Genomic DNA, 57,671 nt, shown 5'->3' on the forward strand with positions numbered 1-57,671 from the left:
GCATGCGATTTTTGAATGATAAAAACGTATCATAAAATTTATGAACTGTTATGAATGATAACTGCTTTTCATTTCATTTGAATGCACATATGCGTTATAATATTTACATCATGATTTGCTTTTTATGGTCTATTCATACATGGCAATCTTATATAAAAAATGGTCAAATGAATCACGTATAAAAGTGTGGATTCTTAAGTGGATTCATATAAAATAATTTCATTCAACATATTGACTTTATTGTGTTTTTTGATATTATTCCGATTAAAGGTCATAAGCGCAAAGGAGGTAGCTGCTTCAACAGCTTTATCACGATACCATCCACGGACGCTATCACAAAAATGGGCTGAAAAGCATTGAAAAACTTTTTTTAATAAGTACGCAAATACTCAACACATTGGCGTTCTGTTTTACGTGAGGCGCATACCACCATTAAAGAACGTGAGAAACAAAAGCGTGAAACAATACCTCATCTCTATTCTGTAAAAAATAAATACCACTCTTAAGTAATCTTTTGTATTCTTAAAATTATTCCTGCAAAATCTCAAAATACAAAATCATTTTTACTCAACAGTGACTGATTTTGCTAAATTACGCGGTTGATCCACATCTGTTCCTAACAAAACAGCTGTATGGTAAGCAATTAACTGAATAGGTAAAGCATAAATAATAGGTGTAATAAATTCTGGAATATCAGGTAAAATAATCGTTGATAAAGTATCAAGATGAACTGCTTCTGCCCCTCTCTTATCCGTGATCAAAATAATACGGCCATTGCGTGCTGCCACTTCTTGCATGTTAGAAACAGTCTTTTCAAACCACCGATCATAAGGTGCAACAACAATCACTGGGATTGTCTCATCCACCAACGCAATTGGTCCATGTTTTAATTCACCCGCGGCATAACCTTCAGCATGAATATAAGAAAGCTCTTTCAGTTTAAGCGCCCCCTCTAAAGCAATAGGATAAGAAGTCCCTCGCCCAAGATACAAGACACCTTTTGCATGCGCTAAATCACGACAAATATGTTCAATCTTATCCTCCAGCTTTAAGACCTCATTAAAAATACGTGGAATTTCTGCCAATTGTTGAACAAACTGATGCTCCGCCTCCTCTGAGAGATATCCCCGTTGCTTTGCAGCCCCAAGCGCTATTGCAGCAAGCGTTGTTAACTGACAGGTAAAAGCTTTTGTTGAAGCAACACCAATTTCTGGTCCAGCGCGCGTTGGTAGAATAAAATCAGCCTCTCTTGCCATTGTCGATTGCTCAACATTCACAATTGTCGCGGTTTTTACACCACGTTCACGACAATAACGCAAAGAAGCCAATGTATCAGCTGTTTCACCAGATTGAGAAACAAATATCGATAATACATCACAAGTGAGAGGGGGTTCACGATAACGAAACTCCGAAGCGACATCATTATCAACACTTAAAGCAGCAAGTTTTTCAAACCAATAACGCGCAACTAAAGTTGAATAATAAGCCGTTCCACAGCTTGCAAAAACGATCCGATTAATATTTTTCCAATCAATTGAATTCTCAAGTGGGCGAACCGTATGGTTTACAAGGTCAAGATAATGCGCTAAATTATGAGAGATCACTTCAGGTTGTTCAAACATTTCCTTATGCATGAAATGTCGATGATTACCCTTAGAAACCAATAAATTTCCGTCAAACAATGTTGTCATAGGACGTTTTACCGATCGGTTATCCGTATCGTAAATTGTTACCCCCTCTCGTGTCAAAACAGCCCAATCACCATCTTCCATATAACTAATACGATTGACGAATGGTGCCAAAGCAATGGCATCCGATCCAACAAAAAATTCATCTTTTCCGTAGCCAATTGCCAATGGTGGTCCACAACGAGCAGCAATCATAAGATTGTCTTCACCCTCAAAAATAACAGCAAGTGCAAAAGCACCTTGCAATCTTTTCCAGCTTGTACGCATGGCTTCTTGTGGAGAAAGACCACTGTTTAATGCACGCGTAATTAAATGTGCAATAACCTCCGTATCTGTTTCTGTTTCAAAGCTATAACCATCTGCAATAAGTTCCTTTTGTAATTCTACAAAATTTTCAATAATACCATTATGAACAATCGCCAACCGTTCAGTTACATGAGGATGAGCATTCCGCTCTACAGCAACTCCATGGGTCGCCCAACGTGTATGGCCAATTCCTAAATTTCCTTCTAAAGGTGTTTTTTTTAATTTTTCTTCTAAATGAACAAGCTTACCTTCAGCGCGTATGCGATAAAGCCTCCCCTTATGAACTGTTGCGACCCCCGAAGAATCATAGCCTCTATACTCAAGACGTTTTAAACCATCAACTAAAGAGGATGTAACACATCTGTTTCCAAGAATTCCGATAATCCCACACATTAAAAAAAAAGCTCCAACTCACATCTGAGTTTTATATAATCTCATAAAACAATCAAACTATCTTTATTTCAAACTTTAAGATCTAAAATAAGCCTCCTACAAAATTCCAGATCATCCCCAAATAACGAAAGAGACTGAAAATGATCACTTTTTCTGTTTATCTGCTAATAAACGCGCACGCAGTTTCGTTGCATAATCCTTTTTCGTCACTTGTCGTGCACGCCCAAAAGCCATACTATTCATAGGAACATTTTCAGTAATAACACTTCCTGAAGCAATGTATGAACCATTCCCTATTATTAAGGGGGCAACAAGTGCTGAATTAGACCCAACGAAAGCATGATTACCAATCGTGGTTTTATATTTATGAACGCCATCATAATTACAAGTAATCGTACCAGCTCCAATATTGCTATGTGTACCAATTTCTGCATCGCCCACATAACTCAAATGATTAATTTTAGAGAATTCTCCTACCCGAGCTTTTTTGACTTCACAAAAATTTCCAACCTTTACTGACCGTGCTAACTCTGTTCCAGGACGTAAACGTGCATAGGGCCCAATCTGCGCATTCATACCAACCACCGCTCCCTCTAGATAACTAAATGCATGAATAACCGCACCAGATTGTACTCTCACCCCTAACCCAAAATAAACATTTGGCTCAATGACAACGCCAGGTTCAATCTCTGTATCATAAGAAAAATAAACGGTCTCTGGTTTAAGAATTGTCACACCAGACAACATGAGACCACGTACTTTACGCTTTTGCCACAAAGCATCAGCTTCAGAAAGTTCAAAACAGTTATTAATCCCTAAAATATTTTCAAAAGGCACTTCAACGATACGAATATCTAATCCTTCACGCGCGGCAATAGAAACAATATCCGTGAGATAATATTCTTGCTTCGCATTGTTATTACCAACCTGACCTAAAAGAGAAAGAGCATGCTTTCCCTGAAGAGCAAAAATTCCACCATTACAAAAAGAGAGCTTTTTTTCTTCATCGCTGGCATCTTTTTCTTCTACGATCGCGATAAGTTTACCATTTTTCTCAACAAGACGCCCATATCCTGTTGGCTCTAGAGCATGAAAACCAGCCACAACCACATCTGCTCCACCAGCAAGTTGTGCACGAATTTGTTGCAATGAATTTTGCTCAATCAAAGGGGTATCAGCAAAAACAATAAGCACATCATCAACCCCTTTCTGCAAAGCTGCACGAGCAGAAAGAGCAGCATGAGCAGTTCCCAAACGCTCTTCTTGTTCAAAAATCATTGCATTTTTTGCAAAGGACTGAACAATTTCCGTGACATCTTTAGCACCAAATCCTACAACGACAGCTAATTGCGAAGTCCCTGCCGCTTCTATTTGTTTGATGACATGGCATATAAGAGGCAATCCAGCAATTTTATGCAATACTTTAGGAAGAGACGATTTCATCCGCGTCCCTTCACCTGCTGCAAGGATAATAGAAAGACAATTTCTAACCATAAAAACACATAAAACTAACGAGAAAATCCAAAAAAACTTGTAATATTGTCCCAACGAAGAGCTTCAACATGACTCAAGGAAGGATAATGTTCCAAAAGCCAGAAGGAAAGATCTTGCATAGAACCTGTTAAAAATAAAATGCCGCTAACAACCAAAAAAATACCAATAACTTTTTCAACTTTTCCTAAATGAATACGAAAAGCTCTTAAAAATCTCATAAAATTGCTGGAAAAGAGAGCTGCTAAAATAAAAGGTACTCCAAGACCTAATGCGTAAACTCCCAAAAGAAGTGCTCCCTCACCTACAGTCTCTTTTGTCCCAGCCAAAGTTATGACAGGTCCCAAAATTGGACCAATACATGGTGTCCAACCAAATGCAAAAGCTAAACCAATAACATAAGCACCTAAAGAACCAGCAGGCGTTCCTCGTGTTTGAAAACGTGCTTCACGAAATAAAAAAGCAATCTTGAAAAGACCCAAAAAATTTAAACCCAAAATGATAATGATAACTCCAGCAGCAAGTGCAAACCAATCTCGGTAATAACCGATAAACTTACCAATTGTGCTTGCACTGGCACCTAAAGCAATAAAAACCGTTGTAAAACCGAGTACAAAAGCAACAACAGAGGATAAAAGCCCCCATCGTATAAACGTTTTCTTCTGATGCTTTTCTGAACGAAAATCATCAATACCAATCCCTGCCATATAGCATAAATAAGGAGGAACTAATGGCAAAACACATGGTGATAAAAAAGACAATGCACCAGCAAAAAAAACACCAACTGTTGAAATTTCTACCACCAAAACCCTCTACCTGTCTCTCATTATCCTTTATGCGATAAACCGCTCTTAGCTGTTAATCTATTTCCTCATCGATTCGTTGCATATTTTGTGCATTTGCTACCACACTTATCTCCTCATCATGGCCAGAAACAACAGAAAAAGCTTTCTGGTAAATTTTATCTTGATTTTTAGCAATCGCAATATATTCCCCCTCAGCTAATACAAGTGAAACATACGCGCCAACTGTCTCATAAACAATATCACCAGAATCATTGGTAATAGACCAACTTGTATCTGCAAGCGCTTCGCCTCCTTCTTGCCGTACCAACTTTAAAATAATTTGAGCAGCTTGATGTTCAAGAGTGACTTCTGTAATTTTACCTGCATCGACTTGGACATCAGAACGAACAGTAGCATTAATAGAACCATAATGGGAAGCAACATGATAACGGCCAGCTTTCAAACGCACAATTGATTGAGCACTAATATTTGATAAAATAACGCCAGTTTCATCATTTTCTTTTTCATCCTCATAAAGAGTAAAACGCAATTCCTTTTCATTGATTGCACCATTGAGCAGTGTAGCATTAAAAATAATACCACCAGCATCAAGGACAAAATTCTTCACAAGATTTTGTCTACTTTCTAAATCTACATGCTGTACTGCACTCACGTGACCAAATGAAAGGTGAACAAGATAGCTCCCTGGTTCTAAATCAAAACGCGCACTCCCCCCCTTATAAGTTGCAATGAGTGGTAATTTATTATCAATCCCTAAGATGGGCGCATAAACCCGCCATATGAGCCCTTTTACGATATCTTCATTGCTATTTTTTAATCGAGCATGCAAAATAAGCTGGCTTTGAGCAACAAAATTTTCTTTATTTTCTTTTTCATGATCTGCTTCATAATCTGAAGATTTTATCATAAAGCTTTTTAATTGCGTCTGCTGGTGATCTTCTCCTTCTTTAGAAAAGGCGCAATAGCTCCAAATCAATAAGCCAAACACCACGCACAACCACCGGCTCAATCTTTTTGTAAAAATACCCATTTTCACATTGTTGACCAAAGTGTTCATTTTTTCAAGAAACAATATCACAAAATCATCACTCTCAAATTGAAAAACTCACACCACACCCACACGATGCAACAGCATTGGGATTGTGAATTTGAAAAGACTGTCCCATAAGATCGTCAACAAAATCAATCTCAGCCCCTTCCATAAAGGGAAGGGATAATGAATCAATAAAGACGACAGCTCCATCTTTTTTGAGAACGAGATCATTCTCACACATTTCAGAAACCAAACTATATTTATAAGAAAAACCCGAACACCCACCGCCTTCAACGCAAATACGTAATCCTATTTTATCGGGTTCACTCAAAAGTATCTGAGCAATTTGCTTGGCAGCAACATCTGAAATATTCACACGCATTCTGTATATCCTTGCATTAAACTATCAAGAAAGAGTATTGTTAACTAAAGAGAAGTTAATAAACCAACCTCAATTTTAAGATGAGAATGGACAGCTTGCAATGGATATAAGTAATATTAATTACCAAACTCGAGCGGTCTATAGTACCAATCCGCAAACAAGCCGTGGAAGATTATTTTATGAGACTATGAATACCGTACGGTCACCTTTTCAACGAGATAGAGATCGCATAATTCATTCTAATGCATTTCGACGCCTCAAACACAAAACACAAGTGTTTATCGCTGATGAAAGTGATCATTATCGTACACGGCTGACGCATTCAATAGAGGTTTCTCAAATCGCACGAACATTAGCCCGTGCACTTTGTCTTGATGAAGATCTTGCCGAAGCCATTGCCCTTGTTCACGACTTTGGGCATACGCCTTTCGGTCATGCAGGAGAAGATGCCCTCAATGAAGCAATGGCACCTTATGGCGGGTTTGACCATAATGCACAAGCATTACGCATTGTCACAAAGCTAGAACAACGCTACGCAAATTTTGATGGACTTAACCTGACATGGGAAACACTCGAAGGACTTGTAAAACATAACGGTCCCCTTTTAGGTCCTTATGCAAACCAAAAAGAAGTTCCTATCGATATTCTACAATACAATGCAAAGCAAGATCTTGAGCTTGACTGTTTCGCTGGACTCGAAGCACAATGTGCTGCTATTGCTGATGATATTGCTTATAATGCGCATGATATTGATGATGGGCTACGTTCACAATTTTTAACACTTGATCAATTCGAACAAGTTTCATTAACAGCAAAATTATTAAAAGACATCACAGACGAACATCCACAGCTCGATCAAGCTCGTCGTGGTTACGCACTGGTACGAAGACAAATAACAACCATGGTTGAAGATGTCATAAAACAATCACAAGAAAACCTAGCACAAATCAACCCCACAAGCAGCAATGATGTTCACCACGCAAAACAAACCATTGTTACCTTTTCCCCCACAATGGCCATTTATGAAAAAGAACTCAAAGATTTCCTGTTTAAAAATCTTTATTACCATGATCAAGTTCTTAGTCGTCGTAATGCAGCAAAATGCATTGTCCAAAAATTATTCGACTCTTATTATAAAAAACCAGAGAACCTGCCTGAAAATTGGTGCAAAAAAACAGCGCACTTAACAAATCATGAGTTAGCACGTCACATTGCGGACTTTCTGTCAGGTATGACCGATCCCTATGCTCTACGTGAATATCACCGTTTATTTGACTATACAGATAATTTCATTTAACTGCTTTTGAATACCATGATGGAAGTTGAATATGAATGTCTTTAAAAACTTCGAGAAAAAAATTAAAAAATCACTTGAGTTATCTGATATAAAAGGAAAAAATGGAGAAGATTTAGATTTATCAAAAATCACTGTTGATCCTCCACGCGATTCTTCCCATGGTCATTTATCAACCAATGCGGCTATGGTGCTTGCCAAGCCTATTGGATTAAATCCTCGGATACTTGCAGAAAAAATTATCAATCTTTTAAAAAATGACCCCTCTATTGAGCATATTGATGTTGCTGGCCCTGGTTTTATCAATATAAAGCTGACCAAATCATTTTGGCAAGATATTATAAAATCGATGCTTGAATTAGGTCTTTCCTATGGTCGTATCTCTATGGGGCAAGGAAAACGTATCAATGTTGAGTATGTATCAGCAAATCCAACGGGACCAATGCATGTGGGACATTGCCGCGGTGCTGTTGTTGGAGATGTTCTCTCCAATTTGCTGCAATTTGCCGGCTATGATATTACAAAAGAATATTATATAAATGATGCTGGTCAACAAATCGAAATACTCGCTCACTCTGTGCTCTTGCGCTATCGCGAAGCTCTTGGAGAAAAAATCAATGAAATTCCAGAAGGTCTCTATCCTGGTGAATATTTGATACCCTTAGGACAAGCACTTTCGCAAGAATTTGGTGACCAACTGCTTACTATGGACAAAGAGAAAGCTTTATCTATCGTAAAAGAACGTGCCATTCATGCAATGATGTCAATGATTCGCGAAGATTTAGCAGCCCTTAATATTTATCACGATATTTTTTTCTCAGAGCGAATGCTTTACGCAGATGATGCGCGTGCTATTCGTAATACGATTAATGACCTCACCTTAAACGGTTATATCTACAAAGGCAAACTCCCACCACCCAAAGGGCAAACTATAGAAGACTGGGAACCAAGCGAACAAACTTTGTTCCGTTCAACAGATGTAGGAGATGACCAAGATCGTGTCTTAATTAAATCTGATGGTTCTTACACTTATTTTGCTGCAGATGTTGCGTATTTTCATGATAAGTTCAATCGTCATTTTGATGAAATGATTTATATTTTAGGGGCTGATCACGCTGGTTATGTAAAGCGGTTAGAAGCGATGGCAAAAGCAATTTCTAGCGATAAAGCAAAATTGAGTGTTTTCTTATGCCAATTAGTCAAGCTCTTTCGCAATGGTCAACCTGTACGCATGTCAAAAAGAGCGGGATCATTTGTCACTTTGCGTGACGTTGTAGAAGAAGTCGGCCGCGATCCAGTCCGTTTTATGATGTTATATCGCAAATGTGAAGCCCCTCTTGATTTTGATTTTGCAAAAGTAACAGAACAATCAAAAGATAACCCTATCTTTTACGTGCAATATGCAAATGCACGCTGTCATTCTGTCCTTCGTCAAGCACAAGAAATTCTTCGTATTGAAAATCTTCCAAATGATACAATAATCACGCACCTTAACCGATTAACAGACGATAATGAAATATCCTTAATACGCAAATTGTCTGAATATCCACGTATCATTGAACAGTCGGTCATTCATAAAGAACCACATCGATTGGCATTTTATCTCTATGATCTGGCTTCTAGCTTTCATACCCATTGGAACAAAGGAAGTGATAATCTGAATTTACGCTTTATTCAGCCTGATGATAAGGAACTATCGCTTGCCAGATTGGGCTTAGTACAAGCTGTCATAAATATTTTATCATCAGGACTTACAATTATAGGAGTCGAAGCCCCAATAGAAATGCGTTGAAAAAGTTCTATAATTACATAAAATAGGTACTTTATTAATAAACTTTTTCGTATATTTTGATAAAGAGGGGAAAATTGTAATTAAATAACAAATCAAAATTAACCATTTATTGCACGCAGATGCAGATCATCATGTGAGAAAAGCTATGAGCGATAACGATCGCAAGAATCCACACGAAATGAAACAAGATCATGAACATCATGATCCTTTAGAGAGACTTACGCGAATTTTTAATCCGCGCAAACAAAGCGAAAGTCAAAATGATCACTCTTCTATACAGACTGATCAAGCGATGTCTCCTTCCTCTAAAGCTCCATCCCCCCCTGAAATTTCATCCTATGATGATTTTGATTTGTCCTTCCTAGAAGTGGAACTTGAAAATAATTTAACAAACGACTTATCCTGTAATGATCAAAAGAAGAAATGGGATTTACATACAGTCGGCGGTGAATCAACCCCAGATGTTGCCTCAACTTCTTCTTTCAAGCATTTAGAAAGAAGGAGCTTTTTACCTAAAGGAGAAAACTCTTTACCTATGAATCATGATGAAGAGCAGATTTTAGATGCGCTTTCTCCGTTACCTATCCCCCAAAATCAATCACCTCAAAAGAGAACTACTTCTTTTGAAAAAAGTGATCTTAGTGCACAATCAAAGGATTCCTTTTTTGACGAAGCGGATAAATACGCTAACAAGGAAATTGCAACAGGGCACATCGAACACATTGATCGCTTTTCATCAACAATTTCGCAGCAAGAAAATCAGAAAAATACTAGAAGCGTACAACAAAATGATGATAACAATCAAAAGTTCTACGATACTTCTGTGCAACATCCCTATAAATTTTCGGCTAATGAAAAAAATCGAGTTCAAGAATATCGTACTGATGTCTCTCCCCCTTCTACAGACGTATTTTTTTCCTCTTCTCATCTTATTGCAGAGAAAGAAGATACTGGAAGAAATGAGACAATGCAAAACTTCTCATCACCCTCAGATGCTGCAACACAGATAAACAAACATTCTGATTTAGAAGACTCTCCCCAAGAGCACCATACAACTAATTCCCCCAAGTTTTATGAAGAAGAGTTTTTACAACAAGAAACTTATGCTGAAAAAAATCAAAAATATAATGATACTCAAACCGAATATATCAATGCTGCTGAAAATATCTCTGAGCAAAGCAGTAAAAAAGAAAGTCCCTATAATCAAAATAATTTAAAGGATAGACGCTCCTCATCGGAGACTTTTGCAACAAACCAAACGGATAGTTTCTTTGCTCATAACTATACGCATAAAAACACTCCTCCTCCAGATGTCGATACTTATAAATTTGCAGAGGAGCTCGTAGAAAAAACTGGACCCATTATGGTGCCTGAGGTTCCCTATGAAGCTCCAGAATATGACATACCGACGGATAGTTTAAAAGAAGAATTTGCTGATGTCCTCAATATCGGACATGTTTCAGAAGAAAATTTTTCGCGGCAGCAACAACAAAATGAAATTTTCAATGAAATCTTTCATCAAACCATGCAAAATCCAAGAGAAGATGCATATACAAATTCTCAAAATCAAAATTCCAACTCTTTTCCCACTGACAATATGGAGTATAGTTCCTCCTCTTTTACTGAGAGTCCATCATACAAAGGTGTAGATGAAACTTCGACTTATGCATCAGCTCCTCCTCCTGTAAAAAGTTTTATTGTTGGTAAAACTCTTGTCAAAAGTGCTCTTCTTTTTATTTTAATAGCTATTGGTTTTGTTGGTTATTCTCATTTTTTTACGCCATCAGAAAAAAATGAAGGAGTCCCTATTATCCATGCTGACAATACACCTTTCAAATTCAAACAAGAATCAACTGAAACGAAAGATGATGTTGCTCATAATTTAGATATTTATAAACAAACAACTGGGCAAAATGAAAAACAAGAAAATACACAAAAATTCCTTATTGATAATTCTGAACAGCCTGAAGACTTAGCGGAAGTAAACCAACAAGACACGACAGATTCTTTATCTCCTTATTTTGCTGAAACCGATGTCGACGACGCAGTAAACGAAGCCATCAATCACACCATTCCAACAAGAGAAGTACAAACTGTTATCGTAAACCACGACGGCACGATTGTATTAGCACCAAGAAATCTCACAGAAAGAAAAATCACAGATGAAATAAAAGAAACGAGTGATCAAACGACAGTAGAGCAATTTCAAAATTTGTCTCCTGTTGCTTCGCATGAGTCCGATATAAATAACAAAGAAACAGAAGATAAAGTTACCAGTGATATTGATGCAATAATAGCGGAAAATGCTCCTCATTCTGATATTGAAGAAAAATTTATACCAGTGCCTTCACATGCAGAGAAAAATTCACAGTTACAGACACATGCTGCTTCTCACCCGACACTATCAAAGCAAATAAGCATACAAAATTCAGAGAATTATTACGTCCAGCTTGCATCCCAACCAACCCATGAACTAGCTAGGAATTCATTGAAAAAAATGAAGTCTAAATTTGGATCCCTTATCGGCGTTCGTCCTGTAAATATTCAATCTGCTCTCATACCAGGAAAAGGAACCTATTATCGTGTTCGGATTCAAACACAAAACCGAAATGATGCCATAAGCCTTTGTGAAAATATCAAAAATTATGGAGGAAGTTGCTTCATCACACGGTAAATAAAACAGTGCAACGGTTTTTATTTAAACCCGTTGCAGTGTTTATATTTAGAGCAATTAATTTATCGACCAACTTCAGAAGTTAAAATCTATCTGATCAATTTTTCCATAGATTATAGGTCATTTTATTCTTTAACCCATGTTGGTTTAGTTTCCTCTTAAGGATTTTTTTCATGAGATAAAGATAGTCCTTAATCCCTATAGGTATAAGGTACTGGAGTTGTTGGATTTAAATCTTTTTTCGGAGTTGTTATTGTTTGGCTTGATTCTGTCGTATTATAGTGAGATACATGTTCAGGGGACTTTTCAAAAAAAGATCCTAAAAAACCGAAAATAAACCAGAGTAAAAAAAGCGCTAGAAGAATGGCAAGAATACCTTTACCAATTGCATTACGCTGTTCACGCTCTTTCTGTTCTTCAGCGATACGTTCCTCGTATGTATGGTAATTTCTATTAATCATGGTAAATTCCTTTTCTAAACTCCCCTACCTTCAAGTTATAAGATATGCATATATGAAATTATTCAAACACTTTTTAGAAAACGACCAATATGTATAAAGGTTCCTGATGATTTGATTAAATTGAGAAGGAAAATATAAAACAGCAACAAAACATCTCTCAATAGCCCTTCTTTTAATTTTATAATAAGGCATTGACACAACTGATTTGCTAATAATAGAGTGCTATATTAGAAGAACTTCTTTATTTTTATAATACAAAACACCTAGAAATAAAGTATATCGCAAAAGGTTTTACTTATGAACTCTCCTACATCATCAATCCCGTTTAAAATAGAAAAACATCCATCACCTTTCTCAGATGAAGAACGTGAGCGTATTCTTAAAGAGCCAGGTTTTGGGCAATTTTTTACAGATCACATATGTACCATCCAATGGACTAACACCAAAGGTTGGCATAACGCTGTTATTTCTCCATACAAACCTTTAGAAATTAGCCCAGCAAGTGCTGTTTTGCATTATGCGCAAGAAATTTTTGAAGGTTTAAAAGCATATCGCGCAAAAGATGGGCGTATTTTATTGTTTCGCCCTGATGCCAATGCAAAGCGCTTCATAGAATCAGCAAAACGCTTAGCTATGCCTGAATTGCCAGAGGATATTTTTTTAGATGCTGTTCATCGATTGGTAAGAATTGATCAAAAATGGGTTTCTGGAAATCCAAATGCTAGCCTCTACATACGTCCATTCATGTTTGGCAATGAGAGCTTTTTGGGCGTTCGCCCTTCTGAAGAATATCTTTTCTGTATCATAGCATCTCCCGTTGAATCATATTTCAAAGGAGAAGAAAAATCTGTGAGCGTATGGATTGAAACAGATTATAGCCGTGCTGGTCTTGGTGGAACAGGTGCAGCAAAATGTGGAGGTAACTATGCAGCAAGCTTACTTGCACAAAAAATCGCAACTGAAAATAATTGCAGCCAAGTACTTTTTCTTGACATGATTGAACATAAGTGGATTGAAGAGCTTGGTGGTATGAATGCTTGCTTTATTATGGCAGATAATACACTTGTGACACCTGCACTTAGTGGCACTATCCTTCCAGGAATAACACGTCATTCAATTTTACTGTTGGCTCAACAAATGGGACTAACGATAGAAGAACGTCCTTATTCTTTTGAAGCCCTTAAAGAAGATGCACGAAGTGGCCATCTTAAAGAGGCTTTTGCTTGTGGTACGGCAGCCGTTATTACATCAATTGGTCATTTCAAATATAAAGGCGGTGAATTTGTTATCGGAGATGGAATGATTGGTGAGATAACAAAACAACTTCGTACACAGCTCGTTGACCTTCAAAAAGGTAATAGAGAAGATAAAAATGGCTGGGTACATTCTGTCAAGCTCTCATAATAAGAATAAAAAGGTCTCTCTAATTACAACTGTCAATATTTCCCATGAGAGTGGATTTCTTAGAAACCTCATGGGAGCATACGTTCTCAAAAGATATTTTTTAAGAGCTACAGCCAAAAGACGTGGTTAATCAAACTTTGAATAATCCCTATGCTGTGCTTTAATATTACGAATTGTTCCCGTATGTGAACGCATTACAAGAGTATCCGTCTGAATATAACGAGAAGTAAATTTAACACCAGAAAGCATATTGCCGTCCGTTACACCTGTTGCAGAAAACAACACGTCACCCTTTACCATTTCTTCCATTGTGTAAACTTTATTGGGGTTATCGATCCCCATTTTGGCTGCACGTACGACTTTTTCGTCTGTATCAAGCAGCAAACACCCTTGCATCTGTCCACCAATACAGCGTAAAGCTGCAGCAGCTAAAACGCCCTCTGGTGCTCCACCAATCCCCATATAGATATCAATACCCGTTTCCTCTGGATCAGTTGTATCAATAACAGCTGCAACATCTCCATCACCAATTAAACGAATTGATGCGCCCGTTGCTCGCACTTCATCAATCAGTTTTGTATGGCGAGGACGATCCATAATACAAACGGTAATCTGATTAACGCTCACGCCCCGAGCCCTAGCAAGAGCGTGAATATTATCAGCAGGATGCGCATCTATATCAACAATACCCCTTGGATAACCAGGACCAATAGCAATTTTTTTCATATAAACATCAGGAGCATAAAGAAGGTTACCCTTTTCAGCAATAGCAACCACCGCTAAAGAATTAGGAAGATTTTTTGCACAAATTGTCGTTCCTTCAAGTGGATCAAGTGCAATATCAATTGCCAGTCCGTTTTGTAAACCTACTTTCTCTCCAATATACAACATAGGAGCTTCATCGCGTTCACCTTCGCCAATAACCACTGTACCATCAATAGGCAACCGATTAAGTTCCTGACGCATGGCATCCACAGCAGCTTGATCAGCAGCCTTTTCATCACCACGTCCACGCCAGCGTGCCGCAGCAACAGCAGCACGTTCAGTTACGCGTACCAATTCAAGGGTTAAAATACGATCAAGCCCATTTAAAATTTTCTGAGTTGCTAGCATATAAAAAATCCTACTGAAAAAGCATTACAACAGATACTAGCATTTATTGCTAAATATCTAAATATAAAGAAGAACGCTTTTGGCAAAGATGCACACTTTCCACAAGAGAAAAAGCACTCCAGCCTTTGTTGCTCACCATAAACAAATTATCAGTTCTATGCTATAGGCTCAATACGAATAAATTGAGATTTTGCAACAAGATGTCCATCTTTTTCAATTGCAGCAAGTGCTTTCCGTACATTCACTTCCGTTGTCTCATGCGTTATTAAGATGATTGTTTTGAGCATCTGGCTTTCTATAAAAGGCCTTTGAACAATCGACTCTAATGAAATGTAATTATCAGCCATATGCTTTGCAACCGCTGCAAAAACCCCAGCACGATCATGAACATTTAAACGAATAAAATAACCACCTGCATGATGAGAAATACGCGCTTTTTTGTGAGGAGCAAGCCTCAATGCTGGACTTCTTAAAACAGGTGCATACTGAAAACCAGGACGTGCTTTGGCTATATCAGCTAAATCACCAATAACCGCTGATGCTGTTGCCACTCCCCCAGCACCGGGACCAGAAAACAATAATTCACCTAATAAATCACTTTGAATAGAAAGAGCATTCGTCACACCGTGAATCTGCGCAATCATTGATGATGTTGGCACCATTGTTGGATGCACACGTTGTTCAATTCCAGTATCAGTCTTTAATGCAACTCCTAAAAGCTTAATCCGATACCCCAATTCATCAGCCGCACGGATATCAATCTGCGAAATATTGCTAATTCCTTCAACATAAACATCATCTAATGAAACCGTCGTTCCAAATGCCAAACTTGTCAATAAAGCTAACTTATGAGCAGTATCATGACCTCCAATATCGAAAGTGGGATCCGCTTCAGCATAACCAAGCCTCTGTGCATCTTCCAAACAATCTTTAAATGAAAGACCTTCTGTAAACATGCGCGTTAATATATAATTGCATGTACCATTAAGAATGCCATAAATCCGCGATATATGATTACCAACAAGTGATTCTCTCATCGCTTTAATGACAGGAATTCCTCCTGCAACGGCGGCTTCAAAATGAAGGAACACACCTTTCTTTTCTGCACTAACAGCAAGTTCCCCGCCGTGTTTGGCGAGAAGCGCTTTATTAGCAGTAACAACATGATGTCCCACCTCAAGGGCCTTGTTAACAGCTGTATACACAACATCTAATTCGCCACCAATAAGCTCAACAAAAACATCAATCTCATGAGAAGCAGCCATTTCTACAGGTGAATCAAACCATTTTACATCACTCAAATCAATGCCACGGTTACGGTCTTTATCACGTGCACTAACTGCAACAATTTTGATTGCACGTCCACATTGGTCAGCCAAACTATTGGCTTTTTCACGTAAAATTCGAATAACTGAACTACCAACAGTACCAAGACCCGCAATGCCAATCCTTAAAGCCTCTCTCATTATCTAACTGCTTATCCCTATCTTCTCTAAAAAATATTTAAATAACCTGCTAACCAATCCAAATAACACTTATAACCAGTATAATCTAAAGAAGTCCCCCGTTCTATTTAAACCAATTTTTACCCTCGTACAACACCACCACTCACGTAATCAAAATTCCTAAAACACCAACATTTTTTTTCAAAAATTAAGAATCTCTATAAAATGACTGATTCAAATATTGGATATTGCATGGCGCATAAAAATTTTAATTACGCCCCCATATTTCTTTATATATTTTTCAATGGATTGGTCACAAACACTCTTATGGAAATATCCCATATTCTCAACAGGATTTTACATTGCATAAAACTTATAATTCATCCATTTTCAATAGAAAAACATACCCGCTAGTCTAACATTTTTTTTAATATATTCCATGTAAACTATTGCAAACATTCTCAATGGAAACTGTTAAATCTATAGATGCAGATTTTATTAACAAATTATATCAAAAAATAGTTTTATTCTAAAATAACAAAATCTTATTCATAAAAACTAAACTCAATAAACAAAGCATAAAGCAAAAAATCTAAAGATAAATAACGCTCGGTGAAAAAACTTAAGTTATGAAAAACGAAAAAGATGAATATAATACAATAGAAGTGGATACTACATATCCTGCTAGTGTCTTATAATTTGAACGTCTATTCCTACATTCAAACGTCTTCATAAGTCTTATCTCAACACAAGAACCATACGCTTGGCTTATATATAACGTAATCCTCAAATATTGGCTAACTATGAGCACACCGACCTAATTTAATTTCTCCACGCACAGAAACCTCCAAACAAAAAGATTTTAAATATAGGAAAGAGCAAGAAGCAGTAAACTCTTATCTCTTCCAAAAATCTCCTCATTTAACCGCATAGAGTAAACAGAGAGAAAAATGATTATTTATTCCACTTTTCAGAGAAGCATAGCAAAAAATAATCTCATAAAATATGTTTTTTTCAAAAAAATCACGGAGAGGGCTTGCGAATTAAAAAGATCCTCTCTATAAGCCTCATCATTGGTCTGCGCCCATCGTCTAGCGGTTAGGACGCCGCCCTTTCACGGCGGAAACAGGGGTTCGATTCCCCTTGGGCGTACCATACTCTCTTTTTTATAAAATAACATATTGATTTCTCACATCTTTTTTAAGGATTAGGGGAGCTAAAATAAAGATGCGGGAATAGGATTTTCCAATATGCTTCTACAGAGTGCGTTCTTGGCAAATTTTTTATAAAAATTACTTGAGTGATTCTAAGCTGTCTTTAGGTTTACCATAGCTTCTTTTATTATAGATAATATATTATTTATGTACTCTTTTAAAGTTAAAGAATGAGATTTTGAATATGTTTTTGTGTATCTGCATACAAGGAATCATAAAAATTGCTTTATAATTTCTTCCTTTTTTCAAGAATGGTGCTATAGTTTACACATCTATAATTATAAAGTGAGAACTCAATCAACAATAGAATTTCTTGATTCCATCTCGTATTAAGGGAGAATTTATAAGCTGTACGAACAATATATAGTATAAGTTTTTGTTCAAGCTTAGCTCTAGCCTTTATAAGTTTTTTACTCAAAGTGACTTTAATCATTTCCGGAATATCCTGAAAGATTGACAAAAAATGATTTTATATAATCATTTCCTCATTATCCCCTCTTTATCACCGTGGATTTTTACACTAACAAATCATAACTTTACTAAGCTCATATAATAATTGAAAAAACTGTCAATAAAATGAACAAACCCTATACCATCAGTAAGATCCACCTAACACATGAACTCCCCAATAAAATTTTTACTTGCTAGAAAGACATCTCTTTAATTGATATCATATTTGAAGCTTTCTTCATCATTCTTGTTTTTACTTTTCATAACAAGTCTGAAAGTGTTATAAAATATAATATTACTTAAACAAAAAAGGACTTCTAATGGCAAAGATCAAAGTAGAAAACCCCGTTGTTGAAATTGATGGGGATGAAATGACCCGGATCATTTGGCAATATATCAAAGATAAATTGATCCATCCTTATCTCGACATTGATCTCAAATATTATGATCTTTCTATCGAAAATCGAGATGCAACCAATGATCAGGTAACGATCGATTCTGCCAATGCTATCAAAAAATATGGAGTTGGCATAAAGTGTGCAACCATCACACCAGATGAAGCACGTGTTAAAGAGTTCAACTTAAAAAAAATGTGGAAATCACCAAATGGTACGATTCGTAATATTTTAGGGGGAGTTATTTTTCGCGAACCTATTATCTGCAAGAATGTCCCACGTCTTGTACCTAACTGGACAAAACCAATTATTATCGGGCGTCATGCCTTTGGTGATCAGTATAAAGCAACGGATTTTAAATTTCCTAGTAAAGGAAAATTAAGTATTAAATTTGTTGGTGATGACAATCAAGTTATCGAACATGATGTCTTTGACGCTCCAAGCGCAGGGGTTGCTATGGCTATGTATAACCTTGATGAATCCATCCGCGACTTTGCGCGCGCATCTTTTAATTACGGACTACAGCGGAATCTTCCAGTTTATCTTTCAACAAAAAACACCATACTAAAAGCTTACGATGGTCGTTTTAAAGACATCTTTCAAGAAATATTTGATACAGAATTTAAAACTGAATTTGAAAATCGTAAGTTATATTACGAACATCGCCTCATTGATGACATGGTTGCTTCTGCACTTAAATGGTCAGGTGGATATGTCTGGGCATGTAAAAACTATGATGGTGATGTGCAATCAGATATCGTTGCTCAAGGCTTTGGCTCGCTTGGACTCATGACTTCTGTTCTCATGACACCAGATGGTAAAATTGTTGAAGCAGAAGCTGCACATGGTACAGTAACACGCCATTACCGCCAGTATCAAAGAAATGAAGAAACATCAACAAATTCTATTGCATCTATTTTCGCATGGACACGTGGGCTAGCGCATCGTGCCAAATTGGATAAAAATGAAAAATTAAAAAACTTTGCCACAGCATTGGAAAAAGTTTGTATTAAAACCGTTGAAGAAGGTTTTATGACTAAAGATCTTGCCCTTTTGGTTGGACCTAAACAAAAATGGCTCTCTACAACAGGATTCCTTGATAAAATTAATGAAAATCTTAAAAAAGTAATGGAGTATTAAATTATAATCTCATTTAAATTTCAAAGCTCTGCGCAAGAAGAGCTTTGAATCTCTCTTGGCAAAGTCAAAGAGCTGTCTTATAAAGTAAGGGAAGTTAACTTTTTACTAAATAGTAATAACAGTGAAAAAACAAGGCTGGTCTGTACTCTTATGGGGGAAGAATGGTATTCGCTTTTTGACGTTTACAGGTGGTGTTATGTTACACGCCACCAATATCTATATTGTTATCACTATTTTACCCTCTCTTATGAGTGAGATGAACGGTGATCTTTATTATTCTTGGGTAGCAACTGTTTTTATTATAGCATCACTTCTTGGAACTTCATTTGCAACAAAAATATTAGGGAAAATAGGCCCTCGCAAAGCTTATATTATCTCTGGATTGATCTTTATTGTAGGAACCTTTACATGTAGTATTGCATCTACTATGCTCTTATTTTTGATAGGGCGCTTTATTCAAGGATTTGGAAGCGGTTCTTTACTATCCCTATCCTATTCTATGATACGTATTATCTTCAATCCATCTGTGTGGTCACATGCATTGAGTGTTATCTCTGGAATGTGGGGAATATCAACCCTGTTAGGACCAGCTATCGGTGGCATTTGCATACATTATGGTGTATGGAGGGCGTCTTTTTGGATCATTGGGGCATTAGCAATAATCTTTTGGATCATAGCCTTTAAGGTTTTACCAAAAGAAAATAAAAATGATATTCCAAAATCCCCACTCCCCCTCGCACAACTCCTCACACTCACTTTGTTGATTTTTATCATTTCTATTGGGGGAGCTATGAATGCTACAGTTGCAAAAATCTGCGGTTTAGTGATCGGATTGAGTCTTCTCTTTGTTCTAGCAAAGATCGAAACATTTACACTTCATCCTATGTTACCGCGCAACTCTTTTTCTTTCTCTTCTGAGTTTTTTCCTGTCTATGCATTAATACTTATTATAACTATAGTTGTATATAGTATAGAGCTTTATTTTCCACTTTTTCTTCAAGAGCTTCATGGACAGTCTCCACTTATTGCCGGTTATATAGCATCACTCATGAGTTTTGGTTGGACATGTGGTTCTCTATCAAGCGCTGGTATATCCACAAAAAAAGTTCACAGCCTCATTATATATTCCCCTCTATTAAGTCTTTTGGGCATAAGCATTCTTTTATGGCTCGTTCCAACAAACACTTCTCCATCTGAATATATTTTTATCATTTTATGTTCATTATTTACTATCGGGATGAGTGCTGGCATAGCATGGCCGCATTTGCTAAAACGAATATTACAATGTGCAAATGATGAAGATGCTTTACGTGCTAGTGAATCCCTTACCTCTGTACAACTCTTTTCAGCTGCATTAAGCGCAGCACTTGCAGGAACAATTACCAATCTTGCTGGTCTCTTTAATCCTGGAGGAGTAGTAGGGATGATTTCAGCCGCAAAAACCCTGCTTGTAGCACTGATTAGTCTTTTATTTTTTCTTGGTATTCCATTTGCTCTACGTGTTTCCTATAGCATATTAAAAAATCCAACAGGACAATCAAAAAGCTGAATAAATCAAAAATATTAAACACGCTTTTCCATAGACCATGAAATGCAAAAAATCACTAATCCACAGAAGGTTAAAACACTTCCAACAAGAGCGGTATATTCGTAACTATAGCCCAACTTTAAAACCAATCCTCCAGATTCTGCACCAAGAGCATTGGCGATATTAAAAGCAGATTGCATTAATGCTCCTGCCAAAATCTGTCCATGAAGAGCAATATCCATGATTTTTGTTTGTATAGAAGGCATAGCGGCAAAAGAAGTACCAACAAAAAAACATCCTAATGCTGCCGTTAACGAAGCATGGGATAAAAAGAAAAACAGAAAAAAAACAAATGTACTCCAAAGCATAGAAAAAAATATCATTGGTGAAAGACCAACTTTAACTGCAAATTTAGGTCCTAAAAGATTTCCTACCACCATTCCAAATCCAACTAACGGCATAATAAATGGTACCCACTCAAGCGGAACACCAGAAATATGCATTAATGTTGACTTAATATAAGTAAAAACAGAAAATAATCCTGAGGCTCCAATCGAAACCATCGTTAAAAGAAACCATACTTGTTTTTGCTTTAATGCAGAAAGTTCGCGTAGAGGGTTTGTTTTTGAGAGATGCAAATCAGAGGGCAAAAACTTGCAAATAAGTAAACAACATAATAAAGCAAGAGCGCCAACAAGGATAAAAGCAATCTGCCAACCAACAAGCTGACCAATCCAAGTTGCACTTGGTGCTCCTAAAACGGTCGCAATTGTCAAACCAAGCATAACATAGCCAACAGCTTTGGAACGTTCATTCATTTCCACCATTGAAGCTGCAACCAGAGTCGCAAGACCAAAATAAATGCCATGGGGAAGTCCACTGATAAAGCGTAACGTTATCAATATGCTAAAATCAGAAAAAAGAGCACTAACAATATTTGCCAGCGCATAAAAAAACATCAATCCTGCCAAAACAGTTTTACGTGAGAAAGAAGCTGTTACAACAGCTAAAAGAGGAGCTCCAATCACAACACCCAGTGCATAAGCAGAAATATACTGACCTGCTGTCGGAATATCAACAGATGAGCTTTGCGCCATCTCTGGCTGTAGCCCCATTGCCACAAACTCTGCCGTACCAATCGCAAAACTTCCCACCGCAAGAGCGAAAATTGCCAAACACCGTGTATGAGAATCAACCCCTGATGCAAGAATGTTTTGTTTATGAGAATTTTTCACTGTCATCATTTCTATATCGTGATATTTCAATTATAAATATCTGTAACGTGGCACAAATAAACTCAGAGCCTGTCTTACATCTACATCTAAAAATTTCAACGTATCATTAAAACATCGTCCACAACGAAAAAAACAACAGCGTTAGCTTTAAAATGCGTATTTATAAATAGAATTTGTTTTTAAACGATAGAGCAACTACAATCATTTCGTAATGAATACAGAACTTCAATTATGCAAATATTCTTATAAAAATAAGCTAAGAACTTAAAAATATTCATTATTTAAAATTTTCTCACTTACAATTTAAATGAAATCAGCTTCATAGCCACCCCCTAAATGAGAGAACTTTTTTAAAACTTCATTTTCTCATGAAAAAAATACAAAAATTAGTCTATAAAAGCACAATTTTCATACTTCTTTAAGGGTTCGCTAACCCCTCATTAACATTGTTGCTCTAAACAATTATTAGAAACAGAAACAAACTGTTTTTCTCCGGATCAGGTAGCGCGTACCGGAGTAACAGTTTCTGTTCACTATCACAATTGCAAAAAGAATAACCTCGATAAAGCTGTGCAATCATGTTTTATTCCAAGACAGTTTTGTGCTTTTAAAAAGCATCTTCCACTTTTTCTTTAGTAAAACTTTTAATACAAAACAAATTGAACAATATGAAAAAGCAGATACCAATGCATGAGGATTAACTCTTTAGCGTCCTTGCGCCCATAAAGCACGGGTTTCAGCACAAAAATCGGCATAACACCCCTCCTCAATAGCATCACGAATTCCTTGCATAAGTTGTTGATAGTAAAAAAGGTTATTCCAAGTTAATAACATACCACCAAGAGATTCACCAGATTTAATCAAATGATGCAAATAAGCACAACTATAATCATTTGCCGCAGGACAAAGAGACTGTGGGTCAAGAGGATGTGGATCTTCCGCATAACGCGCATTGCGCAAATTAATTCTTCCAAAACGTGTAAAAGCCAAACCATGACGCCCCGCACGTGTTGGCATTACACAATCAAACATATCAATACCACGAGCAACGCTTTGTAAAATATCATCAGGTGTTCCAACTCCCATGAGATAACGTGGCTTATCTTCTGGCAAAATCGGACAAGTAACATCCAATACAGCAGTCATAACACTCTGCGGTTCACCAACAGCAAGCCCTCCAATAGCATAGCCTTTCAAGTCCATCTCTTTTAATGCTTGGGCAGAACGTTCACGCAATTTCATATTATCACCACCTTGAACGATACCAAACAATGCTTTTTCTGGCTGCTCACCAAAAGCTGTTTTACAACGCTGTGCCCACCGCAATGAAAGTTCCATAGCAGCTTCTATTTCTTTTTTACTTGCAGGTAATGCAATACATTGATCCAATTGCATCTGGATATCCGCATTAAGAAGCCCCTGAATTTCAATCGAACGCTCTGGACTCATTTCATAATACGCTCCATTAATATAAGAGCGAAATATCACACCTTGTTCAGTAATTTTGCGTATTCCCTCCAATGACATAACCTGAAACCCACCAGAATCGGTTAAAATAGGTCCAAACCAGCGTGAAAATTCATGTAAGCCTCCTAAACGCGCAACACGCTCGGCTCCTGGACGCAACATTAAATGATAAGTATTGCCCAAAATGATATCTGCTCCAAGAGCACGTATCTGGTCCATATACATAGCTTTAACAGTTCCTGCCGTCCCAACTGGCATGAATGCAGGTGTACGAATAGCCCCACGACCCGTTATAATTTCACCACGACGGGCATAACCATCTTGAGCAATCTTTCTATAATGAAATGTTTTTATCATCACTCTCGTCTTTTTACTTCCATAGTTTCATACTGCCATAGAAAGAAAAGCTATACCTCTCTTCAGAGGTAGCATCATAAACTTTATGGATTGATTCTCGATTTGCTAAACAATGTCACTAGCATAAAAAATGAAACGAGATAAAGAAATCTTCACGACCAAGCCATGATCACAATCAACGTAATAATTTCCATTTCTCAGAAGGATCTAACAACATTACACGCCAAGATATCCATGCTCCCTCACTATAAATTTTAGAGAGTTGTGAGATTTTTTTTAACAACAATATTCTTATTTTCACATACTTTCACTAGCTGATCATACTTAGAGAATTTTATATTGATAGAAGAAATCTCTAAGATCTTGCCTAGAGTTTCAAATAGATTTTACTTTCATAGAAAAAATGACGTCTATAGATAAACGTAAACAGCCTAAAGCTTCTCCTTCATCTTCTCATAAAATGCAAATTCGTAAAGAATAGCTTGTCACTTTTTTTACAACTAAAAAAGCTCCATATTTTGCTTTCTATATCTCACCACACCTTGATTACTATATGAATAAAATAATATATTATATTGAAATAAGCATATTATTGCTTATATCAAAATTATATCTCATATCTATACTCAAATTACCATATATCATTGATATATGAATACTTGCTTTCAGAAAAAGAATTGCCAAAAGCGCAAAAACGCAAAGCAAAATCATCATTTTATCCAAACAAATACATCCAATGCAAATTATTACACGCGGTAATTGCTTAGCAAATTGCATTTACATAAAAAATAAGTTTCAACCAACGCACCTGAAATATAAAATGGCTATAAAAACAATAAGTTCTAAATATTTATTGTTAAACAGATTAATCTTATCAAAATTACAAGCAAGCGGTATCACGTCAACATTAAATCTTATACTTTCTCTCTTATAGTGCGATATTTGCCAAAAATGGCAAAACAACATGCCGTGATCTCATTAGCTCTAAAAGGAACGAAGTTTAATGCGTGAAAAGATACACCATATCCTCTTATAGATTAAAATCGCGACAATTATTCTTCACAACACACAAGATAACAATCAGACGGAAAATATCTTCACTTAGTGCTTTTACAGCTGAAATGGATAATCCTATTCTATATCCGCAGCAATTATAGCTCTAATGATTGCATCAGGATCTACAACAGGTTCACCACGCTTAATTTGATCAATATTCTCCATGCCCTCAATAACCTGTCCCCATATGGAATATTGACGATCAAGCCAAGGAGCATCGGCAAAGCAAATAAAAAACTGTGAATTAGCAGAATTTGGATTCTGGCTGCGTGCCATAGAAACTGTACCACGCTTATGAGAAAGTTTCGAAAACTCTGCTGTTAAATTAGGTTTCTCTGAACCACCCATACCCGCACGTGATAAATTAAATTTTTCACCGTCCTTTTTGCCAAATTGCACATCACCAGTTTGCGCCATAAAACCATCGATAACACGGTGAAAAATAACGTTATCATAAGCCCCTTCGCGCGCAAGCTCTTTAATACGTGCAACATGACTAGGAGCTAAATCAGCAAAAAGTTCAATAGTCACCTTACCCTTGGTTGTTTCAAGAATTAAGGTATTTTCTAAATCTCTCATTTCGGCCATAGAGCTAGTCTCCTTTAATTCATCTCTCAGCTTGCAAAACAGCAGCATTAATAACATCAGGATTTGTTACAGATCCATTATTACTTGTGGACCCTTTTTTAATTTTATCAACAACATCCATTCCCTTTATGACTTCTCCAATAACCGTATATTGACCATTTAAAAAAGCAGCATCAGCAAAACAAATGAAGAATTGAGAATTAGCAGAATTTTGATCTTGTGAACGTGCCATACCAACAGTACCACGCTTAAATGGCTGCTTTGAAAACTCCGCCGGTATATTAGGATAATGTGAGCCTCCCATACCAACGCGCCTAAGATCAAATTCTACACTGTCCTTTTTTCCAAACTTTACATCACCAGTCTGTGCCATAAAGTCTGGAATAACACGGTGAAAGACAACATTGTTGTAAGCACCTTCTTTTGTTAATTTTTTGATTTGTGCAACATGCTTTGGCGCTAGATCAGGACGAAGACGTATCACCACATCACCATTTTTGAGTGATAAAACAAGCACATTAGAGTTATCAGTGGCGTTAGAATCATTTGCCACAGCACTTAATGAAAAAAAACAAAAAAGACATGTCAAAACAGCAAAAAACCTAAGATACATAATCATGCTCTCCTGAAAATTGAAATTTTAAGCACAAAGCTCTCGCAATATTTGCAGGCACAAAGGGCGTTACATCACCTCCCATAGAAGCGATCTGACGTACCAATGTGGAAGTTATTACCCGCCCAGAAACACTCGCTGGCAAAAAAACCGTTTGCAATTCAGGAGCCATGATATTGTTCATCCCCGCCATTTGCATTTCATAATCAAAATCAGCGCCATCACGCAACCCGCGAATAAGAAAGGAAGCACCAATTTCACGCGCCTTATCAATCAAAAGAGTATCAAATGAAATAACCTGCAACCGTTCAGGACCTATACCTAACAACTCTTTTCCTGCCCCAGTAATTAAAGCAACACGCTCTTCAAAACTAAAAAGTGGTTCTTTTTTAGCCTGTACCCCTATAGCCACAACGACCTTATCAGCTAAAGCAAAACTGCCTTGTAAAATATCAAGATGACCATTTGTAAAAGGATCAAAGGAACCCGCATAAAGAGCAATTTTCTCCATTTCACTCTACACTTTTCAAAATTATTTCTTCTCGCTCACATCAACCGTATTAGAAGGTTCCCCTGCCTCACCATCTAATTGGTTATCATCATCCTCGGCTTCAGAAATACGCTCAACGGATACAACTTTTTCGCCTTCCGCTGTATTGAAAATCGTCACGCCCTTAGTCGAACGCCCCGCTATACGAATACCCTCAACAGGAACACGAATAAGCTGCCCTCCATCTGATACCAACATAATTTGATCTTGCGCATTTACCGGAAAAGCCGCCACTAATTTGCCAATTTCAGCCGTTTTAGATGGATCCGTTGCACGAATTCCTTTCCCGCCACGTCCCGAAATACGGAATTCATAGGAGGAAGATCGTTTCCCATAACCAAACTCACTTACTGTTAAAAGCATCTGTTCGCGTGCATGAAGCTCTGCATAGCGTTCCTCTGTCAACTCTGTTTCTGCCCCTCCCTCTTCTTCATCAAAAGTGACAATATCATCCGTCTCGGCTTCAGCCCCCACAGCACGGCGCTCATTAATCATACGTTTGATGTAAGCAGAACGCTCAACCGATGTGGCTTCAACATGTTCTAAGAGTGTCATCGAAATGACTTTATCACCATTAGCTAAATTAATACCACGCACTCCAACTGAATTACGCCCTGCAAAAACACGAACCTCAACGACAGGAAAACGAATACACTGTCCATTAGCCGTTATAAGCACGACATCATCATGTTCCGTACAAGTTTCAACAGAAAGAATTTCATCTCCTTCTTCATCAAGTTTCATGGCAATTTTGCCATTACGATTCACCTGAACAAAATCTGATAATTTATTACGGCGCACCGTTCCACGCGTCGTTGCGAACATAACATCCAATTCACTCCAATGCGACTCATCTCCTGGTAAGGGCATAATCGTTGTGATGCGCTCACCTTGCTGTAAGGGAAGCAGATTAATCAAAGCCCGTCCGCGCGACTGCGGCGTACCAAGTGGCAAACGCCAAACTTTTTCTTTATAAACAATCCCACGTGATGAAAAGAAAAGAACCGGTGTATGTGTATTCGCCACAAATAATCGTGTAACAAAATCCTCATCCTTTGTAGACATACCAGAACGCCCCTTTCCACCACGGCGTTGCGCACGGTATGTATTGAGAGGAACGCGCTTAATATAACCACTATGGCTCACAGTAACCACCATATCCTCTGGCGCGATCAGATCTTCGCTCTCCATCTCAGCGCTACCAAAACCAAACACAGTACGTCGAGGCGTAGCGAATTCTTCACGAAGAGCATTCAATTCATCTTTCACAATGCCCATGATGCGTGAACGCGATGCCAAAATACCTAAGTAATCAGCAATATCCACTTCGATCTTATTTAATTCATCAGCAATTTCATCCCGCCCCAGTGCTGTCAATCTTTGCAAACGCAATTCTAAAATAGCGCGCGACTGCTCTTCAGAAAGATTATAAGTATTGTCCCCATGGATAATATGACGGGGATCGTCAATAAGTTTAATCAAAGGCGCGACATCAGCAGCCGGCCAGCGTCGTTCCATTAATTGCGCACGCGCTGTCTGTGGATCAGGAGCTTTACGAATAAGCGCTATAATTTCATCAATATTGGCAACAGCAAGAGCAAGACCAACCAAAACATGGGCCCGCTCGCGTGCTTTACGCAAAAGATATTTTGTCCGCCGGCTGACAACCTCTTCACGAAAAGAAACAAATGCACGCAGCATATCAAGCAACGTCATCTGTTCAGGTTTTCCCCCGTTTAATGCCACCATATTACAACCAAAAGAAGTTTGCAGTGGCGTATAACGATACAATTGATTCAAAACAATTTCTGCAACAGCATCTTTTTTGAGTTCAATAACAACGCGATATCCATCACGGTCAGATTCATCACGCAAATCAGCAATTCCTTCGATGCGTTTATCACGCACCAATTCAGCCATTTTCTCAATCATCGTTGCTTTATTAACTTGATAAGGAATTTCACTCACAATAATTGCCTGCCGACCACTGCGAATTTCTTCGATATCAACTTTAGCGCGCATAATAATGGAACCACGTCCTGTTTCATAAGCCGCACGAACACCAGAATGGCCAAGAATAATACCACCAGTAGGAAAATCAGGACCTGGAATAATTTCAATAATTTTATCAAGTGTGATACTGGGATCATCAATCAAAGCGATACAACCATCCACGACTTCACCAAGATTATGGGGAGGAATATTGGTTGCCATTCCCACCGCAATACCACCTGATCCGTTAACCAAAAGATTAGGGAAACGTGCTGGTAAAACGATCGGTTCACGTTCTCGCCCATCATAATTATCCTGAAAATCAACCGTTTCTTTATCAATATCTGCTAATAGCTCTTGTGAAACTTTTTCTAAGCGACATTCTGTATAACGCATTGCTGCCGGCGGATCACCATCAACAGAACCAAAATTTCCTTGACCATCAATCAAGGGATTTCTCAAAGAGAAGTCCTGTGCCATACGCACCAAAGCATCATAAATTGAAGCATCACCATGGGGATGGAACTTCCCCATAACCTCACCAACAACCCCTGCAGACTTACGATAAGGCTTATTAAAAGAAAGTCCCATTTCATTCATGGCATGAAGAATACGCCGATGAACAGGTTTGAGACCGTCACGTACATCCGGAAGTGCACGCGAAACAATCACACTCATCGCATAATCAAGATAAGAGCGTTGCATTTCATCAATAATACTGATTGGTTCAATACCATTCAGCACATCACATTCTGGGTATGGAGTAAGATCGCTCACAGCTTCAAGACTTTCAAAAAAGAATCATTTCACTTTGTTTATATCGAAAAATGCAAAAAAATGCTAATTTCTCTCTCTTGAGAGAAAGGAAATTTAACAATAATTTTCAACATGTTATTTATTTGTATTTAAAATCATAGATAAAATACACAAGACTTAAATCTCCCCAGACTTTAACAATCTTAAAACAAACAACAAAAAACAATAATAATACCGCATTCTAACAATGATTAAAAAGGTACATCATCGTCTAATTTATGTGAAAAACTTTCTTCTGGTTGGTTGTTGTGATGACCAAAAGCATTTTTCTGATTTGAACTACTATCAGCAAAACCACCACTGCCGTAACTCGCTTGATTTGCCCCTTGCATTTGCTCCCCACCAGAGCTCCCACGTCCATCAAGCATTTGCAATTCACCACGGTATTTTTGCAAAACGATCTCTGTTGTATAACGGTCATTCCCATTTTGATCTTGCCACTTTCGTGTTTGCAACTGACCTTCAATGTAAATTTTGCTGCCTTTTTTTAAATATTGCTCTACAACTTTGATAAGATTTTCGTTAAAAATAACGATATTATGCCACTCGGTTCGCTCTTTTCGTTCATTTGTATTACGATCACGCCAACTCTCTGACGTAGCAATCCGTAAATTTGCTACTTGATCACCAGAGGTCAAACGGCGGATTTCAGGATCTGCACCAAGATTACCAATCAAAATAACTTTATTAAGGCTACCAGCCATCGCATAAACTCCAAAATTTTAATTTGCAAATAATCTTTTTTATAGAGCGGTCATTACCATCTTGACCTTGTCATCTGCATATCTGCAATTGACCTTCAATGTGGATTTTGTTACCCTTTCTAAAATATCGTATCGTGTAATTATAACAAAAGATGATAACAACGCATAGTTTTATTCGATCACCACAGAATAAAAAGCTGTTTTCTAGGTTTTTCTTTCCACAGAAGTTACATTCTTTATCCCCTTTAGAGCAATTGAACGCGTTGTAATTCTAAAAAACAATTTTATCCTAGTTGTGATGCTCGATTTTTGTTATATATGCCAAGGACAGAATATGGTTCACCAAAAATACATCTCCATTCGCGGCGCACGTGAACATAATCTTAAAAATATTGATCTCGACCTTCCTCGTGATAAACTCATCGTTATCACAGGACTTTCTGGATCAGGCAAATCATCTTTAGCTTTTGATACAATTTACGCCGAAGGTCAACGCCGTTATGTTGAAAGCCTTTCAGCTTACGCCCGCCAATTTCTCGAAGTGATGCAAAAACCCGATGTTGATCGCATAGATGGTCTTTCTCCCGCCATCTCTATTGAACAAAAAACAACCAGCCGTAACCCTCGTTCAACGGTTGGAACTGTCACTGAAATCTATGACTATATGCGACTTCTCTTTGCACGCATTGGTATTCCTCATTCACCAGCGACAGGACTTCCTATTGAAAGCCAGACGGTAAGCCAAATGATTGATCAAATTATGGACTTACCAGAAGGGACACGAATTTTTATTATGGCCCCTTTAGTACGAGGACGAAAAGGAGAATACAAAAGAGAGCTAGCCGAGCTTTTAAAAAAAGGCTTTCAACGTGCTAAAGTTGACGGAAAATTCTATGAAATTCCTGATATTCCTCCTCTTGATAAAAAGTATAAACATGACATAGATGTGGTGGTAGATCGTATTGTTGTAAACAATGACATTGCCTCTCGCTTAGCAGATAGTATTGAAACCTGTTTAAAGCTAGCAAATGGCATTGCCGTTGCTGAAATGGCAGACCAACCTTTAGCACAAAAAGAAACCTCAAAGGAATCGGCACATAAGTCAAAAAATGAAACACACAAACGACTTATTTTTTCAGAAAAATTTTCTTGCCCAATCTCTGGATTTTCTATTCCTGAAATTGAGCCACGTCTTTTTTCATTCAATAATCCTTTTGGCGCTTGCCCTCTTTGTGACGGACTTGGCATTAAAAAGGCAATGGATCCCCAAAAAATTGTACCAAACAAAAATCTTACCTTAAAGAATGGAGCAATTGCTCCTTGGTCGAAATCATCTTCACTATACTACAACCAAACCTTAGAAGCATTAGGAAAAGTTTATGGATTTAAACTTACCGACAAATGGTGTGTCCTCTCAGATGAAGCACAACAAGCTATCCTTTATGGTACAAAAGGCAAAGAAATCTCCTTTATTTATAGCAATAATTCAAGCTCGCATAAAATGACTCAATATTTTGAAGGAATCATCCCCAATATGGAGCGGCGCTGGAAAGAAACCGATTCAGCGTTTTCACGTGAAGAAATCGAGCGTTATATGTCTTCTTCCCCCTGCCCAGCTTGTCATGGTTACCGCTTGAAACCAGAAGCGCTAGCTGTCAAAATCCACGGCATGCATATTGGGCAAATATCAGAACTTTCGATCCTAAAAGCGGATGATTGGTTTTCCAATATCCACCAATACCTCACTGAAAAACAACGAAGTATTGCAATCCGTATTTTAAAAGAAATTCGTGAACGACTCGCTTTTTTAAACCATGTAGGGCTTGAATATCTCACCCTCTCTCGAAGTTCTGGTACCCTTTCAGGAGGAGAAAGCCAACGAATTCGGTTAGCTTCCCAGATTGGCTCTGGTCTTACAGGGGTTCTTTATATTTTAGATGAACCATCCATCGGTTTACACCAACGCGATAATGAACGCCTTTTGACAATGCTGCACCATCTGCGTGATCTTGGCAATACAGTTATTGTTGTGGAACATGATGAAGATGCCATTCGCACAGCAGACCATGTGGTTGATATGGGCCCTGCTGCTGGTGTTCATGGTGGAGAAATCATAGCACAAGGTACACCGCAAGAAATTATAGAAAATCCATCCTCTCTGACAGGGCAATATCTTTCAGGGAAAATGGCTGTTAGAATCCCTACCAAACGACGCAAAATATCAAAATCAAAAACACTTAAAATCATTGGAGCACGTGGAAATAATCTTAAAAATATCAGCACGGATATCCCTCTTGGCACCTTCACATGCATAACGGGTGTTTCAGGTGGAGGGAAATCAACATTTCTCATTGAAACGCTTTTCAAAGCAGCATCGCATCAGATCATGGGCTCTCATCAAAGCCCCGCAATCTATGACAAAATTGAGGGCTTAGAATTTCTCGATAAGGTTATTGATATCAACCAATCACCTATTGGGCGTACTCCACGCTCTAATCCTGCAACCTATACGGGTGCATTTACCCCGATTCGTGAGTGGTTTGCCGAACTTCCAGAATCAAAAGCGCGCGGTTATCAAGCAGGACGTTTTTCATTCAATGTTAAGGGAGGACGCTGTGAAGCATGTCAAGGCGATGGTGTTATCAAAATTGAAATGCATTTTTTACCTGATGTTTATGTTACTTGCGATGTTTGCAAAGGAAAACGCTATAATAGAGAAACGCTAGAAGTAAAATTTAAAGGGCAGTCTATCGCTGATATTTTGGATATGACAATCGAAAAAGCTGAGGAATTTTTTCAGGCTGTTCCTAGTATTCATAATAAACTAAAAACACTCATTAAAGTAGGTCTTGGTTATATAAAAGTGGGGCAACAAGCCACAACGCTTTCAGGTGGTGAAGCCCAACGTGTAAAACTTGCTAAAGAACTTTCACGCAAAACAACAGGACGTACACTCTACATTTTGGATGAACCAACAACAGGTCTACATTTCCATGATATTTCTAAGCTCCTTGAAGTGCTACATGAACTCGTCGAGCAAGGCAATACAGTTCTCGTCATTGAACATAATCTTGAAGTTATAAAAACAGCTGACTGGATTATAGATCTAGGACCAGAAGGTGGAGATCGTGGAGGTGAAATCGTTGCCGTTGGACGTCCTGAAGATATTATTCATGTTCCTGCTTCCTATACGGGAAAATTTCTGAAAGAAATCTTGCTACGCCGACCTTTATAGAATGCCAACCCTTGAAGCGGTTATCTATTATAAGATAAAAATGTACTACAACGAAGAAAGGTATATCTTTTCATTATATTGTTTTTATTCTTTATAAACCTTGGAAATATATTTTCTTAGAAAAGATAAGAGCACTTCAACTTTATGCTACAAGTAAAACGCTCTCTAAAAAACATCTTAAGCAATATAATTTGCAACTTTTTATGTGCAAATTGTGTACAAATTATGTACAAGCTATCTGTTGGACATCTGATAGTTGTCAATGCAACATGTGAAGCAGTTTAATAAAGACCAAATAAAGTTGGAGATAATTTCAGCATGAAAAAAAAAGAACATACAGAGCTCTACCACAATGCTGAATCTGTTGTTGATTTTCTACCTAAAATAAAGATTGGAATTGTTGTTGCCAATGAAAAGCTGAAACAAACCGTTAATACAATACGTAAAGCAGCCCCAACAAAACATAGAGGAGATGGAAAAATATTGTTTTTTTCCATTGATGATGCCGTTCATATAGGCACTAGCGATTCTAGTATAGATGCCCTTTGACAAATAATGACAAAACTTTTATCCATCTCAATCTCATATAAGGAATTTCAATATGACAACCGCTTCAGATATTATCAAACAGATTGCAGACAACGAGATCCGTTTTGTCGATTTACGTTTTACTGATCCGCAAGGAAAATTACATCATGTCACAATGGATATTTCAGAAATCAATGAAGGTGCATTTAGCGATGGCGTTATGTTTGATGGTTCTTCAATCGCTGGGTGGAAAACAATTAATGAATCTGACATGATTTTGATACCAGACCCAGAAACAGCACATATTGATCCTTTTTTTGCGCAATCAACTTTAGCCATATTCTGTGACGTACTCGATCCTGTTTCGGAAGAATTTTATCGTAGAGATCCTCGTTCTATCGCCAAAAGAGCTGAAGCTTATATGAAATCTTTAGGCATAGGTGATACAATCAATATAGGTCCAGAAGCAGAATTTTTTATCTTTGATGATGTACGCTATAAAACGACCCCTTATAATACAGGGTTTCAACTCGATTCAAGTGAACTACCATCCAATGATGATACAGAATATGAAACGGGCAATCTTGGTCATCGCCCACGAATGAAGGGTGGTTATCTTCCCGTTCCCCCGATTGATTCCTGCCAAGATATGCGCTCTGAAATGCTCACGGCACTCAAAGATATGGGAGTCCGTGTAGAGAAACATCATCATGAAGTAGCAGCCGGACAGCATGAATTGGGTATTCGCTTTGATACGCTCGTTCGCGAAGCTGACAAGATGCAAATTTTTAAATATGTCGTGCACCAAATAGCCAATAGCTACGGAAAAACAGCAACTTTTATGCCAAAACCAGTGTTTGGTGACAATGGCTCAGGCATGCATGTTCACATGTCCATTTGGAAAGATAGCAAACCAATCTTTGCTGGTAATGATTATGCTGGATTATCAGAAACTTGCTTGTTCTTTATCGGTGGTATCATTAAGCACGCAAAAGCAATAAACGCCTTCACCAATCCCTCGACAAACTCTTATAAGCGTCTAGTGCCTGGTTATGAAGCGCCTGTCCTTCTTGCTTATTCCGCACGCAATCGTTCTGCATCTTGCCGTATTCCAATGAGTCGTTCACCAAATTCAAAACGCGTAGAAATACGTTTCCCAGATCCCGCAGCAAATCCTTATTTAGCCTTTTCTGCACTTTTAATGGCTGGTCTTGATGGCATAAAAAATAAAATTCATCCTGGGCAGGCTATGGATAAAGATCTTTATGATCTTCCTTTAAAAGAACTGAAAGAAATCCCTACAGTCTCAGCAAGTCTACGCGAAGCACTTGAAGCACTTGATAAAGATCGTAACTTTCTTAAAGCTGGAGACGTTTTTGATGATGATCAAATTAATTCTTTTATTCAAATAAAAATGCAAGAAGTTTTACGTTATGAAACAACGCCCCATCCTGTTGAGTTTGATATGTACTATTCTGTTTAAAGCATAATCAGTCATTCCTTTTAATTTTAAAATGGAGATTAAAATCTCCATTTTTGTGGATATTCTTCTCATTACAAAGCACAAGTGGCTTTTTGCCAATATGCTTTTCCTTTATAATTTAATGGAATCCATTCAAATCAATTAATAAGGTTTCTAATGCTACGAATTCGTTCTTTATTTCTCATTCTTTTATGCATTGCCTTTACGATATCGACAACTCAATCTTTTACAATTACAAATCAAAAACTTATAGACCTTGAACAAGCAGCATTTGCCTACAGCAAAGCAATTCAAAATGCCGATGCAAATACTATCTTAAACGCTATTCCCCCCCAGATTATCGACAGCTTCACTGCTAAGAAAAAATTCAGTAAATCACAATTCCAACAAATCATGAAAAGCCAAATAGAACGGTTGGCAGAAAATTATAAAATCGAAAGTATCCACATTGACCAAAAACAAAAACGTGAAGGCAAACTTGATAATGGTATTCCTTATTTTGTTATACCGGTAGAATTTGTCACCATAACAAATACTGGAAAAAAATGCTCTATTCAAACCGAGCTTATTGCCATTTTTGATAATGACAAGTGGTATTTTATCCGTGGGAATGATGAAGCAATCTTAAACATCACCAGTGAAGCATTTCCTGGTCTTGAAAAAATAAAAGTCAATCCTCAGAAAATCACAAAAATACTATGATGAAAAAACAAAGGAGGTATAATTAAAATTTTTCTTTATAAACAAGTTGTGATGACCGTAGCAGCAGCATCAAATTCAATTTTTTTATGAGCGCGGCGCATCATTGCTTCTTCATCAGCCCCCCATTGTTCTATCATCCAATCTTCATCTAAATGGGCGATATTCCAAGCATGATCTGCATCCATTTTCCTCTCCGCAACAACAAGAGCAATAAGTGCTGACCCTGTTAAAGTTGTCATCATATGCAGTGCAGCAAGCATATAAGGAGATTCAACTTTACGCAGATAATTACTTACCGCTTGAACAGCTTCGCGTGATTGTTCCACATGCATAAGCCCTTCTGTTATATAAAAACGGGCACCAAGTTTTTCTTCGGCCCAATCTAATAAAGGATCCCACTGTTCACATTGCCGCTGTACGAGTTCTTTTGGTGTTTGTGCACGATAAAAGATCATATCACATGCAACAAAACGTAAGAAATCTTCAAAAACAACCTGCATATCATCAGCAATGCCATCAATCACAGTATTCACAAGACGCGTCATCGGCATTTGAGCTGGATTAATAACTTTCTTTTGGTTTTCAAACTCCTTCGCCACAAATGTGGCAAACACTTCTGTTGGTACAAGGAAATGGCGCTTTGCCGGTGTTTTAACTGGACGTCCATCCAACAACAGAGAAAACCCTCCCTCCTCACAAGAAACCTTTACTTCCCTATAAAATCGTTTTGGTAGTGATTGGCATAAAAGATTTTGAATTTTCGGAACAGAATTATTTTCATTCAATGGTCTATCAAAATGATTCAAAATTTCGCGCATATTGTTTCACCTCTGATATTTTCAAAAAATCAACTGTTTTTTCAAGATTCCCTTGATGAAGGTTTGAGGCTACCTCCCTCCTCTCTCTAAAGAAGGAAAAATCTTACCAACACTAATCTGATTAAAAACTATATTTCATGTCTCTTTTATAAACAAGATAACGATGGTGTCTTATCACTTTCAGCCGCAACTGTTAGAACCATTTTCAAAAAGAATTTATCTTGATTTAAAAGCTTAAACGCGCTGAATTTGCCAGTAAAAACGCATTCATCACCTTGCAATTTATTCACTTATAAGAGTGGTATCTACATTACAGCTTTTTAAAATGCTTCTCACAAAACTTTAAAGCAGAAAAACGCGCATTGTCGCAAATAGAGAGCAGTGCGTTTTACTTTTCATCCTCTTGCTTAACAGCAGCCCTTATCCATTCGTCTCACATATCCAACTCATATCCCCCTTACGTAAAGTTTTCCTTGCCTTATATCACCGCCCTAAACGACGATATTTTACGGCACAATAGGATAACATAAGCAAAACTGTAGGCAAAAATCTGTAAATAATATTGACAAATTCAGTACTAAAAACCAATTATTTCATAATGATTGCTTCTCAAGAATTTTCTTCAGAATAAGTAAAAGAGGTCATATCAAATCTGCAAAAAACTGCACAACTCAAAAAAAACAAACAACAAAAACTCTTCTTTCATTTTACCTATTCTATATCACCATCATTCTCATTAAAAGCCAAAAGATTAAAACTTTGTACCATATGAGGTGGTAAGGGTGCTACGATATCTAATATCCCCCCTGAAGGATGAGGAAGGCGAATCCGGCGTGCATGAAGATGAAGGCGATTTTGTATTCCCCCTGGTAACTCCCAATTACTATCGGAAAAAAAATATTTTGCATCACCTATAATAGGATGATCCATATGAGCAGCATGGACACGCAACTGATGTGTTCTCCCCGTATAAGGTTCCATTTCAAGCCATGAAAGAGTACGCCCTCGCGTATCTAAAACACGATAATAGGAAACCGCGTGATAAGAGTCTGGTTCCCCATGTTCACAAACGCGCATTTTATCCCCTTGAGAAGCATTATCCTTAACCATCCATGTTGAAATTTTATCTTGCTTTTTTTTAGGCACACCGCGAACCAATGCCCAATAAGTTTTTTTCGTTTCACGTGTTCGAAAAGCAGCCGTTAAAGCCTGAGCTGCCCCTCTTGACCGTGCAACAATAAGCACACCTGACGTCTCACGATCAAGACGATGAACCAACCGCGGTTTTTCACCTTTTTTATTGCGCCATACCTCAAGCATACTATCCACATGACGTGTCAAACCAGAACCACCCTGTACGGCTAGACCAGCAGGTTTGTTAAAAACAAAAATCTTTGGATCTTCATAAAGCAACATTTTCTTCAAAACAGCTCTATCATCCTGTCCCCGAATTGTTTTATCCGTTACAGAAAGGCTTTCCTTGTTATCAACAGGCAAAGGCGGCACACGAACAGATTGTCCCATGAGAAGGCGCGTATCGGTTTTCACACGCCCACCATCAATGCGTATTTGGCCAGAACGCAACAATTTTTGTAAATGCCCAAATCCAAGTCCTGGATAATGCACCTTAAACCAACGATCCAAGCGCATTCCGTTTTCATCTGCTTCAACCTTTTTTATTTCTATGCCTGCCATGAAAGTTCCCTTACCAAATAATTTTGCCCAATAATTTTATTGGCCTGTTCTACGCCTTGCCTTGTATAAACGCAAAAATTGATACCCATAAAGCCTACTTTATCACACCATATTACAATAAGTATCTAAAATTGCCTTTTCTTCACGTGCAAATTTTATTAGCTCAAGATCTAGCGATTATAAGAATCGATAAGCTTTATGCTTGCGATAGCTAGTGGAGATCATCACCTATGTCATTATTCAAAACCTATGTGCGTGTCCTCACTTATCTAAACAGAGAAAAAAATTCATTTCTTTTAATCTGTAGTGCTAATGTTATGTTGGCTCTTATCACCATTGCAGAACCTATTTTATTTGGACGAGTCATTGACGCTATTACAGAAAAAACAGATATTATTGTTACCCTTACAATTTGGGTATGCTTTGGTCTTTTTCATATTATCGCTTATGTGCTTGTTGCACGAAGTGCGGATCGCTTAATACATAGACGCCGCTTAGCTGTTTTAACAGAATCTTTCGAACGTATTATCGCTATGCCTCTAATCTGGCATCAGCAACGTGGAACCTCTAATGCTCTTCATACGCTCTTGCGTGCTGTAGACTCTATGTCAACCATATGGCTTGATTTTATGCGTCAACATCTCTCAACTCTTGTTGCATTATTCGTTCTTATTCCGATAGCTTTTAACATGAATTGGCGTCTCTCAACAGTCTTGGTTGTGCTTGCTATCATTTATGTATTGATTGCACGTTTAGTGATGCGAAAAACAAAAGATGGGCAAACCGCTGTCGAGCGTTATCATCATAACCTTTTTAAACATGTCACGGATTCAATCTCTAACGTTTCCATTGTACAAAGCTATAACCGAATAAAGGAAGAAGCTTCCATATTGCATCAGCATACAAGCGATCTGCTTAAAGCACAAAATCCTGTTCTCAATTGGTGGGCTCTTGCCAGTGGCTTAAATCGAATGGCTTCAACCATTTCAATAGTTTGTGTCCTTTTACTTGGAGCTTTGTTTGTCACAACAGGTCAATTACGTGTAGGTGAAGTTGTTGCTTTTGTCGGATTCGCACAATTAATGATTAGCCGTCTTGATCAAATGAGCGGTTTTATTAATTTAACCGTATCCTCACAAGCAAAACTACAGGAATTTTTTGCAATGGAAGACTCAACCTTTCACAGCAAAGAGCCTGAAAATTTACCCTCTCTGCAAAATGTTAAGGGTGCGATACAATTTCATCAGGTAACCTATAAATTCCCCAACTCTTCTCAAGGTGTTTTTAATATTTCTTTTAAAATTAAAAAAGGACAAACCGTTGCAATTGTAGGACCAACAGGTGCTGGTAAGACAACATTAATGAATCTCTTGCAACGGATATATGAGCCTACATTTGGGCATATCTCCATTGATGGAATAAATATACGCTCTATTAATCGTGAATCCTTACGAAAATCTCTAGCAACAGTATTTCAAGATGCCGGTCTTTTCAACCGTACTATTCACGACAACATCTCGATAGGAAAAGAAACTGCAACAGATGAGGAACTTTATGAAGCAGCAAAAATAGCCGCTGCTCATGATTTTATTCTCAAAAAAGCGGATTGTTATAATACAATAGTTGGAGAGCAAGGTTCTCAATTGTCAGGTGGAGAAAAACAACGATTAGCAATCGCACGCGCTGTTTTAAAAAATGCTCCTATTCTCATACTAGACGAAGCAACCAGTGCTCTTGATGTTGAAACGGAAGCGCGCGTAAAGGATGCTCTTGATTGCATAAGCCACAATCGCACCACTTTTATTATAGCTCACCGTCTTTCAACAATACGCAATGCGGATGTTGTGCTTTTTCTAGAACAAGGGCATTTAATTGAAAAAGGAAGTTTTCAAGAATTGATTGATAAAGGCGACCGCTTCTATAAACTCTTAAAAGCCAGTGGTTTGTCAATCAATCAACCAGAAACAGAAGAAAAGAATGAAAACCCATTTCCCTTACACGAAGCCATAGCATCATAAAATAACCTCTCTGACTTTAAAGAAGAAGAGTATCTAAAACACAAAATTCTCCTAACAGATTGCAAGATATTGATTTATAATAATAATTTAGCATTATTCATATTGAATGAGAACCCCAAATAACATAAGATTCTCTCATTTCAAATCTGTTTATGTTGCATCAATCAAAATCATCTGCTTGCACACCACAAGCGGGGCTGGCGTGTGGGTAAAAACTATATAAGAAAGGACTAAAAATGCTTCTTATGAATCGCTTTAATGCAAGGGCTGTCGCAACATTGGGAGCTGGCAAATATAATGGTGGTGCTCAATGACTTTATCGTTATACCATTCATGGTCGGCGCCGTGAAATGGGCTTTGGAGCGTTGCGAGATGTTTTTTTAAAACAAGCTCGTGAATTGGCAACTGGGTGGCGCTCTGTTTTACGTGAAGGGCGTGACCCCATTAAAGAACGCAATAAACAAAAGCGTGAGGCAATGCGTAATCTTCATTATTAAAATGATATTGCACTAGATGCTTTTGAAAGCCGTAAAGCTGAATTAAAAAATGATGGTAAAGATGGGAACTGGTTTGCACCTTTAAAACTACACATTCTGCCAAAACTAGGCTGTTTACCCGTTTCAGAGATTGCAACACAAAACAACACAGAGAAGAAGTTATGCTTCCAACGCAGCTTTTAATGCCGCAAGTGCCTCATCAGCCTTGCTTCCCTCAGAACCGCCAGCTTGCGCCATATCAGGACGTCCACCACCACCTTTACCACCAAGAACAACTGAAAGAACACGCACCAAATCAACAGCATTCAACTTATCCGTCAAGTCATCCGTAACGCCAACAACAGCACTTCCCTTGCCATCCTCTGAAACAGCAATAAAAGCAACAACCCCTGATCCAATCTGTTTTTTACCAGCATCGACGAGCGCCTTAAGATCCCGTGGTGAAATATTATTCATAACACGTCCCATAAAAGAAATACCATTGATGACGGTAATATCTTCTTGACTACCTTGTATCTTCCCATCATTCAAAAGCATTTTTTTGCGCACATCATTCAACTCTTTTTCAAGTTTACGTCGATCTTCAAGCAAGATTTGAATCCGCTCTTCCACACCCGTAGCAGAAGTTTTTAAAAGATCAGCTATTTCATGAAGACGCGCATCTTGACGATTCAAATAAAGACGCGCTGCCGTACCTGTCAAAGCTTCAATACGACGTACTCCGGATGCTACAGAACTCTCAGAAACAATATGAATTACACCAATATCCCCCGTTCTCTCCACATGTGTCCCTCCACAAAGTTCAATGGACCAATTCTTTTTAAATTCTTCCTGCTCCAACTGGTTTCCCATAGCAACAACACGCACTTCATCACTATATTTCTCACCAAACAGTGCCATTGCTCCTTCAGAAATTGCATCATCCATCAGCATGAGGCGGGTTGTTACCTCGCTATTTTGCAAAACAATGTCATTTGCTAAATCTTCTATTTTTTTCAATTCTTCTGCAGAAACAGATTTTGGATGAGAAAAATCAAAACGCAACCGCTCCGGCGAGACAAGAGAGCCCTTCTGGGTCACATGAGATCCCAATACTTGACGTAAAGCTTCGTGCAATAAATGAGTAGCAGAATGGTTAGCGCGGATTTTCTTACGCCGAACACCATCAACGGTTAAATCTACACAATCAGACAGCACCGCCTGACCAGTTTGAACCTCTCCAATATGGATAACAACCCCATCAGCCTTTTTCTGTGTATCATGCACTTCAAAAACAAAGTTCTCACCAGCAATGATACCACTATCACCGATCTGCCCACCAGATTCACCATAAAAAGGTGTCTGATTCACAACAAGAATAGCCTTCTGTCCTGAAGAAATATCATCAACAATCTTACTATCACGCACAAGAGCTGTAACAATACCTTTGGCTTTTTCTGTTTCATAACCCAAAAATTCTGTCGCTCCTACCTGATCACGAACAGAAAACCAAATTGCCTCTGTTTGAGCTTCACCAGAACCAGACCAATTGGCACGCGCTTCCTCTTTCTGGCGTTCCATCGCTTTATCAAAGGTATCAACATCAACAGATATTCCACGACGCCGAAGAACATCTTGCGTCAAATCTAGTGGAAAACCATAGGTATCATAAAGTTTGAAAGCAACTTCACCATTTAAATCATCCCCTTCTTTAAGATGAGTACTTGCTTCATTTAACAACCCAAGTCCTCGTTCAAGAGTCTTGCGAAAGCGCATTTCCTCTAATTTCAAAATTTCCGAAATCAAAGATTCAGCGCGCACCAACTCAGGATAAGCTTGTCCCATTTCACGAATTAAAGCAGGCAAAAGACGCCACATTAAGGGCTCTTTAGCACCAAGAAGATGCGCATGACGCATAGCACGACGCATAATACGCCGTAAAACATATCCCCTTCCCTCATTGGAAGGAAGAACACCATCGGCAATCAAAAATGCCGTTGAACGCAGATGATCCGCAATAACACGGTGGCTCACCATAAAATCAGCAGTTGCCTCAACTCCTGTAATTTCCACTGATGCAGTAATCAACGCACGAAAAAGATCAATATCATAATTATCATGCACCCCCTGTAAAACAGCAGCGATACGTTCTAATCCCATACCTGTATCAATAGAAGGATGAGGCAATTCAATACGCTGTTCCTTGTCAAGCTGTTCATATTGCATAAAGACCAGATTCCAAATTTCAATAAAGCGATCCCCCTCTTCATTCGCACTTCCAGGAGGACCTCCCCAAATTTCATCACCATGATCATAAAAAATCTCTGAACAAGGACCACAGGGACCAGTTTCGCCCATCGACCAAAAATTATCTGCCGTTGCAATACGGATAATTTTTTTGTCTGGAAGACCGGAGATTTTACGCCATAACTGTGCCGCAACATCATCACTCTGATAAACCGTCACCAACAATTTATCTTTGGGAAGACAAAATTCTTTTGTTAAAAGATTCCATGATAAAAAAATGGCCTCTTCTTTGAAATAATCACCAAAAGAAAAATTGCCCAGCATCTCAAAAAATGTATGATGGCGTGCTGTATAGCCAACATTATCAAGATCATTATGCTTTCCACCCGCACGAACACATTTTTGCGCCGTTGCTGCTTTTTTATAAGAACGCTGTTCAAGTCCAGTAAAAACATTCTTAAACTGTACCATTCCTGCATTTGTAAACATAAGTGTGGGATCATTCCGTGGAACAAGTGGGCTAGAAGAAAGAACCTCATGCCCATGAAGACGAAAATAATCTAAGAAAGTTGATCGTATGTTCTTAACGCTATTCATATCAACACCTGCAAAATACAGCAAAAAATACTAAAAGCAAAAACCACCCTTATTAAATATCCTCTTTGCCAAGCTTGGAGTCAATTTAATCAAAGAGTGGAATATTTGCTTAAAAAATGAGAAATAAACGATCTTATAGTTAAAAACTTGAACAAATAAAAATAGAAAAATTTAAAATGAAGCAATGACACTAAAAAAACGCCCCATCAAATGACTTCATCGCTTTCTGTTGTATCTGCCCCTGCATTTTCTAGCAATTCAATGGCAATCAAACCAGCATTTTGACGCAAAGCTGTCTCGATTTCTGCAGCGATTTCCGCGTTCTCACGTAAAAACTGCTTCGCATTTTCTCTCCCCTGTCCTAAACGCTGAGAATTATAAGAGAACCAAGATCCAGATTTTTCCACAATACCAACTTTAACTCCCAAATCAATCAACTCACCTAATTTAGAAATACCTTCACCATAAATAATATCAAACTCAACTTGTTTGAATGGAGGTGCCAATTTATTTTTGACCACTTTAACACGGGTCTGATTGCCAACAATCATATCTCTATCTTTAATGGAGCCAATACGGCGAATATCTAAACGAACAGAGGCATAAAACTTTAAGGCATTTCCACCTGTTGTTGTTTCAGGAGAACCAAACATCACACCAATTTTCATGCGAATTTGATTAATAAAGATCACCATACAGTTAGAGCGGAAAATGGACGCTGTAAGTTTCCGCAAAGCTTTACTCATCAAGCGAGCTTGCAATCCTGGTAAAGCATCACCCATTTCACCATCAATTTCTGCACGTGGTGTTAAAGCTGCTACAGAATCAACAACAAGCACATCAACAGCACCAGAACGTACCAATGTTTCTGTAATTTCCAACGCCTGTTCACCCGTATCCGGCTGAGAAATAAATAAGTTTTCTAAATCAACTCCAAGCTTGCGTGCATAAATAGGATCAAGAGCATGCTCTGCATCAATAAAAGCACAAATACCACCAATTTTTTGTGCCTCAGCAATAGCATGAAGAGCCAATGTTGTTTTTCCCGAACTTTCTGGTCCATAAATCTCAACAATACGCCCTTTCGGTAATCCACCAACCCCCAAAGCAATATCCAAAGATAATGAACCTGTTGGGATTGTTTCAATTTCAACAACTTGCTCCTTTTGCCCAAGACGCATAATAGAGCCTTTACCGAAAGAACGTTCAATTTGAGCGAGAGCAGCATCGAGAGCTTTTGTTTTATCCACGATTATATCCTTGACGATTCATAATAACCAAACACAAAGTGTACACTGTTATTTTAACTTAACTAAAGTCTTGAGTTTAGATGTTCACAGACTATTTCATTCCACTCCCCACATTGTGTCGACAACATCCCATTACCAACACTAAAAAAGTTTGCTATCCCTCAATCTTATGACACAAAATACTCCCCAATAAAATACCTCCCATAAAGGAGCAAAACTCAGTAGATTTATATCTTCTCTTCGAGAAAAGAAAAAATTTAAAGACAGTGCGTTATACACAGCCACTCTCATGTTTCTTATACAAAGCAGCTCATGAATGAAAGCGAGATAAAATATTTCTTAAACTTAAGTTTTAACCGTATATAAATTTTTATACAAAAAAGAAAGTTTTTTACTCTCTTTCGAAAAAATGATACCTGTTTAAAGCATAACCTAAACTGTTAATAGAATGACCATCACATCACGGATGTAAAATAAGCTCTGTTGTCATAAAGACCTTATCTCAATGGAAATTTCATTTTTGATCGGCTCGTTTTTGGCGCAATTTCTTCCACCATTCAAGACGCTTAGCAATCTCACGCTCAAAACCACGCTCAACGGGTTGATAATAGCTCTGCCGCCCAAGTTTTTCAGGAAAATATTCCTGTCCTGAAAACGCATCTGGTTCATCATGATCATAACGATAACCAAGCCCGTATCCTTCTTCCTTCATAAATTTTGTAGGTGCATTAAGGATATGCTTAGGCGGAGGCAAAGAACCATTTTGGCGAGCACACTGCATAGCTGCTTTATAGGCGAGATATGTTGCATTTGATTTTGGTGCAGTTGCAACATAAAGACATGCTTGCGCCAAAGCTAATTCTCCCTCTGGTGAACCTAAATAATCATAAGCATCTTTTGCTGCATTACAAATAACAAGAGCCTGTGGATCCGCCAAACCAACATCTTCAACAGCCATACGCACCAATCTGCGCCCAATATAGAGAGGATCTTCACCGGCATCAAACATACGTGCTAAATAATAAAGCGCAGCATCAGGATCAGAACCCCGAACAGATTTATGCAATGCTGAAATGAGATTATAATGTCCCTCCTGCCCTTTATCATAAATCGGTGCACGACGCTGAATAATTTCTTGCAAAGCAATAGCATCAAATATCTCCCCCTCTCGTGCAACAGACCAAATTTCCTCTGCCAATGTTAACGCTGACCGTGCATCACCATCAGACATCCTTATCAAAATCTCTCTCGCTTCTTCGCTCACAGGAAGAATCTTTCCTTCCACCTCTTCAGCACGTTTTAAAAGCATGCTCAAAGTTTCATGATCATGTGCAAGAAATGTCAAAACACGAGCACGGGAAAGAAGAGCAGCATTAAGTTCAAAGGAAGGATTCTGTGTGGTTGCCCCTATAAGAATGACAGTACCATCTTCCATAACAGGAAGAAAACTATCCTGCTGCGCACGATTAAACCGATGAATCTCATCAACAAAAAGAAGTGTTTGACATCCGGACATAAAACGCGTCTGTGCAACTTCAAAAATTTTCTTAAGCTCCGAAACTCCAGTAAAAATAGCAGAAACTTGCTCAAAAGCGAAATTTGTTTCAAGTGCCAACAAGCGTGCAACCGTTGTCTTCCCAGTTCCTGGAGGTCCCCAAAAAATCATCGAACTCATGGAACCGGCTGCCAACATGCGTGACAGTACTCCCTTCTCTCCAAGTAAATGATTTTGTCCTACGACATCATTAAGAGAACGAGGACGCATTTTTTCTGCAAGCGGCCGATTTTTATGAACCTGGAGATGAGAAGATGAAGTAAAAAAATCTTTATTCAAAAAAAAACCTCAGCGAATAAATTGGCGAATATACATACCATCACGTTCATATTCCAATTGCCACATATTGGCGTGACTTTGCATAAGAATCTTTTTCAACTGACTAACCGTTTGAATTTTATAGCCATTAACAGTACGTAAGATATCTCCTGGACGAAAAATTCCAGCAGCATTACTCTCCTCATCAAGATTGGTAATCACAACACCTTTTGCAGAGAGAGGAACACGAAAATGTCGACTATTTTGCGGTGTTAAATCTAAGACTTCAGCACCCGAAAGAGGACTATCTCCTGTAATTTTTTCAGATTTTGAAAATGCCGTTTCCGGTATTGATGAAACAGTTATTTGTGTCTTTAAGATTTTTCCACTTCGCAAATATTCTAAAACAAGGCTATGCCCAATACCAGATGTCATCAAACGATATCCAAGAGCATCTGGACTTTCAACGCGCATCCCTTGCACATTCAAAATAACATCACCGACTTTCAAACCAGCTTTTGCAGCAGGACTATCTTTGAAAACTTCGATAACAAGAGCACCATAGGGACGTTCTAAACCTAAACCACCAGCAATATCAGCTGTAACATTTTGAAAAGATGCACCAATATAAGGTGGAACAAAATACTTTCCGCCACGTTTAACAGTTTCAAGCATCACTTTTACAAGATTTGCTGGAATAGCAAAACCAATCCCCACAGAACCACCCGAACGCGAATAAATAGCTGTATTAATTCCAATTAACTGTCCTTTCATATCAATCAACGCTCCACCAGAATTCCCTGGATTAATGGCAGCATCCGTTTGAATAAAAAAGTCAAAATCAGAAATACCAACACGCGTACGTGCTTGCGCTGAAACAATACCACTTGTAACCGTCTGACCAACACCAAAAGGATTACCAATTGCTAAAACAAGATCGCCAACTTCAACTGCATCAGAATCTCCCAAAGAAAGAACAGGAAATTGTGCATCCTTTGCATCAATTTCAAGCACCGCAATATCCGTTGCTTCATCTTTTAACATAACCTTACTTTCAAATTCCCGTCCATCAGAAAGAGCAACTTTAATTTCGCTTGCATCTTTAATGACATGGTAATTCGTAACGATCAAACCGCGTGCATCAACAATCACTCCAGACCCTAACGAAGATTGCTTGCGCACAGGCAGATTATTTTGAAAACGACTAAAAAACTGCTCAAAAAATGGATCACCCGCAAAAGGTGAACGTGCTCTGATTTGTCGAGCTGCATAAATATTGACAACAGATGGAATAGTTTTTTTTACTAAAGGAGCAAATGAAAGTGTAATTTCTTTTTGTGTTTGTGGAATTTGAGCATAAGCACAATGAAATGATAATTGTGTTATAATAGTAAAAAAAAGCCACGCTAAAAGAGAATATCTCATTATTCACTCCTAAAAAATAATTCACTCTTTAAATATTAAGAGGATAGACACTTTCTCATCCTCCCTAAAACCGAGATTTCTTTATTAATATTTATAATGAAAAAGAAAAACAACTATTTAAGTCATAAATATTATAAAAAACAACCAATTCAATATGTTGTAACTTTCTCTCATATTTATCTATTAAACGAAGTTAACGTCCAAATGCTCATAAAAAAAACCGCCTAGAAAGGCGGTCTTTCCAAAATTCAACAAAAACAAAATACTCTATCTTTATGAAGAAGTTTCTTTTTGATTTACAGTATCTTCTGTACGCATACGATCTACAGCCCCCTTCGCATCAATATCACGATCAACAAACTCTATAACAACCATGGGAGCATTATCGCCGGTACGAAAACCCGCTTTCATAATACGCAAATATCCACCGTTACGTGCTGCATAACGTGGTGCAAGCGTATCAAACAACTTCGCAACTTTCCCCGCATCACGAAGTGCAGAAATTGCTTGTCGACGTGCGTGCAAACCTCCACGTTTACCAAGCGTCACTAATTTCTCAACGATAGGACGAATTTCTTTAGCCTTTGGAAGCGTTGTCACAATTTGCTCATGCTCGATCAGCGAAACCGCCATATTAGCAAACATCGCTTTACGGTGACTAGCCGTCCGATTCAACTTACGGCCTGACTTACTATGGCGCATGAACCTTCTCCTTAAATTCTAATATTGATCTTCATAGCGTTTTGCAAGATCATCAATGTTTTCAGGCGGCCATGCAGAAACTTCCATACCAAGATGCAACCCCATACATGCCAAAACTTCTTTAATTTCATTTAACGACTTGCGTCCAAAGTTCGGTGTCCGAAGCATTTCAGCTTCCGTCTTCTGGATAAGATCACCAATATAAACAATATTATCATTCTTAAGACAATTTGCCGAACGAACTGAAAGCTCTAACTCATCCACTTTTTTGAGAAGAGCGGGATTAAAAGCAAGCTCTGAATCAGACTCTTCAACAGTTTCCTTTTGTGGCTCTTCAAAATTAACAAACAATGATAATTGATCCTGAAGAATACGCGCTGCAAAAGCAACAGCATCCTCCCCATTAACAGCACCATTTGTTTCAATTGTGAGTGTTAATTTATCATAATCCAGAACTTGCCCCTCACGTGTATTCTCTACCTTATAAGAGACTTTACGAATTGGTGAATAAAGACTGTCAACTGGAATAAGACCTATTCGTCCATCATCAGCACAATTGCGATCAGATGGAACATAGCCCTTCCCTGTATTGACGATAAATTCCATACGAATTTCAGCATCCTCATCAAGAGTGCAAATAACATGCTCCGGATTGAGAATTTCCATATCCCCAATTGTGCTAATATCTCCAGCTCTTACGATACCAGGACCCTCTTTACAAATGACAACCCTTTTAGGTCCTTCATCCTCCATACGAAGCGCAATTTCTTTAATGTTAAGAATAATATCTGTAACATCTTCACGAACACCTGGAATTGATGAAAATTCGTGTAACACACCGTCGATCTGTACAGCAGTAATTGCGGCACCACGAAGCGATGATAATAATACGCGACGAAGCGCATTCCCCAATGTTAAGCCAAAGCCACGCTCAAGAGGTTCCGCAACCAAGCTCCAAACATTCGGAGTATCATGCGCACAAAACTCAACCTTATTGGGTTTAATCAGTTCCTGCCAGTTTTTCTGGATCATATTTTCATTCCCGTTCTCTACTTCCGCTACCATTCAATCGTAGCAGCCAATGTGAACATCAGAGAAGCCTCTGACAACAAAAAAACAACACCCAATTAAACACGCCGTCTCTTTCGTGGACGACATCCATTATGAGGAATTGGTGTTACATCACGAATGGAAGTAATAACAAAACCAACCGACTGCAACGCACGCAAAGCGGATTCACGACCTGACCCAGGACCACAAACCTCAACTTCTAACGAACGCATACCATGCTCTTGAGCTTTTCTAGCACAATCTTCTGCGGCAACCTGAGCAGCAAAAGGCGTAGATTTTCGTGACCCCTTAAACCCCTGAGCCCCAGCAGATGACCAAGCAATTGTATTTCCTTGAGCATCCGTAATGGTAATCATTGTATTGTTAAATGTTGAATTGATATGCACAACACCTGATGAAATATTTTTGCGTTCGCGGCGGCGAACACGCGTGGCTTCCTTGGCCATAGTCTTCCTTTCAATGATCTCTTCACTGCCGTAACACCAGCAGCTCCACCCACCTTGCTCTTGTTAAAAAAACTTAACAAAAAACAGAATATAAAAAAGTAAACTCTTAAAAAAAAAGAATTTTACTTTTTCTTACCAGCAATCGCCTTAGCCGGCCCCTTACGCGTACGTGCATTTGTATGTGTACGTTGCCCACGAACAGGCAAAGAACGACGATGACGCAAACCACGGTAACAAGCAAGGTCCATCAAACGTTTAACATTCATGGCGACCTCACGACGAAGATCACCTTCAACCTGACACCCCTGATCTATCGCCTCACGAATTTGCAACACTTCTGCATCCGAAAGCTCATGCACACGGCGTCCAACAGGAATACCAACCCTTTTAGTAATTTCTTGAGCAATTTTTGGTCCAATCCCGTGGATATACTGAAGCGCAACAATGACACGCTTATTTGTCGGGATATTGACGCCAGCAATACGAGCCACGCCTACTCTCCTTGATTATGTTGACAATTAACCATAAAATACTCGAAGTACCTTATAGAAAAACGATCCGGCATAAATATACCCCGAATCCCATTATTTTATTTGAAATAAATTAAAACTGTTTTTGATAGATTTCACTAAAAAAGTCAACACTTTTCATTTATTTCTCATAAAAAACTCCTTATTGCAGAAAACCTCTAATTATACGTGATACCTCGGCAATATCCGTCATTCCATCAACCACTCTCAACAATCCCTTTTCTAAATAAAATTTCGAGAGAGGAATTGTTTTTTCACGATACTCTACTAATCGCTTCGCAAAAGCAACAGGATTATCATCTGAACGAACCAGCCCACCGGCAGCTATTGTTTCTTCAACGCGTCTTTTCATTCGCTCAATCAACGCATCTTCATCAACACGCAGCTCGATAACAGCATCAAGTTGCATATTTTTTGACTGAAAAATCTGTTTCAACGCTTCTGCTTGTCCCACAGTCCGTGGATACCCATCCAAAACAAAACCGTTTACACAATCACTTTCATCAATTCGCTCTGAGACAATTTGATTAACAATGTCATCAGAAACCAAAGCACCAGAGTTCATGATAGCTTTAGCTTTTTTACCAATTTCTGTCTCTTTAGAAATAACCTCACGCAACATATCGCCCGTCGATAACTGAGGGATACTATACATTTCAGTTAACATTTTAGCTTGTGTACCTTTGCCAGCTCCAGGAGGACCTAAAAGAATAACTCTCATCGATTCTTTTTCCCTCCACGAAGTTTTGACTTTTTAATCAACCCTTCATATTGATGCGCAATAAGATGTCCCTGAATTTGAGCAACTGTATCAAGCGTAACAGTAACAACAATCAATAAAGAAGTTCCCCCGAGATAGAAAGGAACCTGTAGAGTGGATATCATAAATTCAGGGAGCAAACAAACCAAAATAATATAAATTGCCCCCACAACAGTAATACGTGTTAAAACATAATCAATGTATTCAGCCGTACGTTCTCCAGGACGAATTCCTGGAATAAAACCAGAATGTTTTTTCAACTGATCTGCCGTATCACTTGGATTAAACACAATAGCCGTATAAAAAAAGCAAAAAAACGCCATCAAAAGTGCATAAACAATCATATAAAGTGGCTGTCCATGACTAAGAGAATAAGAAATAGTCTGCATCCATTGCGGCATTTTGTCAGAAAAGTTATTGATCGTTGCAGGCAATAACAACAAAGACGAAGCGAAAATTGGTGGAATAACACCAGAAGTATTCAACTTTAAAGGAAGATGTGACATATCTCCTTGAAAAATCTGATTACCAACTTGACGTTTTGGATATTGAATAAGAATTCTCCGCTGCGCACGCTCTATAAAAACAATAACAGCTATCACGGAAACCGCAATAAGTACGATTCCTATTAACAAAAAAGTTGATAAGTCAGCTTGACTATGCGCAGTTAAAAGTTGAGCAAAAGTGGAAGGGAGATTAGCCACAATACCTGTAAAAATAATGAGAGAGACCCCATTACCCACACCACGTGATGTAATTTGCTCACCAAGCCACATGAGAAACATCGTCCCACCAACAAGGGTAATAACGGAAGAAATACGGAACATAAGCCCAGGCTCTACAACAATCTGCAACCCTGTCCCTATACCAGTTTCAAGTGCAACTGCGATACCAAACGCTTGTAAAATCGCCAATATAACTGTTACGTATCGAGTATATTGATTAATAACCTTACGGCCTACTTCACCCTCTTTTTTAAGAGTCTCCAAAGAAGGAATAACTGAGGTGAGCAATTGCACAATAATTGACGCCGATATATAAGGCATAATTCCTAAGGCAAAAATTGCCATACGCCCAACAGCACCCCCAGCAAACATATTAAATAACCCCAAAACACCAGAGGCATGATGTTCAAATGTCTGGCGTAAAGCATCAATATTAATACCAGGAAGAGAGATATAAGTACCAAAGCGATAGATAAGAAGCGCAGATAGAGTAAACCAAATGCGTTTTTTCAATTCTGTTGCACGTGAAAAAGTACCAAAGTTCATATTGGAAGCAAATTGCTCTGCTGCTGATGCCATAAAAAGTCTCCCGTCCACACTCCAGTTCTTAAAATCACAGAAGCATAACTCTAAAAACTCATATCGTTATACACAAATAAATGCAAAACTTAAATAACCCTCCACCGAAGATATCCTTAAATGAATCCCCCCCTTAGAATTATCATTTATATCCCCAAATTAACGGACAGACTCAGGAAAAACAACCTGACCACCTACTTTTTCAACTTTAACACAAGCCGCTTTAGAAGCACCAGAAACGTGAACGACAATCTTAGCTTTTAACTCACCACCAGAAAGAAGACGCACTCCATCCTTCACACGACGAATAATACCAGCCTCTCTCAGAGCAATAATATCAATAGGCTTTTCAGTATTCAACCTACCCGCATCAACCGCTAACTGAATACGCCCCAGCGAAACTTCATTATAAGTTTTGGAAAAAAAATTCCTAAATCCACGCTTTGGTAAACGGCGATAAATAGGCATTTGCCCACCTTCAAAACCATTAAGCGAAACACCAGAACGCGATCTTTGTCCTTTCACACCACGACCACTAGTTTTACCAATACCAGAACCAATACCACGCCCAACACGTTTACGATTTCTTGTTGCGCCTTCACGATCACGTAGTTCATTGAGTTTCATATTTCATACTCCCGCAACCATTAACCTTCATCTACAATACGAACAAGATGGCGAACCTTAGCGATCATACCCCGTACACAAAGCGTATCTTCTAAAACACGACGCCGCCGCATTTTATTTAATCCAAGCCCTTTCAAGGTTGCACGCTGAATCTGTGAATTCCGAATTGGACTTCCAATTTGTTCTACCGTCACAGTTTTACCACTCTGAGATTTTTTCTGAACCATTTCCTAATTCCTCTTCTGATAATCTCAGAAAACTATCCTTCTGCATCAACTAAATGCCGACGACGTGCTTGCAAAGTTGAATATTTAATGCCACGTTGAGCTGCAATATCCCTAGGATGCATCTGACGTTTTAACGCATCAAACGTTGCACGAACCATGTTATAAGGATTAGATGAACCCAGTGACTTTGCCACAACATCCTGCATACCAAGAGTTTCAAAAATCGCACGCATTGGCCCACCTGCAATAATACCGGTACCAGCAGAAGCAGAACGTAATAAAACACGACCAGCCCCATGACGACCTTCAAGATCATGATGCAATGTACGCCCAGAGCGAAGCGGGACATAAATCATTCCCCGCTTTGCAGCTTCTGTAGCTTTACGAACGGCTTCTGGCACTTCACGTGCTTTACCATGACCAAAGCCTACACGCCCTTTCTGATCTCCAACAACAACAAGAGCAGCAAAACCAAAACGCCGACCACCCTTTACAACTTTAGCGACACGATTGATATGAACAAGTCTATCGATAAATTCATTCTCACGTTCATCGCGCTCACCACGTTCTTTCTGTGCCATTCCTCATTCCTTTTTCTTTTCCGGAAGCACGTTAACAAAGTTCCATCACAAAACGAGAGGAACTCACACGAAACACCCTAAAACTTTCTCACCATAACCTTCAAACAAAACACCTCAAAAGCTCAAACCACCCTCACGTGCTGCCTCAGCCAAAGCTTTTACTCTACCATGGTAAACATAGGACCCACGATCAAAAACCACCTCATGAACACCAGCTTTCTTTGCTCGTTCAGCAATTAACTTACCAACAGCAAAAGCTGCTTCTTTATCAGCACCACTTTTCAATGATTTCTTTAAATCATTATCAAGGGTAGAAGCCGAAACAAGCGTGCACCCACGCAAATCATCGATAATTTGAACATAGATATTCTGATTTGAACGGTAAACACTAAGCCGTGGACGATCGCTAGAAACCATTTTTATTCTACGACGAACACGCTGCGCACGACGCTGGATAATATCCTTAGATGACGCCATAATACAAAATCCTTACTTCTTTTTACCTTCTTTACGGAAGATACGCTCATCTGCATGCTTAACACCTTTACCTTTATAAGGCTCAGGTCTACGATACTCACGAATTTCGGCTGCAACTTGCCCAACTTGCTGTTTATCAATTCCAGAAACAACAATTTCTGTAGGCTTAGGAACCGTTACAGTAACACCCGACGGTACTTTATAAACCACATCATGTGAAAAGCCTAATGATAATTGAACATCCTTACCCTGCAAAGCAGCACGATAACCAACACCATTGATTTCCAATCTCTTTTCAAAACCGTCCTTCACACCACAAAAAATATTCTCGATCATTGAACGCGACATCCCCCATTTAGAACGCGCATCCTTTGACTGATCCCGTGGGGAAACCGATATAACATTATCCTCAAGTTTCACTAAGACTTCATCATTCACGACGTAACTCAGTTCACCTTTCGGACCTTTTGCTTTAACTAGCTGGCCTTCAACAGTTGCGGTAACTCCAGAAGGAATTGAAATGGGCTTTTTTCCAATACGAGACATTGTTCTAACCTACTTTTTTTCTGTTTTCTTGGACATAACTTAGAAAACACGACAAAGGAGCTCTCCACCGACATTCTGTTCACGTGCCTCATGATCAGCCATCACCCCCTTAGGAGTTGATAAAATAGAAATACCAAGACCATTTGCCACTTGAGGAAGCGACTTAGCAGAAACATATACACGACGACCAGGTTTTGAAACACGTGAAATCTCACGAATGGCCGCTAAGCCATCAAAATATTTCAATTCGATCTCAATTTCAGATTTTCCATCACTTGAGTCGATCTGATTATATCCGCGAATATAGCCTTCCGACTGAAGAACATCGAGAACACGTGCACGAAGCTTGGAAGCAGGCGTAACAACTTTGCCCTTTTTACGACCAAGTGCATTACGAATGCGCGTTAACATATCACCAAGAGGATCCGACATAGACATTCAACAATCTCCTCTCACCAACTAGATTTAACAATGCCAGGAATATGCCCGATAGAACCAAGTTCTCGCAATGCAATCCGCGACATTTTTAATTTACGATAATAAGCTCGCGGACGCCCTGAAACCTCACAGCGATTACGAACACGAACTTTTGCAGAATTACGTGGCAATCCTGCCAATTGAACAGAAGCCTTAAAACGCTCTTCAAGAGAAATCTTCTGATCCATAACAATTGCTTTCAAACGCGCACGACGTGCAGCATAACGCTTTACCATCACCTCACGACGTTTATTTTTCTCAACGGCACTTACTTTGGCCATAATCTTACCTCGCTACATTTGCCGTTACGAACGAAAAGGAAAATTAAAAGCACGCAGCAATTCACGCGCCTCATCGTCCGTTTTCGCTGTCGTACAAACGATAATATCCATACCCCAAATTTGATCAACTTTATCATAGTTGATTTCTGGAAACACAATGTGCTCTTTAATACCCATAGCAAAATTACCACGTCCATCAAAGCTTTTTGGATTTAAACCACGAAAGTCACGAACTCGCGGAAGCGCAATCGTAACAAGACGATCTAAAAACTCAAACATACGATCTTTACGCAATGTAACTTTAGCCCCAAGTGGCATACCTTCACGAACCTTAAAGGTCGCAATAGAATTACGCGCACGAGTAACAACAGCCTTTTGACCCGTTATGAGCCCTAAATCCTCAGCAGCAAGAGATGGTTTCTTGGAATCAGCAGTAGCCTCACCAATCCCCATATTAATTACAATTTTATCAACCCGCGGAATTTGCATCGCATTTTTGTAATGAAACTTCTCTTGAAGCGCTTTACGAACCACTTCAAAATAATGAGCCTTCATGCGCGGTGTTTGTTTTTCTTCAGCCATTAATCAACTCTCCCGAACGCTTGGCAAAACGAACCTTATTACCATCTGCATTCATACGAAAACCTACACGTGTAGGCTTACCATCCTTAGGATCAGCAATTGCCAAATTAGATAGATGAATCGGAGCTTCTTTAGAAATAATTCCTGCCTCTTGCTTTTGTGTCTGTCGTTGGTGACGTTTAATCATATTAACACCACGAACAAAAGCTTTATTCTCCTTAGGATTCACCTTAATGACTTCACCACTACATCCTTTATCCTTACCGGATAAAACAACAACTTTATCACCTTTTCGAATCTTCTGCATAATATTCACTCCTTATAACACTTCAGGAGCGAGCGAGATGATCTTCATATGATTCCTACCACGAAGTTCGCGGGGAACT

The 57,671-nt window shown here is 38.5% G+C and carries 47 protein-coding genes, 1 tRNA gene and 2 pseudogenes (1 of these 50 running past the window's edge); 13 read left to right on the top strand and 37 right to left on the bottom strand.

Features of this window, described 5'->3' with window-relative positions; genetic code table 11:
- Positions 1–563: 563 nt before the first annotated feature.
- The 5 genes from glmS to PVV68_RS05030 all read right to left on the bottom strand — a co-directional run bounded on the left by glmS (position 564) and on the right by PVV68_RS05030 (position 6,099).
- Entirely contained in the window at positions 564–2,387 is a 1,824-nt protein-coding gene (glmS, locus tag PVV68_RS05010) for a glutamine--fructose-6-phosphate transaminase (isomerizing) (RefSeq protein WP_273720902.1), read from the bottom strand.
- Between the two features lie 144 nt (positions 2,388–2,531).
- A complete protein-coding gene (gene glmU, locus PVV68_RS05015) occupies positions 2,532–3,881 on the bottom strand; it encodes a bifunctional UDP-N-acetylglucosamine diphosphorylase/glucosamine-1-phosphate N-acetyltransferase GlmU (protein WP_273720901.1) in 1,350 nt (449 codons plus the stop codon).
- A 14-nt stretch (positions 3,882–3,895) separates the two neighbouring features.
- Positions 3,896–4,684 carry a cytochrome c biogenesis CcdA family protein gene (locus PVV68_RS05020; RefSeq protein ID WP_273720900.1) on the bottom strand — a complete coding sequence of 263 codons (789 nt, stop codon included), beginning with the start codon at positions 4,682–4,684 and terminating at the stop codon, positions 3,896–3,898.
- A 52-nt stretch (positions 4,685–4,736) separates the two neighbouring features.
- A complete protein-coding gene (locus PVV68_RS05025) occupies positions 4,737–5,714 on the bottom strand; it encodes a carboxypeptidase regulatory-like domain-containing protein (protein ID WP_273720899.1) in 978 nt (325 codons plus the stop codon).
- Between the two features lie 61 nt (positions 5,715–5,775).
- A complete protein-coding gene (locus PVV68_RS05030; protein WP_273720898.1) occupies positions 5,776–6,099 on the bottom strand; it encodes an iron-sulfur cluster assembly accessory protein in 324 nt (107 codons plus the stop codon).
- Positions 6,100–6,199: 100 nt separating this feature from the next.
- Here PVV68_RS05030 and PVV68_RS05035 point away from each other — a divergent pair, with 100 nt between their 5' ends.
- From PVV68_RS05035 to PVV68_RS05045, 3 genes are all read left to right on the top strand, one after another.
- Positions 6,200–7,396 carry a deoxyguanosinetriphosphate triphosphohydrolase gene (locus PVV68_RS05035; protein WP_273720897.1) on the top strand — a complete coding sequence of 399 codons (1,197 nt, stop codon included), beginning with the start codon at positions 6,200–6,202 and terminating at the stop codon, positions 7,394–7,396.
- Between the two features lie 31 nt (positions 7,397–7,427).
- Complete coding sequence (gene argS / locus PVV68_RS05040; RefSeq protein ID WP_273720896.1) at positions 7,428–9,185, top strand: arginine--tRNA ligase; 1,758 nt, start codon at positions 7,428–7,430, stop codon at positions 9,183–9,185.
- Positions 9,186–9,330: 145 nt separating this feature from the next.
- Positions 9,331–11,859 carry an SPOR domain-containing protein gene (locus tag PVV68_RS05045; RefSeq protein WP_273720895.1) on the top strand — a complete coding sequence of 843 codons (2,529 nt, stop codon included), beginning with the start codon at positions 9,331–9,333 and terminating at the stop codon, positions 11,857–11,859.
- 191 nt (positions 11,860–12,050) lie between these two features.
- Here PVV68_RS05045 and PVV68_RS05050 read toward each other — a convergent pair whose 3' ends face one another.
- Complete coding sequence (locus tag PVV68_RS05050) at positions 12,051–12,320, bottom strand: hypothetical protein (RefSeq protein ID WP_273720894.1); 270 nt, start codon at positions 12,318–12,320, stop codon at positions 12,051–12,053.
- Between the two features lie 297 nt (positions 12,321–12,617).
- Here PVV68_RS05050 and PVV68_RS05055 point away from each other — a divergent pair, with 297 nt between their 5' ends.
- Entirely contained in the window at positions 12,618–13,724 is a 1,107-nt protein-coding gene (locus tag PVV68_RS05055; protein ID WP_273720893.1) for a branched-chain amino acid aminotransferase, read from the top strand.
- Positions 13,725–13,850: 126 nt separating this feature from the next.
- Here PVV68_RS05055 and glpX read toward each other — a convergent pair whose 3' ends face one another.
- Positions 13,851–14,837, bottom strand: coding sequence for a class II fructose-bisphosphatase (gene glpX, locus PVV68_RS05060; protein ID WP_273720892.1), 987 nt, complete (start codon positions 14,835–14,837; stop codon positions 13,851–13,853).
- A gap of 155 nt (positions 14,838–14,992) precedes the next feature.
- Positions 14,993–16,303: a homoserine dehydrogenase gene (locus PVV68_RS05065; protein WP_273720891.1), complete on the bottom strand. Its 1,311-nt coding sequence runs from the start codon at positions 16,301–16,303 to the stop codon at positions 14,993–14,995.
- 1,059 nt (positions 16,304–17,362) lie between these two features.
- Here PVV68_RS05065 and PVV68_RS05070 point away from each other — a divergent pair.
- The 3 genes from PVV68_RS05070 to PVV68_RS05080 all read left to right on the top strand — a co-directional run bounded on the left by PVV68_RS05070 (position 17,363) and on the right by PVV68_RS05080 (position 21,030).
- Positions 17,363–17,437, top strand: a tRNA-Glu gene (locus tag PVV68_RS05070).
- A gap of 829 nt (positions 17,438–18,266) precedes the next feature.
- Positions 18,267–19,481, top strand: a complete 1,215-nt coding sequence (locus tag PVV68_RS05075) for an NADP-dependent isocitrate dehydrogenase (protein WP_273720890.1) — start codon at positions 18,267–18,269, stop codon at positions 19,479–19,481.
- A 121-nt stretch (positions 19,482–19,602) separates the two neighbouring features.
- A complete protein-coding gene (locus tag PVV68_RS05080) occupies positions 19,603–21,030 on the top strand; it encodes an MFS transporter (RefSeq protein WP_273720889.1) in 1,428 nt (475 codons plus the stop codon).
- Between the two features lie 14 nt (positions 21,031–21,044).
- Here PVV68_RS05080 and PVV68_RS05085 read toward each other — a convergent pair whose 3' ends face one another.
- The 7 genes from PVV68_RS05085 to ssb form a co-directional block, all read right to left on the bottom strand.
- On the bottom strand, positions 21,045–22,253 hold the full coding sequence (locus PVV68_RS05085) for an MFS transporter (protein WP_273720888.1): 1,209 nt from the start codon (positions 22,251–22,253) through the stop codon (positions 21,045–21,047).
- A 696-nt stretch (positions 22,254–22,949) separates the two neighbouring features.
- Positions 22,950–24,068, bottom strand: coding sequence for a tRNA guanosine(34) transglycosylase Tgt (gene tgt, locus PVV68_RS05090; RefSeq protein WP_273720887.1), 1,119 nt, complete (start codon positions 24,066–24,068; stop codon positions 22,950–22,952).
- Positions 24,069–25,199: 1,131 nt separating this feature from the next.
- Entirely contained in the window at positions 25,200–25,712 is a 513-nt protein-coding gene (locus PVV68_RS05095) for a peptidylprolyl isomerase (protein WP_273720886.1), read from the bottom strand.
- A 19-nt stretch (positions 25,713–25,731) separates the two neighbouring features.
- Positions 25,732–26,325 (bottom strand): peptidylprolyl isomerase, encoded by a 594-nt coding sequence (locus tag PVV68_RS05100; RefSeq protein ID WP_273720885.1) that lies wholly within the window; start codon positions 26,323–26,325, stop codon positions 25,732–25,734.
- The gene (gene coaD, locus PVV68_RS05105; RefSeq protein WP_273720884.1) at positions 26,315–26,836 is read right to left on the bottom strand and encodes a pantetheine-phosphate adenylyltransferase; all 522 of its coding nucleotides are present in this window, start codon (positions 26,834–26,836) and stop codon (positions 26,315–26,317) included. Before coaD ends, PVV68_RS05100 begins: the two co-directional genes overlap by 11 nt.
- Before the next feature lie 21 nt (positions 26,837–26,857).
- Positions 26,858–29,644, bottom strand: coding sequence for a DNA gyrase subunit A (gyrA, locus tag PVV68_RS05110; RefSeq protein WP_273720883.1), 2,787 nt, complete (start codon positions 29,642–29,644; stop codon positions 26,858–26,860).
- Positions 29,645–29,874: 230 nt separating this feature from the next.
- Positions 29,875–30,387: a single-stranded DNA-binding protein gene (gene ssb / locus PVV68_RS05115; RefSeq protein ID WP_273720882.1), complete on the bottom strand. Its 513-nt coding sequence runs from the start codon at positions 30,385–30,387 to the stop codon at positions 29,875–29,877.
- Positions 30,388–30,721: 334 nt separating this feature from the next.
- On the opposite strand from ssb, the gene uvrA reads away from it, so the two are divergent.
- From uvrA to PVV68_RS05135, 4 genes and pseudogenes are all read left to right on the top strand, one after another.
- On the top strand, positions 30,722–33,622 hold the full coding sequence (uvrA, locus tag PVV68_RS05120) for an excinuclease ABC subunit UvrA (RefSeq protein WP_273720881.1): 2,901 nt from the start codon (positions 30,722–30,724) through the stop codon (positions 33,620–33,622).
- Positions 33,623–33,943: 321 nt separating this feature from the next.
- Positions 33,944–34,171, top strand: a pseudogene (locus tag PVV68_RS05125) (P-II family nitrogen regulator); the annotation flags it as partial.
- Positions 34,172–34,223: 52 nt separating this feature from the next.
- Complete coding sequence (gene glnA, locus PVV68_RS05130) at positions 34,224–35,633, top strand: type I glutamate--ammonia ligase (RefSeq protein WP_273720880.1); 1,410 nt, start codon at positions 34,224–34,226, stop codon at positions 35,631–35,633.
- Positions 35,634–35,789: 156 nt separating this feature from the next.
- Positions 35,790–36,335, top strand: a complete 546-nt coding sequence (locus tag PVV68_RS05135) for a hypothetical protein (protein WP_273720879.1) — start codon at positions 35,790–35,792, stop codon at positions 36,333–36,335.
- Positions 36,336–36,370: 35 nt separating this feature from the next.
- Here the strand turns inward: PVV68_RS05135 and PVV68_RS05140 are convergent, their stop codons facing one another.
- Positions 36,371–37,153, bottom strand: a complete 783-nt coding sequence (locus PVV68_RS05140) for an ATP12 family chaperone protein (RefSeq protein WP_273720878.1) — start codon at positions 37,151–37,153, stop codon at positions 36,371–36,373.
- A gap of 711 nt (positions 37,154–37,864) precedes the next feature.
- Entirely contained in the window at positions 37,865–38,848 is a 984-nt protein-coding gene (locus PVV68_RS05145) for an RluA family pseudouridine synthase (RefSeq protein ID WP_273720877.1), read from the bottom strand.
- A 230-nt stretch (positions 38,849–39,078) separates the two neighbouring features.
- On the opposite strand from PVV68_RS05145, the gene PVV68_RS05150 reads away from it, so the two are divergent.
- Complete coding sequence (locus tag PVV68_RS05150) at positions 39,079–40,866, top strand: glucan ABC transporter ATP-binding protein/ permease (RefSeq protein ID WP_273720876.1); 1,788 nt, start codon at positions 39,079–39,081, stop codon at positions 40,864–40,866.
- A 236-nt stretch (positions 40,867–41,102) separates the two neighbouring features.
- A pseudogene (locus tag PVV68_RS05155) lies at positions 41,103–41,495 on the top strand (integrase arm-type DNA-binding domain-containing protein); the annotation flags it as partial.
- 27 nt (positions 41,496–41,522) lie between these two features.
- On the opposite strand, the gene alaS reads toward PVV68_RS05155, so the two are convergent.
- The 20 genes from alaS to rplN form a co-directional block, all read right to left on the bottom strand.
- Complete coding sequence (gene alaS / locus PVV68_RS05160) at positions 41,523–44,186, bottom strand: alanine--tRNA ligase (protein WP_273720875.1); 2,664 nt, start codon at positions 44,184–44,186, stop codon at positions 41,523–41,525.
- A 206-nt stretch (positions 44,187–44,392) separates the two neighbouring features.
- Complete coding sequence (gene recA, locus PVV68_RS05165; RefSeq protein ID WP_273720874.1) at positions 44,393–45,436, bottom strand: recombinase RecA; 1,044 nt, start codon at positions 45,434–45,436, stop codon at positions 44,393–44,395.
- A 514-nt stretch (positions 45,437–45,950) separates the two neighbouring features.
- Complete coding sequence (locus PVV68_RS05170; protein WP_273720873.1) at positions 45,951–47,270, bottom strand: replication-associated recombination protein A; 1,320 nt, start codon at positions 47,268–47,270, stop codon at positions 45,951–45,953.
- Between the two features lie 9 nt (positions 47,271–47,279).
- Complete coding sequence (locus PVV68_RS05175) at positions 47,280–48,674, bottom strand: DegQ family serine endoprotease (protein WP_273720872.1); 1,395 nt, start codon at positions 48,672–48,674, stop codon at positions 47,280–47,282.
- 273 nt (positions 48,675–48,947) lie between these two features.
- On the bottom strand, positions 48,948–49,376 hold the full coding sequence (gene rplQ / locus PVV68_RS05180; protein WP_273720871.1) for a 50S ribosomal protein L17: 429 nt from the start codon (positions 49,374–49,376) through the stop codon (positions 48,948–48,950).
- Positions 49,377–49,394: 18 nt separating this feature from the next.
- Entirely contained in the window at positions 49,395–50,408 is a 1,014-nt protein-coding gene (locus PVV68_RS05185; RefSeq protein ID WP_273720870.1) for a DNA-directed RNA polymerase subunit alpha, read from the bottom strand.
- Positions 50,409–50,503: 95 nt separating this feature from the next.
- The gene (rpsK, locus tag PVV68_RS05190; protein ID WP_005865097.1) at positions 50,504–50,893 is read right to left on the bottom strand and encodes a 30S ribosomal protein S11; all 390 of its coding nucleotides are present in this window, start codon (positions 50,891–50,893) and stop codon (positions 50,504–50,506) included.
- A 122-nt stretch (positions 50,894–51,015) separates the two neighbouring features.
- Complete coding sequence (rpsM, locus tag PVV68_RS05195) at positions 51,016–51,384, bottom strand: 30S ribosomal protein S13 (protein ID WP_273720869.1); 369 nt, start codon at positions 51,382–51,384, stop codon at positions 51,016–51,018.
- Positions 51,385–51,565: 181 nt separating this feature from the next.
- Entirely contained in the window at positions 51,566–52,144 is a 579-nt protein-coding gene (locus PVV68_RS05200; RefSeq protein ID WP_273720868.1) for an adenylate kinase, read from the bottom strand.
- A complete protein-coding gene (gene secY / locus PVV68_RS05205) occupies positions 52,141–53,487 on the bottom strand; it encodes a preprotein translocase subunit SecY (protein ID WP_273720867.1) in 1,347 nt (448 codons plus the stop codon). Before secY ends, PVV68_RS05200 begins: the two co-directional genes overlap by 4 nt.
- Before the next feature lie 159 nt (positions 53,488–53,646).
- Positions 53,647–54,114 (bottom strand): 50S ribosomal protein L15, encoded by a 468-nt coding sequence (gene rplO / locus PVV68_RS05210; protein ID WP_273720866.1) that lies wholly within the window; start codon positions 54,112–54,114, stop codon positions 53,647–53,649.
- Between the two features lie 20 nt (positions 54,115–54,134).
- On the bottom strand, positions 54,135–54,341 hold the full coding sequence (gene rpmD, locus PVV68_RS05215; RefSeq protein ID WP_208441836.1) for a 50S ribosomal protein L30: 207 nt from the start codon (positions 54,339–54,341) through the stop codon (positions 54,135–54,137).
- A gap of 32 nt (positions 54,342–54,373) precedes the next feature.
- Positions 54,374–54,922, bottom strand: coding sequence for a 30S ribosomal protein S5 (gene rpsE / locus PVV68_RS05220; protein ID WP_273720865.1), 549 nt, complete (start codon positions 54,920–54,922; stop codon positions 54,374–54,376).
- 114 nt (positions 54,923–55,036) lie between these two features.
- Positions 55,037–55,399, bottom strand: a complete 363-nt coding sequence (rplR, locus tag PVV68_RS05225) for a 50S ribosomal protein L18 (RefSeq protein WP_273720864.1) — start codon at positions 55,397–55,399, stop codon at positions 55,037–55,039.
- A gap of 12 nt (positions 55,400–55,411) precedes the next feature.
- On the bottom strand, positions 55,412–55,945 hold the full coding sequence (rplF, locus tag PVV68_RS05230) for a 50S ribosomal protein L6 (protein ID WP_273720863.1): 534 nt from the start codon (positions 55,943–55,945) through the stop codon (positions 55,412–55,414).
- A gap of 39 nt (positions 55,946–55,984) precedes the next feature.
- Positions 55,985–56,383, bottom strand: coding sequence for a 30S ribosomal protein S8 (gene rpsH, locus PVV68_RS05235; protein ID WP_273720862.1), 399 nt, complete (start codon positions 56,381–56,383; stop codon positions 55,985–55,987).
- Between the two features lie 14 nt (positions 56,384–56,397).
- Positions 56,398–56,703 (bottom strand): 30S ribosomal protein S14, encoded by a 306-nt coding sequence (gene rpsN / locus PVV68_RS05240; protein ID WP_273720861.1) that lies wholly within the window; start codon positions 56,701–56,703, stop codon positions 56,398–56,400.
- A gap of 24 nt (positions 56,704–56,727) precedes the next feature.
- On the bottom strand, positions 56,728–57,285 hold the full coding sequence (gene rplE / locus PVV68_RS05245) for a 50S ribosomal protein L5 (protein WP_273720860.1): 558 nt from the start codon (positions 57,283–57,285) through the stop codon (positions 56,728–56,730).
- Entirely contained in the window at positions 57,278–57,592 is a 315-nt protein-coding gene (gene rplX / locus PVV68_RS05250; protein ID WP_273720859.1) for a 50S ribosomal protein L24, read from the bottom strand. The genes rplE and rplX overlap by 8 nt, the downstream gene beginning before the upstream one ends.
- A gap of 12 nt (positions 57,593–57,604) precedes the next feature.
- A protein-coding gene (rplN, locus tag PVV68_RS05255; RefSeq protein ID WP_004855715.1) for a 50S ribosomal protein L14 crosses the window boundary here: on the bottom strand, positions 57,605–57,671 show its final stretch. Its footprint extends 302 nt past the window's final position; only the last 67 of its 369 coding nucleotides appear in the window; its start codon lies off the right edge, out of view — the gene reads right to left on this strand; its stop codon occupies positions 57,605–57,607.

The organism is Bartonella sp. ML69XJBT, assembly GCF_028618515.1.
Lineage (GTDB): Bacteria > Pseudomonadota > Alphaproteobacteria > Rhizobiales > Rhizobiaceae > Bartonella.

Bases quoted from the DNA above. Each gene is read 5' to 3' on its own strand.
- glmS (WP_273720902.1), bottom strand. From the start codon at position 2,387: ATGTGTGGGATTATCGGAATTCTTGGAAACAGATGTGTTACATCCTCT.
- glmU (WP_273720901.1), bottom strand. From the start codon at position 3,881: ATGGTTAGAAATTGTCTTTCTATTATCCTTGCAGCAGGTGAAGGGACG.
- PVV68_RS05025 (WP_273720899.1), bottom strand. From the start codon at position 5,714: ATGGGTATTTTTACAAAAAGATTGAGCCGGTGGTTGTGCGTGGTGTTT.
- PVV68_RS05030 (WP_273720898.1), bottom strand. From the start codon at position 6,099: ATGCGTGTGAATATTTCAGATGTTGCTGCCAAGCAAATTGCTCAGATA.
- PVV68_RS05035 (WP_273720897.1), top strand. From the start codon at position 6,200: ATGGATATAAGTAATATTAATTACCAAACTCGAGCGGTCTATAGTACC.
- argS (WP_273720896.1), top strand. From the start codon at position 7,428: ATGAATGTCTTTAAAAACTTCGAGAAAAAAATTAAAAAATCACTTGAG.
- PVV68_RS05045 (WP_273720895.1), top strand. From the start codon at position 9,331: ATGAGCGATAACGATCGCAAGAATCCACACGAAATGAAACAAGATCAT.
- PVV68_RS05050 (WP_273720894.1), bottom strand. From the start codon at position 12,320: ATGATTAATAGAAATTACCATACATACGAGGAACGTATCGCTGAAGAA.
- PVV68_RS05055 (WP_273720893.1), top strand. From the start codon at position 12,618: ATGAACTCTCCTACATCATCAATCCCGTTTAAAATAGAAAAACATCCA.
- glpX (WP_273720892.1), bottom strand. From the start codon at position 14,837: ATGCTAGCAACTCAGAAAATTTTAAATGGGCTTGATCGTATTTTAACC.
- PVV68_RS05065 (WP_273720891.1), bottom strand. From the start codon at position 16,303: ATGAGAGAGGCTTTAAGGATTGGCATTGCGGGTCTTGGTACTGTTGGT.
- PVV68_RS05075 (WP_273720890.1), top strand. From the start codon at position 18,267: ATGGCAAAGATCAAAGTAGAAAACCCCGTTGTTGAAATTGATGGGGAT.
- PVV68_RS05085 (WP_273720888.1), bottom strand. From the start codon at position 22,253: ATGATGACAGTGAAAAATTCTCATAAACAAAACATTCTTGCATCAGGG.
- tgt (WP_273720887.1), bottom strand. From the start codon at position 24,068: ATGATAAAAACATTTCATTATAGAAAGATTGCTCAAGATGGTTATGCC.
- PVV68_RS05095 (WP_273720886.1), bottom strand. From the start codon at position 25,712: ATGGCCGAAATGAGAGATTTAGAAAATACCTTAATTCTTGAAACAACC.
- PVV68_RS05100 (WP_273720885.1), bottom strand. From the start codon at position 26,325: ATGTATCTTAGGTTTTTTGCTGTTTTGACATGTCTTTTTTGTTTTTTT.
- coaD (WP_273720884.1), bottom strand. From the start codon at position 26,836: ATGGAGAAAATTGCTCTTTATGCGGGTTCCTTTGATCCTTTTACAAAT.
- ssb (WP_273720882.1), bottom strand. From the start codon at position 30,387: ATGGCTGGTAGCCTTAATAAAGTTATTTTGATTGGTAATCTTGGTGCA.
- uvrA (WP_273720881.1), top strand. From the start codon at position 30,722: ATGGTTCACCAAAAATACATCTCCATTCGCGGCGCACGTGAACATAAT.
- glnA (WP_273720880.1), top strand. From the start codon at position 34,224: ATGACAACCGCTTCAGATATTATCAAACAGATTGCAGACAACGAGATC.
- PVV68_RS05135 (WP_273720879.1), top strand. From the start codon at position 35,790: ATGCTACGAATTCGTTCTTTATTTCTCATTCTTTTATGCATTGCCTTT.
- PVV68_RS05140 (WP_273720878.1), bottom strand. From the start codon at position 37,153: ATGCGCGAAATTTTGAATCATTTTGATAGACCATTGAATGAAAATAAT.
- PVV68_RS05145 (WP_273720877.1), bottom strand. From the start codon at position 38,848: ATGGCAGGCATAGAAATAAAAAAGGTTGAAGCAGATGAAAACGGAATG.
- PVV68_RS05150 (WP_273720876.1), top strand. From the start codon at position 39,079: ATGTCATTATTCAAAACCTATGTGCGTGTCCTCACTTATCTAAACAGA.
- alaS (WP_273720875.1), bottom strand. From the start codon at position 44,186: ATGAATAGCGTTAAGAACATACGATCAACTTTCTTAGATTATTTTCGT.
- PVV68_RS05175 (WP_273720872.1), bottom strand. From the start codon at position 48,674: ATGAGATATTCTCTTTTAGCGTGGCTTTTTTTTACTATTATAACACAA.
- rplQ (WP_273720871.1), bottom strand. From the start codon at position 49,376: ATGCGCCATAGTAAGTCAGGCCGTAAGTTGAATCGGACGGCTAGTCAC.
- PVV68_RS05185 (WP_273720870.1), bottom strand. From the start codon at position 50,408: ATGATCCAGAAAAACTGGCAGGAACTGATTAAACCCAATAAGGTTGAG.
- rpsK (WP_005865097.1), bottom strand. From the start codon at position 50,893: ATGGCCAAGGAAGCCACGCGTGTTCGCCGCCGCGAACGCAAAAATATT.
- PVV68_RS05200 (WP_273720868.1), bottom strand. From the start codon at position 52,144: ATGAGAGTTATTCTTTTAGGTCCTCCTGGAGCTGGCAAAGGTACACAA.
- secY (WP_273720867.1), bottom strand. From the start codon at position 53,487: ATGGCATCAGCAGCAGAGCAATTTGCTTCCAATATGAACTTTGGTACT.
- rplO (WP_273720866.1), bottom strand. From the start codon at position 54,114: ATGAAACTCAATGAACTACGTGATCGTGAAGGCGCAACAAGAAATCGT.
- rpmD (WP_208441836.1), bottom strand. From the start codon at position 54,341: ATGGTTCAGAAAAAATCTCAGAGTGGTAAAACTGTGACGGTAGAACAA.
- rpsE (WP_273720865.1), bottom strand. From the start codon at position 54,922: ATGGCACAGAAAGAACGTGGTGAGCGCGATGAACGTGAGAATGAATTT.
- rplR (WP_273720864.1), bottom strand. From the start codon at position 55,399: ATGGCGTCATCTAAGGATATTATCCAGCGTCGTGCGCAGCGTGTTCGT.
- rplF (WP_273720863.1), bottom strand. From the start codon at position 55,945: ATGTCTCGTATTGGAAAAAAGCCCATTTCAATTCCTTCTGGAGTTACC.
- rpsH (WP_273720862.1), bottom strand. From the start codon at position 56,383: ATGTCTATGTCGGATCCTCTTGGTGATATGTTAACGCGCATTCGTAAT.
- rpsN (WP_273720861.1), bottom strand. From the start codon at position 56,703: ATGGCCAAAGTAAGTGCCGTTGAGAAAAATAAACGTCGTGAGGTGATG.
- rplE (WP_273720860.1), bottom strand. From the start codon at position 57,285: ATGGCTGAAGAAAAACAAACACCGCGCATGAAGGCTCATTATTTTGAA.
- rplX (WP_273720859.1), bottom strand. From the start codon at position 57,592: ATGCAGAAGATTCGAAAAGGTGATAAAGTTGTTGTTTTATCCGGTAAG.